Source organism: Sphingobacterium sp. N143 (genome assembly GCF_030325625.1).
Classification (GTDB): Bacteria; Bacteroidota; Bacteroidia; order Sphingobacteriales; family Sphingobacteriaceae; genus Sphingobacterium.
On the sequence record NZ_JACAIS010000003.1, the window covers coordinates 230687 to 288357 of the forward strand.

Consider the following 57671-nt stretch of genomic DNA (forward strand, 5'->3'; position numbering starts at 1 on the left):
CCACCCCCTGCCCTATAGACAATAAGCCGAATGCGGACCTGTTGTCCCAGCATGTTATTCTTGCGAATCAGTTCTTCTGTTTTAGAACGGATAAAAAATTCGTCAAAAAGATTAGCATCATCTAGATGAAGAAGATCCATCCCCTGCTGTAATCGTTCAACATGAAAATTCAGAAAGCGGATATCACCGTCCTTGTACAACATCGTTTCGAACAATCCATCTCCATAACGAAAACCTCTATTTTCTACGGCAAATATTTCCTGTTCTTCGGGTACGATATTGCCATTAAAATTGATATAGTTTATTGGCATTTTTATTTCTTTTCTAAATTTTAATCATTTCCAATAGCCATGGAATTGGCAGCATAATTACGCCACTTTTCTAAAGCTAAACGAAAATCTTCCGGATATGGTACTTCAAAGTACATATTTTCTTTTGTGGTCGGATGAATAAATCCCAGAACCTGTGCATGAAGTGCTTGTCGGGGGAGTAATGAGAAGCAATTATCCACAAATTGTTTATATTTCGAAAAAACGGTCCCTTTCAATATTTTATCGCCACCGTACATGGCATCACTGAATAAAGGATGGCCTATTGATTGCATATGCGTGCGTATCTGGTGGGTACGACCGGTCTCTAACTGGCACTCGATCAGGGTAACATATCCCAGTCGTTCAAGCACTTTGTAATGTGTCACGGACCACCTGCCCTGACTTTCCTGATCATACATTGCCATGATGCGCCTATCTTTCAGATGCCGACCTATATATCCTGTAACCGTTCCATCCTCTTTCAGATCCCCCCAGACCAATGCGATGTATTTACGGGTGATACTATGGTCAAAGAACTGTTTCGCCAAAAAGGCCATCGATTTCTCATTCTTGGCAATGACCAACAATCCTGAGGTGTCTTTATCTATCCGGTGCACCAATCCAGGGCGATCCGAATTTCCTGGCAGCTGTGGTAACTGCTGAATGTGATGGGTCAGGGCATTCACCAGGGTTCCCGTATAATTGTTATACCCTGGGTGGACGACCATTCCAGCCTCTTTATTGACAATCAACACATCATCATCCTCATATTTAATATCCAAAGGGATGTTTTCTGGATAAACTTCGTTGTCTCGCGGTGGATCTGGCAATACCAAGGTAATCACATCGGCGGGCCTAACTTTATAACTCGCCTTGATCTCCTTTCCGTTAACCATGACAGAACCAGCCTCAATGGCGTGCTGGATTTTACTCCGAGTCGCATTCTCCACTCTGTTCATCAGATATTTATCAATACGGAGTAAAGCCTGGCCTTTATCCACCTCAATGCGTAGATGTTCAAATAACTCTTGTTCTTCTTGATCTTGCGATCCCATTTGTTCTGTCATTTTACAAAAATAAACCAAATGAAACAATTTTCGTTAAATTTGTTTTCATTTAAATAATATGCTGCCTTTCAAGATCCATAGTCCCGAAACTGAAGTGTCATTACCCTCCTGGGAAAAGAAACATATTAAAGTGACATTAAAACGGGATGATCTCATTCATCCCTTTATTTCGGGCAACAAATGGCGAAAGTTAAAGTATAATCTTCAGAAAGCTTTACAGCTTAAAAAAAGTCATATCGTTACCTTTGGTGGAGCTTGGAGCAACCATTTATTAGCGACCGCTTGTGCTGGGGCAACATTTAAAGTAAAAACAACAGCCTTTGTCAGAGGTGATGAACAGTTCAACAATCCCGTCCTGGCCATGTGCCGACTATTTGGGATGAAGCTTATTTATGTCGATCGTGAATCATATCGGAACAAAGAAAAATTATATCACGATTACTTTGGTGAAGACGCTACATCTTATTATATCCATGAAGGTGGTTATGGCTCATTAGGTGCAAAGGGCTGTACGGAATTGGTATATGAGCTACAACAGGAGTACCAACATATCTTTGTCGCCTGTGGCACAGGAACAACCTTGGCGGGAATTGCACATGCCGTTGACCAACAAGATCTATTTACTCAAGTACATGGTATACCTATCTTAAAAAACGGTGAGTTTATCCTGCATGAATGCAAGCAGCTTTACCCAGATATGACTCCACCAACCCTGCATCTGGATTACCACTTCGGTGGTTACGCCAAGTCCAGCACTGAACTTTTGGCATTTATACAACATTTTATCGCAACGACCGGAATCATGATCGAACCCACCTATACAGGCAAATTGCTATATGCTATTAATGACCTTATCCATAAAGATTATTTCACCCCCGCCGATCAGCTTCTCGTTGTCCATACGGGAGGACTGACAGGTCTACTTGGTATGTATGAACGCTTTGAATTTATTGACCTAGATCAATAAATGCGCATAGAGACTACCAGAAGACATTTTCTTGCTATTTATTTCCTAGTAATATTGTAAGTTTGACCAGTCTAAAATTAAAACGATTTGTAAGATGAAAATATTAGCATTTGCGGGAACAAGCAATAAAAATTCGATTAACAAAAGCTTTGTGACAAGTACATCCAAATATTACAAAGAAGCAGATGATAGCATTGAATTCCTTGATCTAAATCATTTCGAGATGCCCATCTATTCATATGACAAAGAAGTTGAGCAGGGCATACCTCAATTGGCACATGATTTTGCAGCAAAAATGGATGCGGCAGATTTTCTTTTGATCTCTTTGGCTGAACATAATGGCTCCTATACTTCAGCGTATAAAAATATAGTCGACTGGGTATCACGTATCCCTAATCGTAAATTATTTAATGGAAAGCCCGTATTCTTATTGGCTACCGCACCTGGTCCAATGGGTGGCGCTACGGTGCTAAATACAGCTGTCAATCGAATCACATGGGATGGGGCCGAAATCCTAGAATCCTTTTCACTTCCTGAATTTCATAAAAACTTTGAAGAAGGTAAAGGAATTATTAACCCAACACTGAGAAGTCAGCTGGAAGCTAAGATACGCAAAACAAAACGTGCGTTGGCTGAAAGATTTTCCATTCAGGGTTAACAAAAGAATGACAAATAATCATTGTAAAAACCTCTTTTAATATGTAAATTGAAAACCTATTAAAAGAGGTTTTGATATGGCAAAAAAAATATTATTACTTGTCGGGGACTTCGTTGAAGATTACGAAGCAATGGTTCCATTTCAAGCAATGGGCTCTCTTGGGTTAACTGTTGATGCAATTGCCCCGGACAGAAAAAGTGGAGATGTCGTTCCGACGGCAGTTCATGATTTTACCGGCGATCAGACATATAAGGAACTACGTGGACATAACTTCAGCATCAATAAGGATTTTGATCAGGTGAATGTGGAAGACTACGATGGTCTGTATATTGCGGGAGGCCGTTCGGCAGAATATATCCGACTGAACGAACGTGTGTTAGAGATCACGCGTCATTTTTTTGAAAAAAATAAACCAGTGGCCGCAATATGCCATGGTATTCAGGTGCTCACCGCAGCCAAAGTCTTAGCCGGGCGCACATTGACTGCTTATGTTGCTGTCGGCCCTGATATTGAATTGGCTGGAGGGACTTGGAAAAATATTCCCGCAGACCAGGCTATTGTTGATGGCAATCTCGTCACTTCACCAGCATGGCCAGGTCATCAGGCTATCTTAAAAGAATTTTACAAATTATTACACATAACGATTACACTTTAAGCGTATTTTAATGAAGAAGAATAAGAGGATCTGGCTGTTGGTCATTCCGATTTTGGTGTTGCTAGGTCTTATTTTAAAGGACAGTTTCACTCAGAAAAGCATAGAAGACCTTCCCGGGGGATTTAAAGAAGTAGCCTTCGTCAGAAATGAACAGAATAAGGGCGGCATCGTCCGTATTTATGCAGTCACTGTAGGTGACATTTTAAATGCAGACTATGCGGCATGCCTGGATCTTATGCCCGTGAATGATTATGGGAGCACGACTACAGTATACTTTTTTGACCGTAGTCTCCCCTATCCAACGAAGCTGGAAATCAATGCTCCCCATTTTGACACAACAAAATTTAAAGCGATCCAAATTTCTAAAAAATACGGAAAAAAGCAATAATAAAACATTGCTTGACTCAAAGCCCTTCAAAATAGTTCATTCTTATTTTGAAGGGCTTTTTTGTCTACAAGATGAATACAAAATAAATTAATAATTCGTTAACACAAAAAAATTCTTTTATCCCTTTTAGAGCTCTAGTTTTGCTCTTCAAATTTATGTATATTTAGCTATGTCGAAAAAATTTATTCCTAGGGATGTTAGTTGGTTGAGCTTTAATGGCCGAGTGCTGCAAGAGGCCGCAGATGAGGCAGTTCCCTTACCGCTAAGGATCAAATTCTTAGGTATTTTTTCGAACAACCTGGATGAATTTTTCCGTGTGCGTGTCGCAGGACTGAAACGTGCCATTGACCTAAAAGACAAGAGTGCCAACCAATCTTTTTATGAAGACCCGCAGTTCATTCTTGAAGAGCTCAATATTCGAGTCATCAAACAACAAAAGAAATTTGACAGTACCTGGAACCGTATCCAAAAAGATATGGCCAAGCAAAACGTATATATTAAAACAAGCACGGAACTTACGCCCGATCAGCAAAAATTCGTTAATGAATATTATCAGGATGAAGTCGAGTCCAATGTTATTCCTCTCCTCCTGGATGATATCAGGCCAATGCCCTATATTCGGGATAAGAGCCTTTACTTGGGCATTGCAATGGGCAAAATGGAGTGGCAATATGAAACCAAATTTGCTTTGATCGAGATCCCTACAAGTCAAAATGGGCGATTTGTCCAACTTCCAGCTCCAAAAGATGAAAAACACATTATTCTCCTAGAAGATGTCATCAAGTTCAATCTGCCGTTGATTTTCTCCTACTTCGGTTTTGATGTTTTTCATGCCCATGTATTCAAAGTTACCAAAGATGCAGAATTTGATATCGATAATGATATCAATACAACGCTTGTTGAAAAGATAAGTAAAGGTGTTAAAAACAGAAGAAAAGGTAAACCTACCCGATTTGTATTTGACCAAGAAATGGATACTAAACTGGTGGAGTTCCTGATCAAAAAACTTAATCTTTCCAAAAAAGATAGCATAATTCCCGGACAAAAAATCCATAATTTTAAGCATTTCATGGATTTTCCCAATGTGTTTAAATTATACCACCAACCGGAAGAACGTACTTCTTTCCCACACCCCTATTTCCGAAACTATGAGCGTGTCACGGATACCATTCTGAAAAAGGATGTCCTTCTCTCTTTTCCGTATCACGAATTTAGGCCGATCATCGACCTCCTTCGCGAGGCCGCAATGGATCCGGATGTCAAAACGATACAAATCACAGCTTACCGGTTGGCATCAAATTCCAAAATAGCAAATGCGCTGATCAATGCCGCTCGGAATGGCAAGGAAGTAACAGTCATGCTCGAACTACGAGCCCGCTTTGACGAAGAAAATAACTTAGACTGGAAAGAAAAACTGGAATTGGAGGGGATCAAGGTGCTTACCGGTATTCCCAACAAAAAAGTACATGCCAAACTCTGTGTTATTAAGAAGCGCACAGGAACAAAAACGGTTCAGTACGGTTTTGTGAGCACAGGCAATATCAATGAAAAAACAGCAAAGTTGTATGGTGATTATTGCCTGCTAACAAGCAACAGAGATGTTATTGCAGACATAAACAAGGTCTTCAACTATCTGAAACGACCAAAAGCCAACCCGGTTGACATTATAAAAAACTGTAAAAGCCTTCTGATCTGCCCAATAGATATGCGTAGGGAATTATTGCATTTCATCGACCAAGAAATCGCAGAAGCTAAAGCCGGCCGACAGGCCTATATCATTGTCAAGGTAAACTCATTAAGTGACAAGGAAATGATCAAGAAACTCTATGATGCTGCTACTGTAGGCGTCAAAATAGATCTTATCATTCGGGGAATTTATTGTGCTACCAATCAGAAAACGTTTAAGGTTGCCCTGAATGCTATTTCCATTGTTGACGAATATCTGGAGCATGCTCGCGTCATGTATTTCTACCATGGCGGAAAAGAGCTGCTATATATTTCATCTGCTGACTGGATGACACGAAATCTCGACCATCGCATCGAAGCAGCGGTGAAGATCACGAATAAAAAAATTAAGGAAGAACTCAAAGAAATGCTCCAGATCCAGCTTAATGATAATATCAAAGCGCGTATCCTCAATAACTCGCTCAGCAACCATTATGTTGAGAACAAAAAAGCACCTTGTCGTTCGCAGACTGAAATCTACCATTACTTAAGAAAAAAACTGGAGGATCATTAAGACTATCGTATTGTGCTTATGGTCTTTCCTTGATTGGCTTGAAAATTTAAGAACATAGCTTGGGGTTCTGTGTGAAATTTGGGCAACGCCTGATTTCTTACCTGTTTTATTGTATTAATTTAGCAGACATGTTGTATCTTCATGCTATGAAATTCAATTTGTGTCTGTCAATCTACCTCGCACTTTTCGGTATTCAGGTAAAGGCCCAGCAACAAACCATGCCTTCAGATTTTGTATACGTGAAAGATGTCATACCAACAATAAGCCTGGATATCCGTTATTTTGGCAAACATAATTTCACAGGGCGACCGGTACATGGCTACGAAAAGCCAGTAGCCATTTTAACCAAGCGAGCCGCATTGGCCCTACTACATGTAGAAAAGCATTTAAATGGCAAAGGTTTAGGGCTTAAAATTTTTGATGCCTACCGTCCACAACGTTCAGTTAATCATTTTAAAACATGGTCACTTGCCACCGATGATACGCTTGCTAAGGCTGAATTTTATCCAGGTCTAAACAAGAAGAACCTGTTTAAATTAGGCTTCATTGCTACAAAATCTGGCCATAGCAGAGGAAGTACGGTTGACTTGACAATGATCGACCTGAAAGATCACAAAGAAATTGATATGGGCGGTACTTTTGATTTTTTCGGAGCTGTTTCCCATCATAATTATACGAATCTTACTGCAAAGCAAAAGGAAAATAGAAAACTGCTCCGCACGACCATGGCTAAATTTGGGTTTAAATCCTATGATAAAGAATGGTGGCACTACACACTACAAGATGAACCCTATCAAAAAACATATTTTGATTTTATTGTAAAATAAACATGTCCTCTAAAAATAAACTAGCCGATACTCCTGATTTTTTTGTTTTTCATATCAAAGGGAATAAATCCAAACCAATCTTCAGCACGGAACAGGAGCAAATGCTGACAAAAAGCAACTTATACTCGCTTTGTCTGATTAGAAGAGGAGAAACTTCTTTTATGATCAATAATGAACGCATACAAGTTGGCCAACATCAGCTGCTGCTCACCAGCCCCGCCACAAAGGTCAATAGTTCTTCCGTGGTCAAATCTTGGGACTGCGAGGTATATCTGATTTTCTTTAGTATGGATTTTACCTTTAAATTGGATTTTCGGAAAGAATTTTTCGATATCACCAAACGATCTCTAGGACTGAACAATAACCATATCCTCCTCCTTTCCTCACAGGAATCAGCCCATCTCGCCAACCTGTTTAAGCAGTTTATCTACTACGACAAACAGGAACCCAGTTATATTTTCAAAAATCAGATCATCAAATCCTTGACTGAAATATTATGCTGCGAGATAGCTCGGTTGGCAAATCAGCATACGAACAATACGTCGGTGATATCATCACGAAAGCAGGATATCTTGGCTGACTTTTATCTCCTGTTAAAAAGGTCATTCCGTCAGGAACATACCGTAAAATTTTATGCCACTCAGTTGGGCATTAGCGCAAAGCATCTGTCTGTTATCACCAAGGAACTCACAGGAAAATCTGCCATAGAACTCATACAGAACGTATTAGTAGAAGAAGCTAAATCTCTGCTTCATCAAGGGTTTTCCATTGGTGAGATCGCAAAAAAACTGCACTTTTCGGATCAATCCTTTTTCGGAAAATTCTTTAAGCGAAATGTGGGCATTTCGCCAAAAGAATTTCGTCAGCACCTATAATCACAGCAATTTGAGTAGATCAAAAATGGTATTAAACTGCCTGTCTGCTGCAGAGCTGTCCTGTAACGAATCCTCGCCCCAGGTCTTTCCTCTTAGCCAAAGGGTCTGGCATCCTATTGTTTTTGCTGGCACCATATCCTTACCATAAGAATCTCCAACGACCAATATCTCTTGTGCTTTCAGCCCCATTTCCTGTACTCCTAGTGCATAAATTGCAGGGTCGGGCTTCCGCACCCCCACCACAGCGGATTCTACGATAGAATTAAAATAGGATAAAATTCCAAAATCTGCCAATACGGATTTTAAATTTCCATAAAAATTGGATACCATCACTATTGGATATCGATCTGCAAGAGTATGCAGCAATGGCTTCACTTGTTCAATTGTACTTTTAGCAAGAGAATAACCATCAAAAGCAATCTTATTGGCTAGCAGCATATCCAGTTCATAACCTGCTGCAATGAGATATTCAAATTGTACTTTCAGCTTGGCTTCAAGAACCTCCAGGAAATTAAACTCCGATTTGATAATGGGCTGAATAGCCATCTGACGTTCTGCATACGCATAGGCTTCCTGGAACGAATTCAGATTGACAGGAACTTGATACTTTTCGTAACCTGACCATAGTACTGCTGCCCAATGTCCGCCATTGGTATCCAGTGTACCACCATAATCAAAAATAATTCCTTTAACTATAAACTTGTCCATTGCTATTTCTTTTTTACTAAACTCATCCAACCTAAACCAATGATGATCCAAACGATCTCCCGAATCCTGGTGACAATACCAATAAAAATACCGACCGAAGCCTGCAGGCCTATACTCATCACTGCCATCGCTAGTCCTCCTTCACGTGTTCCCAATTGCATCGGGAAGAAAAACACCAAATTAGCAAATAATGAAGAACCTGAACTGATGATCATCGCATCAATAAAATCAATATTGATACCTAAGGCCAAACCGATAAAATAAATTTCAAAACAACCAATAACCCGAGCAACGAACTCCCAGAAAAGAGCCGTATAAAAACGGTTTCTACGGTTTTGAAATAGATTTTTCACTTGTTGATCCACATCATTCAACGTTTCATATTTTGTCAAAAGAAGCTGATTAATCTTCTTTCCCACCAATGGCAAACGTGATAAGGTCTTCAATAATGAAACGGTAATTCCTTTTTTATAGAATTTTGTAAATAACCAGGTACATACAATTGCCATGACAAAGATCACTGCACAGGCAACATTCACCAATGTACTTGCCGGAACGAACCATAGGATCAAAAATACAGAGGCAACCCAAAATAAAATATGAGATAAAATATGCATTACACCATATAATAGCACAGAAGATCCTGCTTTGGAACCGCCTACATAATTCTTTAATTCCATAATCCGGTAAGGCTCTCCTCCCAAAGCAACAAAAGGCGTAATATAGTTGATCGCATAACCCGAAACTGTTAATTGGAGCACCTTCCAGAAAGGGACACTTGTCTGTTGTAACTGAGGTTCCTGAATAATGGCATTAAAGGCTAACGCATTCATCCAGTAAATAACGGCCCAACTGCCAAGTACAGGTAAAAACCACCAACCTATTTTTTCTAGATTATTCCAGATTTCCTGAATGCCCATCGCTTGGATCATATAAGCCAGTGTACCTATACCGATGAGCATGAAGAGCACTTTATAGATTTTGTTACCCATACGTTGGATCATTTGTTAATTTATCAACAAAATGCCCACTTACTTTCTCTTGTCTGTTGCACATATAGATCAATATCGGGTTTAATACAAACATGTCAAAGAAAAAATAAATCCAAGGTTCACCGATAAACAACCAAACGAATAGGAAAATCACCCGTGTATTGAATTGTACAATATTGGTATATTTCATCAACGGCTTATTCTGGGCTCTAAAGTCCACCATGAGCTGTTTGGGTAAGTCATCTTTGTACCGGCTTTTGACAATACGCAATAACTTCTGCAATTTTGGTGACAGTCTTTCCTGATTTCGGGTATACCCAATATAGCCGTTCAGTACAAACTTGCTAAAAAAATTCTTGCGCCATGACAATGCTTCATAATCGACTTTCAGATCACGTGTATTATCGAGTTCACTACCGGCCTTACCTTTGATAAAAAACAGATGTACATTGCGGTAATAATCGGCCATTGCCGATTGAATCATATGGGATACTCCTGCCAGGATACAAAAGACCCAAAGCCACTGTGGCCAGCCCTCATTAATACTGCGCAGACAGATGGCAATATGAATGGAGGCAAACCAAAAATCACCTGCAAAACCATCCAAAATACGCCCAAAACGACTCTTATTGTCCGTCATCCGGGCCAGTTGACCGTCAGCACTATCTAGCGAGTTAGCAAAGATCAACAACAACATGCCGATGACGTTAATCCACAGATCCCCGTAATAAAAAAGGATACCCGCAGCAACACCAAAAAAAATACTTATAATTGTCACAGCATTGGGTGTGATCCCTATTTTTGCACAGACCTGTGCTATACGAAATCCTATTGGCCTGTAAAACCAGATATCTATTTTTTCTTCGGTATCGTTTGATTTCAGCGATTGTTCAAATGCGCTCAAATTCTCTTCTTCGATCGCATTAACTTGTTCTTTCTGCATTGTGGTTCTTTTCAGTAAATTTATGGTAAACCAATTGGGCAATGGCCTCCGCAGCTTCCCCCCTACATGGAGCAAAACTAGGCCAATCATTCAGGTCAATGATATGAAAATTTCCATTGGGGTCTATAATTACATCTCCGCCATAAATATGGACATCCAGTACTTCAGCTGCATGATTGGCAACTTGTTTTAACTCGGTCAAATCAAAGGGGAAATGAACAACTTCATCATTGATTTGCTCATACAGATCATACTTATGATGATTGTGTTCATAGGGATAGAAATAGAAAAAGAAATCAGTACCCCGCACGGCATAAAATTTCAATAAATCTCCGGCAAGATGTTCTGAGATCACAGCCTCTTTGATTCCACGAAGGGCATATTCATTCAGTATATGCTGTGCTTCTTTGAGACTTCCAGCAAAAGTGACATCTTCTTTATGGATGGCATGGAAATCTCCCCTTTTGATCCAGACGCCCTTTCCTTTGAGTTTCTCAAAAATGGATTGGATGTCAGCAACAGTAGAAATCACTATACTCTTGGGATATGGGACACCACCTTCCAATAATTTAAGTGTCATGTTTTTTCGAAAACAATTTTCGATACCGAAACCCGAGTTCAACACACTAGCACCTTGATCTTGAAGAATTTGCAGCTTTTTCACTAATGTTTTTGTTCGTCCCATCGTCAGAATATTTTCCTGCTTTATGATCTTGGCAGCCAAAAATTCATCTTCATTGCAGACCTCAATTGACGCTCCTTTTTCTGTCAATTTTAATATGACCTCATTAAATATTGCCGCATCATTGCCCACATGATTGGGAGAAAAGCGATTTTTTCGAGTTACGCCTAAAATAGAAATCATTTCACTCATTTTTCTAACTAACTTCTTCACTCAAAAATTGTTCCGCTACAATACGGTCTTTTAAGTGGTCGATATCCACGACCTTCTCAAACACGAAGGCCTGAACATCTAAATCGTTTTCCAATAAAGCCCGCTGAAAGTTGCGCATTCTGGCATTGCCAGCAGCAACCGAAGTTAATGCACAGTCCATGGCGGGTCGACGAAAACAGTAAATACCTCCAGATACAAATTGTGTATGCTCAGTGGCTTGATCCAAAAAAGCTTCAACCACCAAGTCTTCATTGGTATTCACATATAAAGGGCTCTCATCATCTACAAAAGGAGTAATGGCCATAAAAGCATCTGCATCTCTCCTGTGTTCAAAAGCGGTCAGATAATCATGAAATTCCTGTGGTCTAAAGACTGTATCTGTTGTGGTCAGGCAACATGACATCCATGCGGGGTTATTCTTGATCAATAGCGCAAAGCTATGTAAAGAGCTCGGTGTATCTTCCTCGATCAGTATAATAGGCACTTCAAAAACCGTATTCTCCAGAAAAACTTTCAGTTCTGGGGATTGCCTGTTAATAATAACATGCACCTTATCTGCACCTTCGCCAACGAAGATACGAATCAATCGTTCAATTAATGGAACTCCGTGTAATGGTAGCAAAGGTTTTGGTAAATTAAACCCTTCTTTTCGCAATCGAGATCCTTCTCCCGCTGCTATGATAGCAAATTCCATTGTTTCTATTCGCAAAATAAAATCATTCGTAAAAGTAAACCTTTGTCAAATGCGGCACTTATTGTCCCTATTTTGATTATCAGATTAACCGTATTTTTTTAGTATCAGAATATACAAAGAATATATTATCAATGCGTTCCGTTCACTTGAAATAACAATCTTATCCTGATGAAAAAGGGAAAAATTGCTTTTCACAATTTCCCCCCTTTTTATAGAGGTATTTTATTGAATACTGTCAACTAACTCTTGGTAATAATCCAAGCCTAAGTGTGTAATCAGATCTTCCCCCATAATATGACGTAAAGTATTTTGTAGCTTCATCAATTGCTTGAAGATGTCATGCTCTGGAGGTAAACCTGGAGCTGTTTGTGGAGATTTCAAGTAGAAAGACAACCATTCTTGGATCCCTGACATACCTGCACGTTGTGCCAAATCAATAAACAAGGCCAAATCCAATGCAACTGGAGCAGCTAGGATTGAATCACGACATAAAAAGTTGATCTTGATCTGCATTTTATAGCCCAACCATCCGAAGATATCGATATTATCCCAAGACTCTTTATTGTCACCGTGTGGAGGATAGTAGTTAATACGTACTTTATGGTACAAGTCACCGTATAGTTCAGGATTCTTTTTAGCATCCAAAATTTCTTCCAGTACAGATAGCTTGGAAACTTCTTTGGTTTTGAAGTTTTCAGGATCATCCAATACCAGTCCATCACGATTACCCAAGATATTTGTCGAGAACCAGCCTTCGACCCCAAGTGCTCTAGCCTGAAGACCTGGAGCAACAATAGTTTTCATCAAAGTTTGACCTGTTTTGAAGTCCTTTCCGGCGATTGCAACACCATTTTCATGCGCCAATTCGATAATCGCAGGAACGTCACATGTCAAATTTGGTGCTCCATTTACATAAGGGGCACCCTCTTTTAATGCAGCATAACAATAAACCATGCTTGGTGGAATTCTTTGATCATCATTGTCCAATGCTTCCTCTAGTTTTGCTAAAGTTGAGAAAGCTTCATTTGTTTCAATATAACGCTCAGTAGAACCGCACCATACCAATACCACACGATCTAAACCGTTTTTTTCTTTAAATTCACGGATATCACGTTGGACTGCATCAGCCAGTTCACGGCGGGTTTTCTCCGTCTTGATATGAGATCCGTCTAAATTCTTTACAAAATTTCGGTCAAATACGGCTTTCATCGGTTGAATAGCTTCCAATTCAGCTTTCACCGCGTCTAATTGCCCCTGCTCCAATACTTGAGCTTTTGAAGCTGCTTCATAAACGTTGTCTTCGTATACATCCCATCCACCAAAGACGACATCCGCTAACTTTGCTAAAGGGACGAAATCCTTAATTAATGGATTTCTGTTCTCCGTGCGCTTACCTAAACGTATTCTGCTCAATTGAGAAACAGATCCTATTGGTTTTGAAAAACCTTTGTTTATAGATGCCACACCAGCGATTAACGTTGTAGCAACAGCACCTAATCCCGGAATAAGAATACCCAATTTACCATTGGCATCTTTCACTTGTTGTCCCATATTAATTCTATATACTTAATTTGTTATTTAATTGATGTTTTGTGATAAAATAATTCTTAAATTTAGTTTAAAAAAACATAATTCATACGGATCGCCATTTTAATTATAAAATCGTGACAATTGCTTTTTTTAAGGTCTATTTATGGTCTAAAAAGATAATCCGAAGTGAATGATCAAGTACCATTAGTACAATCCATATCCCTGAAATTTAACGGCTTCAGCACTGGTATTTAAAACAAAATTTATTTACAACTAATTTCATTCAATATATTAACATTAAAAAATTAATCCAAATACAAATCAAAAAAAGTTATTCTTTCTACTAAATTGGTCAATTTTTCTTTTTCCAACCTATATAAATATGACAATAAAATTGGAAAATGGCTTCGGGAGCGCTACCTTTAACCTAAAATCTAAATCACGATGAAAAAAACGCTTAGTTTTCTAGCCTTGGCTCTTTTGAGTGGAAACTTGCTCCATGCACAGAACGCCGCTGACTCCGCATATGTTCGAGACCACTATGAAAAAAAAGAAGTAACGATTCCGATGAGAGATGGCAAGAAACTGTTTACTGTTATCTATAGTCCAAAGGACAAATCTAAAAAATATCCAGTTTTATTGAACCGTACCCCGTACACTGTAGGTCCTTATGGACAGCATGAATATAAAAAGAGTTTGGGAAACTTCCCTGCAATGATGCGTGATGGGTACATTTTTGTGTATCAGGACGTTCGTGGCAAATGGATGAGTGAAGGTGATTTTGAAGATATCCGCCCGACAACGCTCAGTAAAGATAAAAATGCCATTGATGAAAGTACAGATACGTATGACGCATTGGAATGGCTAAACAAAAACCTGAAAAATTACAATGGAAAAGCGGGCCTTTATGGCATCTCCTATCCAGGTTTTTACTCTACTGTAGGGCTAGTCAAAACCCATCCGAGCCTGAAAGCTGTTTCACCCCAAGCCCCTGTGACGGACTGGTTTATCGGCGATGATTTCCATCACAATGGTGTACTGTTTCTTCAGGATGCATTCACTTTTATGTCAACCTTTGGTGTACCTCGCCCCAAACCGATCACACCGGATCAATTTAAAAACAACATTCAGATAAAGGAAGTTGATAAATACAATTTTTTCCTTCATGCCGGAACTGCAAAGGAGCTCAAAAACAATTATTTTGGCGATTCCGTTCGGTTTTGGAATGATCTCTTTTTGCATCCAAATTACGATGAATTTTGGAAATCTCGCGTAATCACCAATCATCTCCAGGATGTTAAACCTGCAGTAATGGTCGTTGGCGGTTTTTTTGATGCTGAAGATGCTTATGGCACCTTCAAGACCTACCAATCCATTGAAGAGAAAAGCAAAAACAACAACTCCATCTTAGTTGCGGGACCTTGGTATCATGGCGGCTGGGTACGCGCCGAAGGCGATTTCTTGGGTGATATCCAATTTGACAAAAAAACAAGTATAACGTATCAGGAAAAATTTGAGCAACCATTTTTTAAGTACTATTTAAAAAATGAAGGAAGTTTCAACGCTGCTGAAGCTAATATTTTTATTTCAGGAAACAATGAATGGAAGCAGTTTGAACAATGGCCCCCTAAAGATGTGGAAACACGAAAACTTTATTTTCAACCGCAGGGAAGACTGGGATTTGAAAAAGTTCAACACACGGATTCTTGGGATGAGTACATCACTGATCCAAATAAACCTGTTCCACATCAAGGCGGATTGATCCAGAACCGAACGCGTGAATATATGGTCGACGACCAGCGTTTCGCTGCCAACCGTCCGGATGTCATGGTCTATCAAACCGAACCACTAACGGAAGACCTCACGATTGTAGGACCAATCAAAAATTTCCTAAAGGTTTCATCTACAGGCACGGATGCTGATTACGTTGTCAAACTCATTGATGTCTACCCGGAGGATGCCGCAAGCTATCAGGGTAAACCAATGGCTGGGTATCAGATGATGGTCAGAGGAGAGATCATGGCCGGAAAATATAGAAATGGCTTTGACAAACCTCAACCATTGAGTCCCGGATTAGTGGAACAAATAAACTTTGTCATGCCAGATATCGCCCATACCTTTAAGAAAGGGCACCGCATCATGGTTCAGGTACAAAATTCATGGTTTCCGCTGGCTGAACGGAATCCTCAGGTTTATATGGAACCCTATTCAGCGACCAAAACGGATTTCCGCAAAGCCACACAACGTATTTTCCATGATGTTAACAATGCGACATATATCGAATTCGACGTGCTTAAAGATTAAGCTTCCGTAGCTGTTGTCTCTGCACCGAATCCTCATATCGGATCGGGTATCCATTGATCAGATGAATACCCGATCCGATTTCCATTTTAAGATTCTTCCACAAATTTAGGCGCGCCGGCCTTTATTCCAGCAACCAGCAAAAGAATAATACTACCCCCAAGAAAATAAAACGAAAGGTGCCATGTCCCATCAATCTCATGCAATCTTCCAAAAATCGGAGGACCAAATGCTGCAATCAGATAACCTATGGACTGTGCCATTCCTGAAATTTTAATTGCATTTGCCGTTGACTTGGCCCGCAAGGTAAAAAAGAGAATGGAAAGGCTAAATGACAAGCCATTGGATAGCCCCAATAAAATAGCGGCAACATAGATCCCTTCAAGCCCATACCAAAGGAATAGCATAATACTTCCGAGCATACCGATTGCTACTGCAATAGCCATCGGCCGTTGATCTTTCATCCGGTGTGCAATAATCGGTCCGACAAACATGATGGGTATCATCGCAATTTGAATAATAAACAAGATCCAACCTGTATCCTGTACTGCCATCCCATAATCCACCAATACCTTGGGTAACCAGGAGATCAAACTATAATAGACTAAGGATTGAATTCCCATAAATATACTGATATACCAAGCTAATGTTGACCGAAAGAGATGCCCAACACCTGTTTGCATTCGTTTTTGCTCTCCCACGATAAGATCGCACGATACACCAGCCTGGTCCCAAATAACAGCGAGTATGGACAACAATGCCAATACCACCCAAACACCCAGTGAGCCCTGCCATCCAAAGCCAGTCCATTCCCCTACGCGTAAACTAAAGCCGGAGGCAAAGGCTGCGGTCAAATTCATGGCTACCGCAAAGACTCCAGTCATAAGCCCAATGCGATCGGGAAAACTTGTCTTAATATATCCTGGAGCCACGACGTTGCCAACACAGATGCCTAAACCAATAAAAACTGATCCAAGAAATAGTGATGAAATCGTACCCCATACACGCATGATGATCCCTAGACTTAATAGCAACAGTCCAAACAACAGAAAACGGTGCATACCCTGCTCATGGGAATAACGACTGACAGCCACAGAGCAGCTCGCGAACATAAAAAGTGGAATAGCTGTCAATAGACTACTTTGGAAACTATTCAAAGTGAGATCTGCACTAATCTGACCTAATACTGGACCTACGGCCGTAATCGGCGATCTCAGATTGGTAGAAACCAAAACCACAACCAGCACAGATAGCCACGACCAAGAAACTGAATTCGATTTTTGCATATTATTTTTCATTGGATAATGATAGACGTCCGCGGTGCACAAACACATTGTGTTGTCCTTATTTTATCAGAACATGTACACGCGTATTGTACACCAGTGTTATGAATTATTAATTGTTGCAAAGGTATCATTGGTAATTTAATTAAATTTGCCATTCATTTAATCTATAACGACATGAGTTATTCTGATCACATTTCAACCATCGAGCATATAAAAAAATCTACTTTTGTATGGTTTGAAGAGAACTGGGTACATGACGACGAGCTTCATAAACATCAAAAAGCGCAATTGATTTATGTCAAGCAAGGTTTCCAATACCTTACAGTGGCAGGTAAGATGTATTTACTTCCACAGAATCATGTCGCATGGATTCCTTCCAATGCTATACATAAGACCAATTCACATTCTAAAAGTATCAAGTTAATGGTCTTATTTTTTGATGTCAGCTTAGCAGATCCATTTTTTAAAGATGTACAAATATTTGCAGCTCCAAAGGTTTTAAAGGAGATGATCTGCTACACTGAAAAATGGTCCAAACTGACCGAAGAGAATGAGCGTGAAAAAATTTTCCTCCAGGCACTGCTATCTGAGCTCCCTTCTTTTGGAACACAATTATTAAATTTAGAAATTACGCTTCCCACCGAAAATAGGTTGCACAACATTTTACAGCATATCCATAAGCATTACACCAAGTCGATAAAAATGGAAGAAATTGCCATCCTATCCAACTTATCTCTTCGAACAATCGAACGATTATTTAAGAAAGAGACAGGAATGACCCTGGCGAAATATCAGCAACTGCTCCGTATTATTAAAAGTCTTGAGCTCTTGAGCACTGGCGAATTGACCATTTCCCAAATTGCCTATAAGGTGGGCTATCAGAGTGTACAGGCTTTTACGAATAGCTTTTATGTCATTATGAAATATCGTCCTTCAGCATTTATAAACGAGTAATACAGGCTAAGGTAAACACATGTAGCTCCACAGCTACAAAAATATTTGATCCTCTCAAAAAAAAGATCAATTAGTTGCGAAAGTGTAAAACATACACTATCTTTGTGTCATCATAATTTAGGTTTATAATTGGTTATTTAAGGTTTTCATTCTCCCCGTTTGAAAACCTTTTTTTATTATATTATAACGTACATATACCAAAATCAGCTGATCCATTATGGTCAACCAGTGGAAAAATGGCCAGCACAGCAAATAACAGAAAACAACATTACTACAGGGATGATTGAAATTAATTCTCAAAAAATTCAATAATTCTTCAACAATACCGTATTTTTAACCATACATCCAACCAAGGGTATTGGATAAATCATAAAAACACATTGAAAACTAAGTAAAGTACATATGGCAGAACATGGGGATTTACAAATCGCAATACTGATAGATGCGGATAATGTCTCATATCGCAAGATCGAGGAGATTTTAAATGAAGTCAAACGATATGGAATTCCCACAATCAAGCGGATCTACGGTGACTGGACCAACCCATACGTGGAGAAATGGAAAGATAAACTACTTACTCATGCCATCACGCCCATACAGCAATACAGCTATACACAGGGTAAAAATTCGACAGACTCTGCACTGATCATCGATGCGATGGATATCTTACATTCGGATCGTGTTGGGGGGTTTTGTATTGTCTCCAGTGACAGTGATTTTACGCGCTTGGCCACTCGCCTAAGGGAATCCGGAAAACTCGTTATTGGTATCGGGGAAAAAAAGACCCCTAAACCGTTCATCGCCTCATGTGACAAATTTATTTATGTCGAAATTTTCGAGAAAACTACAAAAAAAGAAAATACTGTAAAGAAAAAACAGCAGAATCCTCCCAAACCCGTTGCTGTTGACAACAGCCCAAGCATTGCGGTCCTTGATGAGGAGACATTAGAATTGCTCAAAGATACTGTAGACGATACCGCAGATGAAAATGGCTGGGCTTTTTTGGGCGAGATAGGTAGTCTCTTCAATAAACGGCGGCCTGATTTTGACGCGCGCAACTATGGGTATGATAAGATGTCACATCTCTTTAAAGCTTATAAAGAAGATTTTGAAATTGAGGAGCGCAACACGGATAAATCAAGAATAAAACATTATTATATTCGAAATATTATCAAACGTCCCTTATCTGTTCCCCCTACCTCCTCCACAACAGACAACCTGAAACAGGAAGGGGCAACAACGGCCACAGCTGGAAATACAATAAAATCAACAAATTCTTCCAGTGGTAAAAAAGGACGTCAGGAAAAAAAACGCCAGCATAAGGCTACAGATCCGCAACAACAAATCACTTCGGAGCAAAACGTACAGGAGCGAAAAACAGCGACAAGTTCTGGCCCATCAGCACCGACAACCGACTATCTGTCGTTTCCATCCAAAGGAAACAAGATCACAGCTGATGATGCAAAGAAATCACAGATCAAAATTACAAAAGAGTTTAAACCTCTGTTTCCAGCGAAATCCCAAAAGCTAAGGATTGTCATTCAATCTGAAGAATACGAATGTAGCTTCACCCATCGTGGTAGAGGGTTTCATGTACTTAAGCTAGGCAAGGAGGCTGCAACGCACCTTGGGCTTGCAGAGGGGGTCCAATTAAAGATCACCAAATTGGACGACAATAGCTTTGCTCTCGAAAATCAATCGCTCACAATCAGTGCGTAAAACACTATCAATAAATGTAAGCTAATGAGATAATCATTTCTGTCCAGCCAGTTCCATCGTAAGATGATAATTTTCGTCTATGGACACCACTTTACGATCCACTTTTCGAAAATCACTGGCTTGGGCTGTCCATAGAAAGGGGTAAAATGAAAATACTTGGTTTCCGTCCAGATGGCTTACATCTTCGGTCCAACCTTTCCATTTAAACGTTTCATAAAACTGACGTATATCTCCATTCAGCGCCCAGTAAACGAAATCTGAGTAGCCACATTCCAGGCTTTCCCATTGCAGGGTATCTTGTGCAAAATAATATACATGCCCGATTTCCTCCCCCAATGTTCCTGCATTAATAGCAAAATATCCGCCCAAGACATCATCTGCAATAAGCAGAAAACCTCCTTTTTCACCTTCTTTTTCAAAACTTTTGCCCTTATTCCAGTCCATTATCCCGCGATTCAGTTGCGGCGAACCTGAGCCCAATATACGTAACCAACCGCCATCAATCAGGATTCCTCCAGTTTGGTGGATAATGGCCCCCAGAGGTGATTTTGTACTTATCTGTGCACGTAAAAGTTCCTCATCTGCTCTTTTTGGATGTCTGGGCAATATCACATAGGAATTGTTCGCATTCTTCATCCATTTTTCGACCAGATTCCATCCTGATCCTGCTGTATCAATCAACTCTTTAAGACTCTTCATTCGATCTGTTTTATCTATATTCATGGCAGGCATTGCCGTTTACTTTCTTGATGAACTGGACTAGACGGCATGCAGCTAAAACCATTATTGAATGTCCGAAATTACCACAATTCTTGCTGTCTTCCAAATTGGTAAAAGACATGAATGAAGTTTGTTCGCTTCCTATTCCGCTTGAAAAATAAAGATTGAAGGTTGCATCAATTTTTGTTAATTTTAGCTATGCAACATGAACTAGAAAAATTAAGATACCCAATAGGCCGCTTTGCCATACCAGACAGCATTGACAGACAATTGTTAGGCGATTGGATCAAGACCATTGCTGATTTTCCAGCACGATTAAAATCTGAAGTCAACGATCTCACGGATACTGCACTGGAAAAGAAATATCGTCCTGATGGTTGGACCATACGTCAGGTCATCCATCATTGTGCTGACAGTCACATGAACAGCTTTATTCGTTTCAAATTGGCCTTAACAGAAGAACATCCAATCATAAAACTTTATGAAGAAGATTTATGGGCAGAACTTCCTGATACCAAAAACAGTCCAATAGAAAGTGCTATTAAACTATTGGAAGGGTTACACGAACGCTGGGAAATCCTCCTAAAAAGTTTGACAGAGGAGCAACTTGAAAGAGCATTTATTCATCCAGCCACCAAAAGACTTATCACATTGAAAGTAAATGTTGGTCTATACGCCTGGCACTGTAACCATCATCTGATGCACATTGTCAATGCCAAGAACAGATGATTACCTGAAAATCACCCGATCTAAATACCCCAAACTTTTATAATCAGATCGGGTGATAGCATGATAGAATCAAAATAAGAATTGGCGCCTATAGTGACATCACCCAGATAACGGCCATCAATGCAGCAATCGCTAGGGCCACAAAGCCCGAAATTAAAAAAGATAAGAAATAGTAGCCAATGGTATGTGACCGTTTCTTCACCAAATTAACCATTCCCACGATTAGGGTATATATGCTACCAAAACCAAAGAATATGATCGCGATCAAATCGATCAGGATACCACTAAAATCTATATTTGCGGATGACAGCATGTTTGTTTTTTCTTTTTAAAAGTCTTCTTCTTCCAACTGATCTCAGACGAGCTGATTTTTTTATTCGGTCAGGTCGATGTTATTCTGTTCTGCAAAATTTAACCAAAAGGTATATTTGTCCGGATTGGCTAATGTCCCTTGCTCACCATAATGAAATAATAAACGACTTACCGCATATGCATAGACACTATCTTCATTTGCCTGTTCAAAATAGCGAATGGCCTTGTGCATATTTTGCTTTACCCCTAAACCATATTCATAAAGAATGCCATAATATATTGCAGCATATTGTCCTTCGGCATCTCGTCTCAGATAACGCAACAAATTGGAATAGTCCTGCTTTTGGTAGTAGATTTCAGCGAGCTGGGCATCATTACTGATGCCTCCTTTTTCCGCTTGTTTAAAATAAGCCAATGCAAGATCTAAATCTTGCGTCACATATTGTCCATCATAGTACAAATTGCCCAAATTGCTCATGGCTTGTTCCTCACCCAACTCCGCAGCACGACGATAAGCATCGAGTGCCTTTGGAATATCCATGTCCACACCATGCCCGGTAGCATAAAGGTAGCCCCAGTTATTCCATGCTGGTGCATGTTGCTGTTCCATGGCCTGTGTATAAAAAGACATTCCTTTGGCAATATCCATTACTTCTTCGTTTTCGCTATCACAATAAATATTTCCAAGCAAGTATTGACAATCTGCGCTCCCCCGCTCCGCTCCGATAGTCAGCACTCGGATAGCTTCAGCTATTTTACCCTCCAGATTTAATTGCCGTCCTCTTTCGTGCAAAGTTTCATTGTCCAAATAGTTTTCATATCCCTGCCCTTTTCGTTTTATCCATTCCTGATAAAACCGTACGAAGTAGTTTTGGTCATGCCCCTGCAAATTATATTTATCCATGTACAGGCGTCCAAATTCTGTCTCCGGGATTTGCATCCTATTTCGTTTCAGGTTCAGGTAAAATAATTTTTCACCTTGAAATAATAGCAATAGTTCGCCATCATTATTCTCTGGATGTGGGTAATGGAGGGGCTCACAGATATAATCATATAATTCACTAAGGGTATTGGTCTTCGTATCGTAGTAATACATACCACTATTGACCCGAACACGTATAAAATCTAAAAAACAATGTTCTATTTTTTGATAAGAGAGGTCCGGTCTGAGCAACCAGGTATCACGATAGGCATCATAAAGTCCATGTCCTTCAGAACAAACAACGACAAAGATATCTTTTCGATACTGCTGTATACTGTCTACCAAAACCTTATCTATTTGTAGATCTGTCAACCGGTATATATTATGTTCAAGGGAGTAGATCCGCCACCGTTTATTTTTAACATATGCTATACTTCGGTAATCATCCAATACAACAATACGGTCGATATCCATATCCAGCAGCACTCCATCAGGTTTAATGACTGCTATCTTCGGCTGTAATTTATTCGGTTTGATCCAAAAGTACTGCCCCGCAAGAGGCTCTAAGCTACCTTCAAGAAAATCACCAAGATAACGACCATCCATCCGGTAATATTTTCGCTTCATAGTTCCCGTTTGTCGTTGAAAGAAGAGCTTATTATAATCGTAAGCAAAAGGCGCTGCTGCTGCTTCGGTGACAACAGCTGTCCCATCGACAGACAAAAGGAAATAGCTTTCCCCCTTTTTAGCGTTCAAATAACCACGGGTCAACCATTCTAATGCGTCATATATCGCAGGCACACTCAAACGATTGGCCTGAATATGCAGTATACCCCATTTCTCTCCAATCGCAACTTCGGCGTAATCAGTTCCGTTTATACTTTTTGCATCGAAGGCATCTTCATATTGACATGGTGATAACACGACACCTGCTTCGTTGATATAACCATATAAATCATCCTGCTCAACAACGGCAATACCATTATCATTAAATTCGAATATTTCCTTATAAATAGCTTCTGTCAGTATATTTCCCCGGGCATCTTTTAGCCCCTGCCTTTCATTCTCCTCGTAGACCTCAGATCCCCTATTCCGTAATACATCTTCTTCCCACAGTCCTAGGCCATATCCGATCCAATCGGTCTGGAGCATTTCCAGGAAAGTGTGATATCCCGACAGCTGTAAAATTGGCTGCAACACATCTAAATTTTGTCCCTGGATGGCCTGATCATACAATAATACCTTTTCTTTTATTTCTTCAACCCAATTTTTGGCCTGTTCAGTATGCTTTTCATCATTCATGTTAAAAACATCCCGTCCATCAATTTGAAACGTGTCAAAAGGAAGGTTTTCCAAAAATTCGAACATCTTGTTGATTGGTTCATCATACTGCTTTTTATAGTGCAGCTCATATGCATCAGCCAATAGGGAATAAAAATTACGGAGCTTTGCAATTCCCTCCTCTTTATCGGTATACAGTTGAGTACCTTTAGATCGGATATGCGACGAAAATAAAGGGAGTAACAGTGCAGGAATTTCATAGTTCCATTCCGCCAAATAGGATGAATATACTTCCTTAGTCTTGAAATCTATGTTATAGATATAAATACGATGTGCCATTTCACTTTTGCTTTTCTTATTGGCCTGCCTTTAACCTATCATTAGGGAATGATCTTGCTGAGCCTTTATTACAGGGCCAATATCAACATTACCATACTTTATTGAGTTACGTAAAAATACAACATAATAGATGAGTTGGATTAGCTGAAAACAGGGATTTTTCATTTCTAGCATGCTCCCCTCAGACTTCAAAGTAAAATCCAGTTTCCTTCAGTTTTTGGTACTTTACTTTGTCAAAGCTGTACATCTTTGCTGCTCTGGCATGTCGGTTCTTTTGCTTGCTGCTATGATCGATCAGCAATCCCATACCAAGAATTTTTTTACGAAAATTCCCCCGGTCAATAGACCGTTGCAAAATAGTTTCGTATAATTTGTGTAAATCCGGCAAAGTAAACTGTTCAGGAAGTAGCTCAAAGCCAATAGGCTGATAACGAATTTTACCCTTGAGCCTTTCGATCGCCACAGTTAATATATGCTGATGGTCAAAAGCTAAATCACGCACTTCATCCACATCAAACCATTGGACTGCATCAATATCAAGCCCAGCCGCCAAGATATAGGCCGTAGGTCTAACCAAGGCATAATAGGCAATGCTGATAATCCGTCCCCTGGGGTCACGATCTAAATCCGAAAATGTATAGAGCTGCTCAAGAAAAATATCCTTAAGGCCCGCTTCTTCACTCAGTTTCCGGCGGGCGCACGCATCGGCGGTCTCATCCTCCTGAATGAAACCACCGGGAAAAGCCCACATTCCCAAAAACGGTTGAATAGCTCGCTGGGTCAACAGTATCTTGAGCTGATTGTTCTCAAACCCAAAGATGACGCAATCAACGGTAATTGCGGGCCTTGGATATGCATATGTGTATTTATTCTCCGAAATAGCCATAGCGTTATAATATTACATCAGTCGTTTTTTTGATCTGAATACCATATTTTTCTTTGAGCCATTGAAACTGCTGTAAGGTATCTTCCTCAAATCCAGCAATTGGGGACATACAATCGATCAGTAAGGTAATCCGTGAAGTAACCGTTCTATTTTGGCTAAAATGCTCCAAGATCTGAACTGTTGAAGCTAAAACACAATGACTTGAAGCTTGCCCTGCGATGTAAACATGATCATATTCTTGAATAGCTTGAAGTACTTCATGATTTACAAATTTATTATTGTCATATTCGGCTTTGATAATACCATACATTTCGGTATTGGGGTCCTGCCCTTTGTACACCAATATCGGTTTGACATTACGCACAGCACTATGGAAATACAGCATATTGGTGAATTGGCCTTCCAATTGAGCGCCAAAGGTACCTTCCAAACAATGATAAGGCCAAATACATAGCTGTTTTTTTCCTTCAGCGGCCAGATTTTGAAGATAATTCAAAGATAATGCAGGGTCTCCATCTGCAACGGCCCAAATTCCATCCACAACATCTTCATAACGAATAACAGTAAAAGGGGCTGGATGATTGCCCTGCCGATCCACCCACCAACTCGCATGGAAAATCTGTTTTATCGAATGACAGTCAAGACTGCACATCACCTGCGTCAGGTGCTCCAGATTCTGATACATCCACTGTGTCAGGCGCCGCACATCTGCTCTGGAACCATCCACAGCTAAACTACCGATAGATTCCATAAAATCATTCTGTACATCAATAGCCAACAGAAGCGTCCGTTTTTTATCGGATGCGGCCGGCAATACCTTTTCCATCTGTGCCATTGACAAAATATGGGGCATATGGTTCCCATTCGAAGAAGCAATATGCTTTATATCAACGATCTGTTCATATGTTGTTTTCATATTTTACAAAATTAATTTAGCCTTTAAAAATAGGAATTGCGGCAAATTTGTGTGCAGACTGTTGAATACGTTTACCAATGCGTTCATCTACATCTGCATTCCCTGATGTGCCAGTTAAAATAAATCCATCAATCTGAGCATAGCTCATCCCTAATTCATCCTCATCTGTCTGCCCTTCCCACAAACCCGCTGATGGACGCTTATACTGGATAGATTCAGGGACACCAAGATATTTGGCGAGGGTATATACCTCCTGTTTCGTAACTCTCGCAAGGGGATTCAGATCATAAGCTCCATCCCCCCACTTGGTAAAATAACCGACTGTTGCTTCAGCCATATTCCCCGTACCAATCACAAATCTGCTACTCAATTGTGCAAATTGATACAGATAAGTCATACGCACACGGGGACGTATGTTTGCCTGGCTCAATGCCCGATTAGCCGGGTTGGCAGCAGCGACAAAATCTTCATCATTGATCATCAGCGCATCAACAGCAGGCTGAATATCAAAAACATGATATGGAAAGTCAAATTTATGAATGAGTTCCATGGCATGTTGATGGCTTTTACTCGTACTCATATCACTACCGTATGGCAGCAGCACAAGCTGAACATCAACTTGAGCAAGCCTACATAGACAAGCTACAACACTACAATCAATACCACCACTCATACCCAGCACCAACCCTTTGCGATGTGCCGATGTTACCTGCTCAGCAATCCATGATGCCATTTGATGTGCATACTGTTCAACGTTTCCATCATGGATGAAAAACGCTTTGTTTATATTATTTTCCATATACTCGAATTGTTTCCGTTTTTAACCTATTTCTTATCTCCTCGAAGCTGCTCATGTAGACAAATTTACCGTCCAGATAACACTCTTGCAGCAAGTTTTTATCCTTCAGCTCGGCTACGGTCTGTGGATTCAGATCATCGATGAGCCTAAAATCATTCGCCTCATCGATGACAGCGACCATTCCTTTCTGTGATTTTTTAAAATTGCCGGTGTCTGTAGCTGGACGTTTTTGAATAGCCTTAAACTGACCATCGACGATTTCGGCAGTACCTTTCAACGCAAAGCCAAACGTATCTCGGGTAACATATTGGTAGGTATACGATCCTATTCCAAGAATGACATTCGTTGAAGCAAATCCCTTTTCCATCAAGCCCTGGCAAATTTTATTCGCTCGCTCCACCGTAATTGAATCACCATATACAACACCAATATGTGGATCAAGCTCCTTGAATCCTTTATCATTGGTCGTTCCACCAAATAGTTCGAATAAGCGCTCCACGATTCCTTTCTGGACAGTTGTACAATCGGAATCTGCATCTCCACAGATAATCTTCACCGGATCACCGCTGTCGGGGCGAATCACAACTTTCCCTTCTCTTTCCATAATAAGCTCCTTCAGTTGCGGCAGTACATGATCTACCACATTCCACAAATCATAAGTATCGGATACAATGGAAATATTTCCACTTGGATACACCTCAGTAATCAAATGCCTAAAAGCGTCAGTTTCCTGCTCTCCATAAGAGCACATCACACTATGCTCTGTAGATGGTGTATACATCATGACATCACTTTCTGCTTTATAGTATGTCTTAAGATACTCTCTGACCGACAATGTTGCTGAAACACCAAAACTAAGTAAATGTCCCCCAGCTGTGCGGTAAGCGGCCTCGGGCGCCCCCATACCCCGCATTGAAAAATCCCCGGCCTGCGTAAACACCTTTTTGACATCTCCGGTCTGATCGGCAAAACCTGTCAACAATCGTTGATAGCGATCAGCGATTGTTGCTGCAGTCATCGGAGACCAGATGTACGCTGAGAGTTGAGTTTCGAGGTAACCAGGCAGCCAAAAAAAATCTGGATGTGTATTTTCGATGGTAAACATCGGTACACCTATGGGTACTAAACTACCTTCTTTCAGTGCATTGACTTTGATGGGGAGATAACCCAGGCGATGCAAGTCCCGGATATGACTAGATTGATGAGTGTTTGCAAAATCAGCATTTGTGCTTGCAAAAACCGAGGCAATAGCTTCTTCATAGGCTGCAACGACATCCGCTTCCTCTTGGGCAAAAAAGTATCGATCAAAGGAGTCGGTGATTTCCGCTAAAGCTCCCTGCAGACCAAAAAACACAACATGGCTGATCCCTTCAATACGGGACATACGTGGTGTCCACGTTTCATAGACCCATTCTGTATGGGCTGGATATTGATCTTTATGGCACAACTTATAACCATCGGTCCATAGAATTGGATTTTTGCTCATTGATTTAAACATAGCTTTCAGTTATTACGTTGATATAATTTATTTTAGGATGTTCTGTATTCATCATGGAATCTGTCGTAAAAACAAGATCGATGGGTGAATCATCATGTAACAAAGCGCCCTTTAAAATACGTGGTTCACAATGAGTCACTAATAGGTGGATCTCACCAGCACCCATTTCTTTCAAAATCTTTCCTGCCCAGAGGAAGGTTCCTCCTGCCGAACACAAATCATCCACAATAATACATTTTGCACCTTTAGCGACTACTCCTTCTTTTAATTCCATGCTTTCAATACGTCCATTCTGTGGATTCCTCTTTTTTTCAAAAACACAGACATCCGTATAACCGCTATTGATATAGCGCGCTGCAGCCCCCTTGTCCGGAAAAACAATCCGATCCTGATCTGAAAAACCTAGCCGTTCCATCAATTCAGGCAACCAGTCCAAAGCTGGGTAGATCGCAACGCTATTTTCCAATAGCTCCAACGTTTTATTTGAATGCGGTTCAACCACATATACTTTCTCAAAACCTAAGCTGTTGATAAATTCAGCAACATACTTCAAAGTAAACAGGTCTCCATCAATCTTACGGTCCATACGGCTATAAGGCATATAACGAAGCAATAACCTGCAGTGTCCACCATCCTGCTCATCCAATCTTTTTTTGATAAAAAGCAAACGAATTAAATCGCCATCTTCCTGATACCTGAATTCAATGAGATTATCTCTTGAGATCAACTGATCAAAATCCTTCACCTTAGTTTCTCCGTTTGGAAACTGCTCCGTAACGATCTGATGTTTATTTAATGTAACCATAGCATTTATGTTTTTAGCCTCTCACTGAGTATTTTTTACTCAACAAATATGCGCATTAATTTTATACTGGCAAATTTTACTGAGTACTTTTTACTCAAAAAAATAACAATAACAATTAAGTAACTGTATATCAATAATATATTTTTTAAGATAAAAACCCAACATCAATGAGTTCTGATATTCATATACTCCAAAACACAGAATTCATTATCGATATGTCAACGCTGCCGGCAGTTTAAAGAAACGAGAAACCAACCAATAAAAGTATGGTTGGCATTAAACTAATGGAATACAGGGATAGCATCCGCTAAATAAAAACAAGAATGAAACGTCTGAAAAAGAGGCAAACTTGAAAAGCTTAAAAATTTAGATCTCAATAGTACGGAAGTTAAGCGTAAGCTTAAAGAGCACTAACTGCAAACGTTTGATAACCGTTTGTCAATATCAATTAATCTATTCATTTAATAATGCCATAGCCGTGTTGACCATAGCAGAAACGGCTGTTCCAAAAGCTTTCTCATCCAGATTGAATTGCGGATTATGTAGACCAAACTGAGTAGACTGATCATCATTATTCGTTCCGACCAACATAAACAAAGAAGGATAGCGATAGGAATAATAAGCAAAGTCTTCTGCTGCCATCCAAATTTCCAGATCTTGAGGAACCTCATTTCCCATGGTTTCTTGGAGAATACATTTTACCGCCTGTGTTAAATTTGGATCGTTATACAATGCTGGATAACCATGTTTAATTTCCATCTCAACGGTAGCTCCTAAGGCAATGGGCAGTGCATGAGCAATCTCTTCAACTGTTGCGAGAGCTTCTTTGCGCCACACCTCATCCATTGTTCGGAATGTGCCGGCAAGTTTCACCTCATCGGGAATGACATTCGCTGCTCCATCTCCTATAAAACGGCCAAAGGTCAGTACGGAGGGAATAGCTGGATTTGCTTTTCTGCTGATCACCTGTTGAAGTGTCGTCAACAACTGCGCAGCGATCATAATCGGATCAACTGCTTGGTGCGGCTCCGCGGCATGGCCACCTTGCCCCTTGACCGTAATATAAAATTCATCACTTGAAGCCATGAATCTTCCAGAACGGAGTCCAATTTTACCCAAGGCAACACGTGGGCTTACATGTAAGCCTAAAACGGCTTTAATTTCTCCTCCAAAAGATGCTAAGATTCCTGATTCTAAAATCTGGAGGGCACCTCCAGGGATTTTTTCCTCTGCCGGTTGAAACAACAGGATAACTTTCCCTGCAAACGCTGCTTTGTGCTTATTTAAAATAGAGGCGACCCCCAAAAGGTTTGCCGTATGAAAATCATGCCCACAGGCATGCATGATTCCTCCATATACCGATTTATAATCAACCTCATTCTGTTCATTTATCGGTAATGCATCAATATCAGCCCTCAAAACTACGATGTGATCACTGGCCTGCTTCTCCCCCTGGATGATTGCAACAACCCCCGTCTTGGCAACAACGTCAAAGGATATTGCCATCCTGCTTAGCTGATCCTGGATGTAGGCGCTTGTTTTATACTCTTGAAAAGACAATTCGGGATGTCGATGGATATGCCTACGCATTTCCACGAGATACGGAAAAATTTGCTCGATTTCGCTATCTATTTCTTTTAACAACTGATCTTTCATAACAAGATTATTTTGGAGAAAGTGCTAATCGCACTTCTTTCAGTACCAAGTTAAATTAAATATAACAGACAAAAAAATAGAGTCTCATAAAGCTGGCAGTCATCCAAAGCTTCTGGTAAGATTATATTTTTTCTAATAAGGCCCGCTACAGGAGATGGCAATACGACCAATCCTGGAACGATTAGCTAAAAACTTATTTATCGATATCCTTCAAATTGTTTGATTTTTATAACTTTACCCCTATGATAACGTCCGAAAATATTTCTGATTTTTACAAACGGGTATTTCGGGATTCAAATTATCCCGATGGTTCATCTTCGATGCAGATGTCCCACTTCAATGTATTCTCCCGCGAACATTGTCCGCTAAAATCCCCCTATAACAGGAAGGACTACTTCAAGATTTCGCTCATGATCGGTGAAGGACAACTTCACTATGCCGACCAATGGATTTCCATAGACCGTCCGGCGCTTGTCTTTTCAAGCCCATTAGTTCCTTATTCATGGGAAACAACCAATCCAAACCAAAAAGGATGGTTCTGCCTGTTCACCCAAAAGTTTATTCAGGAGGACAAGCAATACAATCATAGTATTCTTGAAAACCATTTTTTTCATACAGGGGGAAGTCCTGTTTACTTTCTGACTCCAGATCAACTAACACTGTTTGACACCATCTTTCAACGAATGAATACTGAATTGCGTTCTGACTTCAGGTATAAATATGAAATCATCAGAAACCAGCTGCAATTGCTTGTCCTTGAAGCATTAAAAATGAAACCTATCCATGAGTTTTCACCTTATCAGAATTCAAGTCAACGTATCTCTTATTTATTTTTCGAACTTTTGGAAAGACAGTTCCCGATTGATACCGAGAATTTACTGCGCCTAAAAAATGCAACAGATTATGCACAGTTACTTAATATTCACGTTAATTCATTGAATCGGGCATTAAAACAAAGTACTGGAAAAACGACGCATGAGCTTATCTCTATGCGTATTATACAAGAAGCAAAGGCGTTGCTTCAACATAGCCATTGGAACATCAATGAAATCGCTTACGCCTTGGGATTCGAGGAAGCTGCAAACTTTAGTAATTATTTCAAAAAAAACACAGGATTCCCCCCACTTGCATTCCGAAATAAGGTGGTTTGATTTTCATAACAATTTGTTTGAAATCTATAGGTATTTAATTGATCAACGGAATTATTTTTGTCGACAAATCATCAACATGGAAAAAAGCACTCAACCCAAGCAATCTTTCATTCCTACAATACTGGCTTTTGCCCTTGTTCCGATTACCGGCCTTGCCACTGATATTTATTTACCATCTATGCCGCAAATGGCTCAGGAATTTGGTCTCCATGAAAGCAAAATCCAGCTTACGCTATCCTTATTTTTGATCAGCTATGGTGTTGCTCAATTTTTCACAGGAGCACTAGTAGATGCCTGGGGCCGGTATCGGATCAATCTCATCTCCCTTTTTCTTTTTATCCTTAGCTTTTGGGTCACAGCAACAACCCAGGATATTTGGGTTATCTATCTCATGCGTATTCTCCAGGGAATCTTATCTGCCTTTGTCGTAATCTCGAAAAGAGCATATTTCGTTGATGTATATGAAGGCGAACAACGCAAACACTACCTCAGTATCATGACAATTGTCTGGTCCATAGGTCCGATCATAGCCCCATTTATTGGTGGTTATCTTCAGACGCAGTTCGGATGGCGCTCAAATTTCTTCGTACTTGCGATTTATAGTGCTGTACTTTTTGTACTGGAGTTGATCTTCTCTGGTGAAACAATCAAACAGAGAAAAACACTCCATATCAAGTATCTTATTGCCGAATTCAGAATGATGTTACGGACCAACGATTTTACGTTTGGGGTATTGATGTGTGGAATTTCCTATGGCCTGGTGATGTTTTACAACCTGAGTGGTCCATTTTTTATCGAACATGAGCTTGGTTTTAGTGCGATTACTACTGGCTACACTTCACTTATTATGGGACTCGCATGGATGTGTGGCGGTTTCATCGGTAAGGCACTGATCAAAAGAACACTGATCCCAAAATTGAGAATCGCCAATTTCATACAGATCATACTCATCATTTTAATGATTGCTGTTTCACCTTACCAAGCCAATCTGTACACACTGACTTTTTTTGCCTTTTTAATCCATTGTACTGCAGGCTTTATATTCAACAATTACTTCAGTTACTGTCTGGGACGGTTTCCTTTGTCAGCAGGAATCGCAGGTGGACTGGTCGGAGGCATTACCTATTTGGTGACATCTTCGCTCAGCTATTTCACTGTCAGTCTTATTAACCCTTCCTCTCAGCTCCAAATCGGACTGGGCTACGCTATATTTGCCTTATTGGGTTTTGTTACTCTTTTTTTTATTAGTAAACTCATTAACGATAATAGATCATAACATCATTTACCCGAAGGCTAAGGTGATTAATCAGTATTTTTTTGGACTACCTTTCCTTAACACTAAATTTTTCAACGTATGTCCGGGGACTTTCCTTATAGAATTTCTTAAAAGATTTACTAAAATATTTTGGATCATTGAAGCCAACCTGATAGGCTACTTCACTAATACTCAATTCAGTATTGTTCAACAGGATATATGCAGCTCTCTTCAACCTTACCATATTGATAAATTCAATTAGGTTCAATCCTGTTTGCTGTTTAATTTTTCGATACAGAACAGATCTGCTCACTCCAATTGCTTTCGTCAGCTCCTGCACACCAAAATCTTCACAACTTAGATTTTCCTCCACAATAGTCAATACCTGATCCAAAAACCGCGTTCTTTCCGGTACATCTGTCTCATGCCCTCCCAAAAGATAATGCTGAACAAATTTTTCCTCCAAGCGCTTTCGCGTCTGAATAATATTTGATATTTTCTGCATCAAATGTGGCATGCTGAAAGGTTTGGTAATATAATCATCAGTGCCTTCTTCAAATGCTTCTGTAATATATGGATCCGCAGTACGGGCAGTTAACAGAATAACAGGAATATGATTTGTATGATTATCATTTTTGACCTGCTGTAATAATGTAATACCATCACATTTTGGCATAGTCACATCAGAGATGATAATATCAGGCTGTTTCTTATGGATGATTTCCAAGGCTTCAATTCCATCATTTGCCTCTAAAACAATATATTTTTTTCTTAAATTTTCACAAAGAAAACGTCTGAGCTCCACATTGTCTTCTGCAACTAAAATAATTGGTTTATCTTCCTCGACAAGGTCTAAGTCCAGATCCAACAGATGAGCACCGGGTTCAGCAGGTTCAGTATCGACAGGAAACCTATGGTCAACAGCGCTAACTCCATCCAGTCGAGACCTGGTATCTGTTACCAACAAGTCATCTACAGTGAGGTTCTTTTGTGGTAGGCTAATACGAAAGACTGTATTAAAAACCGAAGAATCCTTAGCCATATTACTCTCCACAGTCAATGTTCCACCATGCAAATTGATAATGGATCGCGATAAAGCAAGTCCGATACCACTACTGGTAGCCGCAAAGCCCTCGGTATTGGCCTGATAAAACTGTTCAAATACAAAAGGAATATCTTTGGTCGGAATTCCCCGACCAGAATCCCATACCGACACAAGTAATTTAGCATCCTCTCCTTCGCCATCGATAACAATTTGGACCTTTATCTTACCTCCATGATCCGTAAATTTAAACGCATTATAAATCAGATTGACAAGAACTTTCTCAAATTGCTCTGGATCTAAAACCGCTGTATAACCGTCTGGAATATCCTCTTCTAAAGAAAAAGTAATATTATTTTTTTCTGCTATAAAGTGGAAGTTCAACAGAATATTTTTAAGATAATCGACTACGGCTACTTTTTGATAAAACAATTTCATCTTTCCCCCCTCATGTTTTCGAAAATCGAGCAATTGATTGACTAAGTTCATTAATCGATCGGCATTCCTTGTTGCATAACCTAAATGTTCTTGGGCATATGCTGACAGGGAATGATCTGTTTTCAATTGATTTAATGGTCCAATGATCAATGATAAGGGTGTACGGAATTCATGCGATATATTCGTAAAGAAATTTAATTTAGCTTCGTGCAATTCTTCTTGCTGTTCGGATGCCAGCTGTCGAATCAGAAGATCACGTTTAAGCTTATTGCGGCCATGGAAGAACCGGACAATAGCGTATACAATATACCCAAGAAGCAATACATAAAGCGTATATGCCCACCATGTTTTCCATGGTGCTGGAAGAATTCTTATTTTTATAACGGTTGCTTTTTCATTCCAGACACCGTCGTTATTAGCTCCCTTGATGTAAAGTTCATAATGGCCAGGATCCAAATTAGTATATGTAGCGATCGGATTATTCACAAAATTCCATTCCTGATCAAAGCCTTTTAAATAATAAGCATATTTATTTTTTTCGGGATGTACATAATTCAACACACTAAATTCCAGACTGAATACATTTTGATTATGGTCGAGCACCAATTCATCCATCATGGAAATATCTTTTGGAATAACACCATCAATTCCAGGTCTTATTGTTTTATTAAATAGTTTTAGATTAGTAAACTGGATTGGTGGAACGTAATTATTTACACTTAAACTATCCGGATTGAATAAGGTAAATCCGGAGAAACTACCAAAAGCGAATTTGCCATCACGCAACGCTTTCGCGGCATTTTGGATATATTCATTTCCTGGAAGCCCATCTATTTTCGTATAGGTCCGCACCTGACCGGACTGTGGATCAAAACAGGCTATCCCAATGTTTGTACTCAACCATAATTTATTTTTCAGGTCGCTAAGAATTCCAAACACATTGTTTACAGGTAAACCATTATGCTCATTAAACCGTTTAAATGTTTTCTTTTCGGGTAAGTAAAGGTTTAACCCGCCCATATATGTCCCAATCCAAATTTGTCCCTTTTTATCTTCATGAATGCTAATAATATCATTACCACTGATGGAGAGCGAGTCATTCTTATTGTTAAAAAAGGCGATAAATTTGTCGGAACCAGCAATCTTAAGATTCAGCCCATTGGAAGTGCCTATCCAAAGATTACCTTTTGAATCTTCCAATAATGCACGGACCATATTGGAACTCAGCTGTTTTTTACTGACATCAAAAGTTTGGAAATTTCCTGGTTTTTGATTCTTTCGCAAGACTTGCAAACCTCCTCCAAAGGTCCCGATCCATATATCACCATGCCGATCTTCTAATATGGCATATACATTATTGTTAGCTAACCCATTGGTCGTATTTGGATCATATCGAAAGTGCTCATATTCCGTTTGGCCTGTCCGTCTCAGATTCAATCCACCATCATAGGTGCCCACCCAAAGGTTTCCTGCCCGATCAAGACAAATGGATTTCACATTATTGTGGCTTAAACCATTACTATTGTTTTTTTCATGCCGTTCATTCCGAAAAGAGTGGCCTAGCCGGTCAAAATAGTTCAAACCTCCACCTTCAGTGCCGATGATAAGATCACCTTTCGCATTCTCCACAAAAGCACTGACAACATTGTAGCTCAAGCTATTTCGCCGTGATTGATGGGTAAAATTTTGAAAATTCGGAATATCCTTATCATAAATATTAATTCCACCAAAATAGGTCCCGATCCAAATAGAACCTCTCCTATCCTGAAATATGGGGCGTATAGAATTATTGCTCAGGCTATTGGGGTTGCCGTCATCAGATTGCATAAATAATAATTTCCCCTTTTGATACAAATAAAGGCCATTGAATGTCCCGATCCAAATGCTTCCATCCACCGCTTTTTTCAGCGAACGAACATCTTGAGTTGCCAGATTTGTAAAACGGTTATCATCTCCAGTCAACGAAGATATTTGCCCAGTGTGCTCATTGATGACCTTTATCCCATTATATTTGGTACCTACCCAAAATATACCGGGACTGACTTCCAAAATGGCCTGAAACCGTTGGTTTACATTCTTATTCCAGGTTTTCTGGTTAAAATAGATGTGTAAAATTTTTAATCTATTTTCATCTTTTGATATTGCCTGCATCAAAACAATGGCATCATCTGTACAAAACCAAAGTCTTTTCTGATGGTCCTCGTAAATCGTTCTAAAATTTCGGTAATACTCCCGGCCATTATTTCCTTCAACTGTTATTTCATTAAAAACAAGTTCTGCCTCTAATTGAGGCCCCTCCTTGATTTTATATAGGCCAACACTGGTGGCAACCCAAATAATTCCTTTAGAATCTTGGAAGATCTGATGCACATTTACTTCTACCTTTCCATTATTACTCTCAACAGTAGGTAAAGAAATACGAATAAAATTATCAGAATCACGGTTGTATAAATTAAGACCACCAGTTGTTCCTATCCAAAGGCGATGTTTCTTATCTTCCGTAATTGTCTGTATAAAATTGTGATCTAAAGAAAGGCTATCCTGTGGGTTGCTTCTATAAATTGTAAATTTTCTGGCGTCATATTTATTCAGGCCATCCCGTGTTCCAATCCACATAAATCCAAGGTGATCCTGTTCAATGGCAAAAACACTGCCTTGGGATAGCCCTTCATTGACATCTACATGTAGAAAACGATAATTCTTCTCCTGTGCATGTAAAATAGAAAGCATACCCAAAGTACTCAAAACCCAAAGTATACAGCTACGTAATGGCATCATAAGGTATTATAATTGAAATGGATTGCTAAAAATAATCAATCCTTTCTATAAACGCCAACAGTTATTGTTTTAATCGATCATTTAATTGTTGATCGTAAAGTGACTCAATCAGCATCTTTTTATGTTGATTCTCCCAGAATCCATCAATCCGATCTGTAAACCGGCCAGCACTTTTCTCTCCATCCACTCCAATGGCAAAATTTTGTCCGGAAGCCCATGGCCTTTGAACTGTGGCATGCTCCACTTTGCAATTCCATAGGACCTGGGTGATTCCGGCCCAACCATGTCCGCTTCCCCAGTTTCCACGGTCCTGAACGTTGATTTCTCCATCTGTCTCAATCTGATCATAAAGAGTACCCACTGCCCATCGATGATGTGGTCCGATATCTGCGTGAACACGCTCAGCGACAGATAGACTAAATACGTTTGGACCTAGTGTCCTGGCTCCTGTTACATAGTCGTGCCGCCCCTCGGAACTGTACAAACTTTTAAACAAATTGAGCTGTCCGTTATTATTGAATGAGTAACGGCGCCCACCGGTAATCTGAGATTTTGCATCCAGACATTTAGACCTGGTTACGGTCACTTGTTTGGCCAAAGGCCCCAAGCTTACAGCTGCATAACCAAAATAACGGGCAGTAATATTGCTTATCCATGCATTTTCGACCTTGTTCATTTCGACAGCTATCCAACCATGATTTTCGTCGGTATCACTGACATATTCGGATTCAAAACGCAAATTTTCAACACCCACTTCTTCAATACGCCCTGAAAATCCAAATGGGACAACAGCTACCTCGCCAAAGGTGGGATCTATAGCCATTACAACTGGATTATCCAACATAAGTGTATCCCCATGGACAGCAGTAATCTTACGTTCAAATTTCAAATTATATTCTTTGGCGGTCCATTGCTTTGTTCCCTCCCGTGCGACGATCTGGTTCATTTTGGTTGCGGCAATCCAGGTATCGTTCAGCACATAGGATAAAAGTATAGGCTCTCCAGCAGAAAATCCATGATTGCCTTCTACGATTACATATCTGGTCCCTACAGGAACGTATTGCTCCTTAACAGTTTTTTTTCGGGCATGATCTTCCATATACTCCCCCTCACCAACAATCTTCAGTAGGCTCCGTTGCTGCCGACCAGTGGCACGAAGTAAGGTTCCCCCTTCGGCATCCCCTTCCCCACGAAGGACAATACCGCTCGATCGAATCGTGAGGCTTCCAGGAATATTATAGACACCTTTCTGAAGTAAAATTGCTCCCCGAGAGCCATTTTTATCCTGTGGTATTGCCGATATTTTATCAATCGCAGCCTGTATGGCCTCTTGGTCATGACCGTTCAGAGTAGGTTTTATCGTGATGGTCACGGGGACACTTGGTAAATTTCGGTCGCCTTGATGATAACCGACCCGACTGAAGTCGGGAATTATATTACCTTTTTCATCAGGAAAATAAATCAATCTTCCTTCTGGATCTTTTTTGACGAGACTTGACTGTACACGTTCCGAACGCAGGTTTTCTTCTCGGAGCAAAGCTTCCAAGAAATAGTAATCGGCATAGCTTAACGGTTTGTCAACTTCTGTATTACTGGGTTTCGAACCGGTACTATGCAATAATATAAAACCTTTATTTTTATTGGGCGGTGACATATAATTATCGATCAAGTTAGATAATATTGTCTGTGCTTTCTTTGCATAATCTTTTCCCTGTTTGCTGAAAGTACTCAATTCCAATAAACCGGATGCAATTACCGTCGCTGCCGATACATCACGTGGTTCATCCGGAATATTGGGTGCATCAAAATCCCAATAAGGGATTAGATCTTTGGGCATATGCGGGTGTGCAAAAAGCCAGCTTGCCACTTTCTCAGCTTGCGCTAAATATTTAGGGTTACCTGTTTCCCGATAACACATGGTATAACCATATAGGGCCCAGGCTTCCCCTCTTGCCCAAGTAGACTCATCACTTAGCCCCTGATGGGTATTCCTATGCTGTACTGCTCCCGTCTTGGGGTTATAATCAATGACATGGTAGGTACTATAATCAGGCCTAAAATGGTTTTTGATCGTCGTATTTGCATGACTAACAGCGATATGGTAAAAAGTAGAGTCTCCGGTGAGTTTCGTAGCCTCAAAAAGCAATTCAAGATTGAGCATGTTATCAATAATGACTGGAAAATCCCAACGATGGCTGTTATGGTCCCACGACCGGATGCAGCCCACTCTGGGATTAAAACGTGTTGCTAAAGTTTTGGCGGCTTGGATGATTACATCCCGGTAATGTGGATCCGCTGTAAGCCTATAGCCATTTCCCACGCTACAATAGATTTTAAATCCCATATCGTGGGTTTTACCGTTGTACTGTTCAGCTTCTATGGATGAAGTGGTTTCCATAGCTAACTCTTTCCACTTTGCATTTCCTGTCCGCTCATATAAAAACCATAAGACTCCCGGATAGAAACCACTTGTCCAATCGCCGCGTTTCACTGCGACCAACGTATTATCTTCCGATAATGTCCTGGGCGACACCAGGGATGAATCGTTTCTTTTCAGTAACTGCAACTCTTCGTAAAGTACTTGAGACTGTCTAGTGGCAAGATTCCACGCTTTCATGGATTGACCTGGACTTTGGGCCATGCTAACTGGGGGATAGCACATACTGGATATCAAACAAAGAGCCCATATAACAAACTCTTTTTTTAGCTTACCACAATTCAGAAAATGGTTATATCTTTTTAAAGATGATGCATTAAAATTCATTTTACAATTACTTTTTAGGTGAAATAAGGTTAACTTGAAAAATATCTGGCTAGTCATCATGGGGCAATGCCCAGGCTTTTTATAACCATATCAAAGGATTACGAATGGGCAGATTGCGAATCACCTCATCTTCAGTCGGATTATGGTCAAGGTCAGCCCATAGACGAAAATAAGCTTCGTTCTGGAAAGCACAGGAAGAAAACACCAAAGTGGGGTGGGCAATAGGCCATTGATCCCAATACATCACATCTTTTTGATAAGGCCATTTTTCTTTGTCTTTAATATAAGGTAACATAAAATCGATTCCTTTCCGTATCGTTCTACCATCAGGCAATGTATAGTTCCATAAGGATCTATCTCCTTGTGACAGGATATGACAAATCATGGTCATGGCGTCCAAGTTAAAAAGTGAATAGCCATAAGGTTTGGTACGCTTTAATTCTAGGGGGAAACTACCATCTACTTCCATCTGATTAGGCAGCAGTACTTTCTGATAACGATCTACACAAAAATTGAGTAAGGAAGTGTCACCAACCAAACTCGCAAATGAAGCCACCTGCATCACCCAACAGGTACCATGATTATTTGCAGCATTCATTTCATCTTTACCATATTGGTGTTCCGTCAACCAACGTAAATATGCTTTAAACCACTGATGGATCGCATTTTTAGATGACTGCGGAAAATGTGGATCATTTTCCAGAACTCTTACTCCCTGGGCTACTTCCATTAGATGGATAGTATCGATAATGCCAATACCGCGGCCTGTAAAACGGCCCTGTATGGCTTGAGCATAAAGAAGATTTGGGTTCATTCTCGTTTCAGCATCTACGAACCATGCATTTAAATGGGTAAGTGCATGTTCCACATATTTCCGATCAGGATTCAGCCGGTAAGCTGATGCCAACGCACCAATGATTTGACTAAAACGGATCATCGCCTTCCTATGGGCGACAAAATTAGCAGGATTACTCATGCCATCCTGTTGAATATATGGGGCATGCCCATCCTTTGGATCAGGCCACCAGTAGTCTCCTTCTGAATAAAAGTCGTGTATACCTCCGGCACTTCGATCCGCATGGTAAGCCGTGACAGTTAGCGGCTTTTGCTTCAGTGCCCAGTAGGTTTTTTTTTCGATAATGGGACGTAAAACGATCTTGACTTCCTGAATAGAATAGCTATCCGGCTCCTTTGCCCCCATTAGTATCGGAAATACAGCGATTCCAATTAAAGAGCAAAAAAATCTGACCATTGATTTTGCATTCATTTTTCCTCCATTTTATAAATTATAGTGGTACAACACGGTACTCCTCACCTCTCACCGTCTGAAATTCAATCTCAAAAGTTTTCTTTATCGGCAATACCGGTAGTTTAGATCGATCTACAATCTGATACTGCAACAAACTTGGTTTATACAGTAGTTCATTTGCAGACTCCGCCCTAATGTGCCCGTTCAATCCAATGATCTGGACCGGAACAGTGGTGCGGAGTCGACAAACCCCTCCAATATTGGAAATAACCGATGCTTCTTTGAGCCTGTTATTCTGCCAACTGATATTGACCGTAAAGTTCCCCCTTGCTTTTATTCCCTTGATACTTCCTGCTGACCATTCGTCCGGTAAAGCTGGTAGTAGGTGTACGGCCCCATCATGGCTCTGCAAAAGCATTTCCGTCATTCCTGCAGTAGCCCCAAAATTACCATCTATCTGAAAAGGCGGATGAGCATCAAATAGATTGGGATAAGCCCCTCCACCGCTCATCTGTGCCCGATCCAATTTGGGGTCAATATAATTTAAGGCATCCTTTAGTATTTTAAAAGCATGGTTTCCATCTTGTAGCCTTGCCCACCAGTTTGTTTTCCAAGCCATGGACCAACCCGTACTGACATCTCCACGTAGGAGTAATGAGCGTTTGGCGGCAGCGGCCAGTTCGGGGTTTCCCGTTAGACTGATCTGATTACCCGGATACAATCCAAACAAATGGGAAATATGCCGATGCTGATCCTTGGGATCATCCCAATCTTTAAACCATTCTTGCAATTGTCCATATTGACCTACCTGATAAGGATAGAGTTTTGAAACTGCCTGTTCCAAGGTGGATTTAAATTCCTGATCTATTTCTAAGGCATCGCAAGATCGTATGACCGCGGTAAACAGTTCACGAATGATCGCCATATCCATTGTGGAAGCTTTTGTCAGCTGGTATTCCTTACCCGCTATTTTAATCGTATTTTCCGGTGAAGTAGAAGGATTCGTAACGAGGTATTTCGTTTCGTTATCCATGATCAGCCAATGCAACATAAACTGAGCCGCGCCTTTCATCAAGGGATAAGCTTTATTTCTCAAAAATGTCTTATCTCCAGTAAAACGGTAATGTTCCCAAAGATGTGTACTAAACCAAGCAGCAGCCATCGGCCAAGCAGACCAACGAGGCATTCCTTTTGGATCCCATTCGTATCCTCCTGGAGGTGATGTCTTGGCCCAGAGATCGGAATTATGATGAACAACCCACCCTTTATGGATGTTATAATTTACCGCAGCTGTTTTGGCTCCATTCACCGCCAATTCTTCCATAAAATCAAACAACGGTTGGTGACATTCGGAAAGATTGGTATTTTCAGCCAGCCAATAATTCATTTCTGTATTGATATTGGTCGTATAATTGCTTCCCCAAGGTGGTTGCACGTGATCATTCCAGATCCCCTGAAGATTGGCAGGCCTTCCCCCCTGTCTGGAACTGGAGATCAACAGGTAACGTCCAAAGTGGTAATATAGTGTCAATAAGCCCAAATCTCCTGGTCCCTTTGCAAACTGCATGATTCGTTGATCTGTGGGCATATTGCTAGGTACTGATGTTCCATTGAGTTCAAAATCAACCCGGTTAAATAGGGTATGATAATCTTTTTGATGATTGGCATATAAGGTTTCCATACTTTTGGCAGCCGCTTCTTCCAATAGTCTGTTTGCTGTAGCTTTGGCATCCTTACCTTGTCGGCTAGGTGATTTATCAAAACCATTGAAACTAGTTGTCTCGGTCAACAATAGTAACACTTCATCAGCTTCCCTTATGCAGAGCTTATCTTTGTCTTGCTGTACCTTTCCACCTATAGCTTTTACTTTTACCTGCATGGCGAAGGTCATGCCTTTTCCTTCAATGCTGTCATAAACGATCTGTTGGGGTTCATAATCTCTATTAGCGACAAAACTGGGAGCTTTACCTGTAAGCAGCAACTGGTCATTCCCCAGGGCAGATACACGATGCCGCAACTTGCTGCTCATCGACAGATCCAATGAAATCGCTTTGGATTTGTTTGCCTTTAACCGAATAATCAAAACCTTATCAGGATAGCTGACGAAACTTTCTCTTTGGTATTCAACCCCCTGATAGGAATAGGTTACCCTGCTCAGTGCACTTCTCAGATCCAAGCTTCTCTTATAATGCTTTACCTGCTTCTCATCCTGATGAAGATCGAGCCAAAGATCTCCCATAGGAAGATACCGGGCTGAATATGGTCCTTGCATTTTCTTCCACAGTACAGCAGCTTCCTCGTATTTGCCGGCAGACACAGCTTCCCTGACTAATGGTAAAACTTGGGGGCCATTTGGATTATTTCCGTCCTCAGGCTCGCCCGACCATAATGTATTGTCATTAATTTGAAAACGATCTTTGCTTACTCCACCAAAAACCATTGCGCCAGTCATACCATTCCCCAATGGCAACGCCTCCTCCCAATGTGTGGCAGGTTTATCATACCACAATTGAAGCTGTTTCTGCTGGGCCTGACAGGTGCTGCTCAACCCGATCATACCCAGCCATATCATGAAACTTAAACTATAATTTAAATTTACCATCACACTATCTTTCAATTTTCAATAATGCATTTTTTAATCCATCGATCCGGCTGGCTACCACAATTTGTCCTTCGGATAAACGTAATTGTATCCGAGCACGACCGTTATAGGCCTGTACTTTTTTAGATCCCATCGAAGTCCCTTGATTAACAATCAATTCACCATCGCCAACAGTATCAAAATAGATCCAATTTTTGGCATCAAGACATGGGATGCCTTTAGCATCTACAATCTGGGCCTCCACCGTTATCAAATCACCATCCTGAGCGACTTTCTTTACCAATATCTTTTGGGGCCTGCCCCACTGCTGTGTCTGGTACACCTGTTCAATCTGATCTACGATGGTTTCTTTATCATTTTTGACAACCGCCCGGATCTGGTTATTACCTTCTTTTAGTTTCACCATCCAGCGCAACCCCGCAGCAGGAAAGTCCTGGCTCTTTCTTTTCTTTATTCCTTGGCTTTCACCGTTGACAAACAGTTCGACTTCTTTTGCGTTAGAATATACCTTGATCATTTTAGACTCATCTTTTTGTCCCCAACGTATTGGCCAGCTATGTCCGTAGATATGTACCATTGGTTTTTCAGTCCAATAGGACTGAAAAACATAATAAGATTCCTTTTTGGTAAAATCACGTTCCACAACCCCCTTTTGATTTACATAAGGCACAGGATTATCAGGTCTGACGGGTGTCGAAAAATCTTTAAAAGGCCAATAGGCTGTTCCAGTAAGCCAGGGCATGGTTTCCTGCTCCTTCAAATGCCAGTCGATCAAATTGCAGATATAACTTTCACTCCAGTCACCATCTTTAGAGACCCTGGCAGCTCCTCCAATAAGAGAAGCATCGCCAGCTCTTTCATCTGTCGTACCATCACCTTTGATTTTTGCTAATGCACGGTCTGGATCTTCGGCATGACGCCGGGCATGGCTATCTCCTCCCCATTCTACATGAAGAAAATGTTTTACCTTTTTCATCTCTTCTTCCGAAGCGGCTTTATAATCTGTATAAATTCCTCGGTACCAACCGGCCCAGATTGAAGGCGAATAGACATCGACGATATCCTTACAGAAATCACAGCGTCGTATCGCCGTTTTCCTACCCGGGTCCAATTGATGGGAAAGTGAATTTAATTCACGCATAAATGCTCTGATCTTTTCTTTATCAAATTCAGGAAAATCGCCGGGCCAATCATTTTCATTTCCCATGCCCCAAATAATAATCGAAGGATGATTATAATGTTGTTCTATCATATTGGTCAACATACGCCGACCTTGCTTTTGATAGCTATCTCCTCCCAATCCTCCCCGGCACCACGGTATTTCCTCCCAGACCAGAATACCCAAGCTGTCACAGGCTTCAAGGACTTTACGACTTTGTTGATAATGGCCCAGGCGGATAAAGTTCACCCCCATTTCTTTCATCATCGTCATCTCCTGAAGAATCTGCTCATCACTCATTGCAGCTCCCACTCCGGCATGATCCTCATGCCGATGTGTTCCACGCAATAAAAGCCGTTTACCATTTAAGTAAAAGGGTCCTTTTTCTTTAAATTCCACATGCCTAAAGCCAAAGGTACTTTCCTCAGTAAAGGTCTGCCCTTTGCTCTTGACCACAGTAACCAAACGATATAAAGCCGGATGATCAGGACTCCATAATTGTGGTCTTTTGATGCTCAATTTTTTGAGCTCAAATCCAGACTCATTTTTTTGTACTTCAAACTGCCCGAGCTGCACGCTGTTCCCATTGGGATCGTAAAGCTGGGTCTCTACTTCAAAATCTGGTCTGTTAGCTAAGGGCAGCAATCGCCCCTGAATATCCAAAGTCCCCGCTTTCCCCTCAGCATCAACAGTTGCAGAAACAAACACTTTCTCCAATGCGGTCTGAGGAACATAGTTGAGATTCAGATGTCTATATATACCGCCATATAAGTTGAAGTCAGACAGATCCGAAGGGATCATTTCTAAATCGCGTGAATTATCTACTCGTATCGAAAGAGGTACCTTCCCTTTAAACTGTACCTTGAAGGCTTCTGTCTTTTTGAACTCCGCCACAGCATCAGTAATATCTACTGTCCACTCATCGTACCCACCAATATGTTCTCCGACTTGGGTCGTATGAATATATACAGTTGATTTTTGTCCCACTCCTTCAAAATGGAGTAAGGTTCGCCCATCCGTATAGGGATTTTCTATGGTTAATACTTTTCGATACCAACCTGGCCCCTGATAATAATTGACATCTGGATCCACCGCGTCAAAGGCATTAAAACAATGTGGTAAATTTATCGTTTCCCAAAGAGGAACAGATTCGGGATTTCCAGCACTTACAGGTCGAACAGCCTCCCAGATCCCCCCAAGATCACTTTTCAGAAAATCCCATTCTTGGTCTATTCGTTTTGATTCCTGTGCATGTAGCTGATAGACACCAAATCCGGCTAATAATGCAAATATTTTATACAGTTCCTTTTTCTTCATTCTATAATTTGTAAGTGTAGTATCCTTTTTCGATCAAGATTACTCATCTAAGGCACCGGTTTTCATTTTTTTGGCGACTGATGTTTTCTCCTGGATCAATTTACCAGCGACTTCAATCTTAATGACTGTGGCCACCTTATCAATAGCTTGCTTAGGTACCTGAAGCCTGATCTGCCCAGATTGATTTTCCGTTCTAATTTTCTGACCATTTGCCAAGAAGCTTGCTTTTAAAACCTGATGTTTTAACGGAAGTGTAATCACCCCATTTTGTGGCCAGTCAAATACTGTTAGGTAGAGGCTGGTATTTTCGCCATGTTCTTTCATCGTGCATCGTCCCCAGTCAAAAGGTTGCAAAGGGCTACTTTTGGTCGCATAAATAGCTTCATGGTTTACTTTCATCCACTGGCCTATTGTTGCCAGTCTTTCGATACTTTCCTGTGGAAATGTGCCATCAGGCTTGGGGCCTACATTCAGTAAATAATTACCTCCCTTAGAGGCAATATCCACCAAATTGCGGATCAGCGTTTCAGCAGATTTCCATTTATGATCCGAAGTACGATAGCCCCATGTGCCATTCATCGTCATACACGTTTCCCAGTGCTTTCCTTCCAGCTCAGACCAGTCCGGAATTTTTTGCTCTGGTGTCTTTGTATCTCCAGGAAAATTTGGCCTCTTCAGGCGATCATTGGTAATGATATTAGGTTGTAACTCCAGTTGCTGTTGCAACATGTTCGCTGCTTCATCTGTCATATTTGTTGGAGTATCCCACCATAAAACGGCGATGTCACCATAGTTACTCAACAATTCTTTGACCTGAGGGACTGAAACGTTCCTCATATAATCATCGAAGCTTGCAGTCTCTTGTTTTGGATCCCAATGTCCTTTATGTGCCAGCGTATAAGCATCAATTCTGGCAGAATCAGGATTAGCCCACCCCTCACGCATTAATTTACGCGCTGCTGATCCGCCCGGATTATTCCAGTCTTGTGCCTGTGAATAATAGAACCCCAGTTTGATTCCATATTTTTTACATGCGGCCGCCAAGGGTTTTAGCACATCTCTGCCATATGGGGTAGCATCGACAATATTCCATTTACTGGCTTTTGTTTCAAAAAGCGCAAACCCATCATGATGCTTAGCAGTAATAATTAAATATTTCATCCCAGCTTCTTTTGCCATTCGAACCCATTCATCAGGATTATACTGTGTAGGGTTAAATTGGCCAGCCATAGCTTGATATTCATCAACCGGGATTTTTGAACGATTCATAATCCATTCGGCACCACCACGCACCTGCTCATGCCCCTGGTAGACACCTCCAAATTGGGCGTACACCCCCCAATGAATAAACATCCCAAACCTGGCTTCCTCCCACCATTTCATTCTCAAGCTGTCTGGCAATTTATTTTCCTGTGCAACAAGCGGTTTATTGCAGGTTCCGATGAGTAAAAGCATCGATAATATAACTTTACATAAATTATTTAGCGTATTCATAGCATACCTAATTATAGATTAAAAACCAGGTGTTTGTTTAAAATTATCATTGCCCAGGCTTTTAGCAATGTCAACCTCCGACTGAGGCACAGGCCATAAGGTGTCACGTGCCATGAACAAGCGGGAAGCACCATCTGGGTCCTTGATTTTATCCATTACTTCTTTAATAATTCCCCAGCGTTTTAGGTCGAAATAACGTTGTCCTTCCAGTGCCAGTTCCACACGCCTCTCATGGCGGATGATATCGCGAAAACCGTCTTTCGTCAATGTGGTACCAAACTGCAATAAGGGCATGTTGACATCTGCCCTGGAGCGCACTTTATTCAAAGCATCTACAGCTGTTTGATCAGGACCAGAGCTCTCATTTTTTGCCTCAGCATACATCAGTAAAACATCAGCATAACGCAAGAATACCCAGTCTTGATCACTCTGTGTAGCATAACTAGTGGGCCATTTGGCTTCATTGATATATTTTCTGGGCAGAAATCCGCCCAATACTCCTTCTGCGACTGGATCAAATGCCGAAGAAGAGGTCGTTCCGCGCCATACACCACGGTACATAATCGTTGATTTTAATCGAGGATCTCGATTTTCATACGGATTTTCAACATCATATTTAGCAGAACTGTTAATATCCTTACCATCGACACAATAATAGGAATCTACTAGATAATTTAATGGCTGTACTGTCTTCAGATAGGAATACATCATATCTGCAGGGCTGTACATATTAGGTGGTAGAAATCGGGCTGAAAACATGATTTCTGGGTTATTATTCTGTCCGGGTTTTCGAAACAAGTCCCGATAACCACCTTGATAAATAGCGAATTGATTTTCGTCGATCACTTTTTTTGCTGTAGCAGCCGCTTCTGTCCATTTTTTCATCGTCAGAAGAACTTTTGCTTTATAGCCAAGTGCTGTTCCTCGAACGGCATGTCCTTTATAAGGTGTATTCGGTAAATTTTCGCTTGCATAATCAAGATCTGTTAAAATTGCTGCCATGACTTCGTTTTTAGGAGTTCGGCCCAAACGTGCACTGGCATCATCCATGCCCAAAGGTGCTAGAGTCAAGGGAACATCTCCATAGAGATTGGTCAGCAAAAAATAATAATGTGCCCGAATGAGCCTTGCTTCAGCTTTATATTTAGCGCGATCCTGTTCATTCATGCTCGTCACCTGGTCAATATTGGCAATCAATTTATTACATGCTGCTATGGCCTGATATGAAATCTCATAGCCTTCAGCTTGCATTCCACCAGTTGTCGAAGAAATACCAGACCTGGAAATAACATTAAAATTATTCGACGTACTAGAAACAAAGGCATCATCGGAAAGACCATCCCAAAACATGCTCGCCCCACCCCAGCCACCACGTGCAGCAGATGAAGAAGTGGCATTGTATCCACGGCATAAAAATTCGTAACATCCAGACAAGGCTAAATCCGCATCGGCTTGCGTTTTCCAAAAAGTAGACTCTGGGATTTTGTCCGTTGGATTTTTATCTAAAAAATCCTGAGTACAACTGCCCGACATCGTCAGGGCAGCCAAACTAATATATATATATGTTTTTTTGATTTTATTTTTCATAACAAGATGATTAGAATGTGATATTCGCGCCAAAAGCAAAAACTTTATTCTGAGGATGAGTTACATAACGTCCCGATGTTGCCCCTCCACTAGATGAAACCCCTCGTTCGGGATCCAAACCAGGGAATTTGGAGAAGGTCAACAAATTATCGGCAGCAAAATAAACCCGTAGACCAGAAATGCCAGTTCTTGACAATGTACTTTGAGGCAAACTATATCCGAGCTGAATATTTTTGAGCCGCAGAAAAGAACCATCTTTTAAAAAAAATGTTGAAGCACTTCTTACGTTATTGGCTGCTGGTGAATTGTCCAGACCAACAATTGGAAGGTTTGCATCTGGATTCTCTGGAGTCCAGGCATTCATCCAATCGCTGGTAAAAGTACCTCCCTGTCTGAAAGGTACAATCCCCCATTCACTTACAAATATTTTTTGACCTTGGGACCCAAAGAAGAATGCAGTGAAATCAAAGTTTTTCCAAACAGCCGTTGCATTGAAAGAATAATCGAAATTTGGATATGCACCCCCAACAACTGTACGATCATTATTATCTACAATTCCATCTCCATTTATATCTGCAAATTTCAAATATCCTGGTTGTGCGGGAATCTGTTGTACCGGAGCAGCTCCCACCTCTTCTTGAGACCTGAAAATACCCGTATTTTGGAGCAAATAAAAGCTACCATAGGGTAGACCTTCCCGAATAATGGTATTTCCTGAGATTCGTTCGGCACCATACTTCATCACTTTATTACGGTTCGCTTGGATATTCCCATTCAGCGTCAGAGACACTTCCCCAATTTTCTCACGGTATTGAAGACCGAGTTCCACACCTCTATTTCGTAACTCACCATAGTTCACTGTTGGAGCAGTCAGACCTATATAAGAAGGAAATGCGGTCGAGGCAGACAAAATGTCTGAAGTCACTTTATTATACCAGTCAAATGAAGCTGTTAGCTTATTGTTCCAAAATCCGAGATCAACCCCAAAATCCAGCACTTTAGTACTCTCCCATTTAATCCGTTCATTCGCCATAGCGACCTGACGGGCGCCCTGTTGCAGTGTTTCGTCAAACGGATAGGCAAATGCGGAACTGTAAACCGTCTGGTAAGGATAATTACCGATATTTTGGTTCCCTAAAGTACCTATCGACGCCCTAAGCTTCAGCTCATTTACAACTTCTTTTAATTTTGAGCCAAAAAAAGCTTCATCAGACACTTTCCATCCGCCCGATAGTGAAGGGAAAAAAGCCCATTTACGATTCTCAGGAAAACGTGAAGAAGCATCATATCGTGCATTTCCTTCTAACAGATATTTACCCTTATAATCATAATTCAATCGGCCATAATATGATCTTAATGACCATTCATTGGTCACACCGCTATTCGACTGTTGCCCAGCACCGCCACCATCAAGTTCGAGTATATCCTTGTTCGGAAATTGCAGCCTGCTTCCAAATAGTTTTTGGGTCTTATTATATTCTGCCTGTGTACCTGCCAGTACTTTCAGGTTATGATCTCCAAATGACTTGTCATAGGTTAATTGGGTATACCCCACAGGATAAACATTATTATCATCCGTCACCTCTAAGCCCTGCCCGCCGACATCCAATTGTCTTGCCGGTAATTCGTCAGACTTCGCTAACCACATATACTGATTGATGACCGGTTTATTGGTATAATTTTTTGTAAATCCATAAGTCAGTCCTCCACTTGTCTTCCACTCCAGACCATCCAATAATTTAACATTGATGAAGATGTTGCCTTGCATAAAATAGTTGTTCAACCGCGTCAATGCATTCTCAGCGATAGCTACGGGGTTTTTATTAGGTGATTGAAATGGATAAGCTCTGGATGTATAGCGTCCAGTACCATCTGGCAGCACTGGCCCATACAACGGAGATTGGCTAATCGTGGACAGAAATTGGTCTTCACTGCCATTTCTAGGATATTTGCGGTCACCATAATTCAATGTTATACTTGACCCGAAACTTATCCGGTCATTGATCTTGGACCCCAAGTTGAACTGTAAATTATATTTCTTAAAAGAAGTTCCGATCATAATATCCGGCTGGTCGACATAACCGAGGATCACATTATAATTGGTCCCACCAGCACCACCACTCAAACTTAAGTTATGAGTCTGTACAGGTACAGTTCTAAATACAGCATCCAACCAATTAAAATCGGGATAAAGCGTCTTATCTGTCGCATTTTTATAAGCATCAATCATTTCCTGACTAAAAACTGCATTAGGATTGGTCACTCCTGAATTTTTAGCGGCCTGATTATACAAAGTCATATAATCAACCGAGTTATAGACCAAATCGGGCAACGCGGAAGCTTTTGTGATCCCTATATTATAATCGTAACTCAACTGGGTCTTCCCCGCTTTTCCCTGTTTGGTCGTTACAAGGATGACACCATTTGCCGCCCGGGCACCATAAATAGCTGCAGAAGCAGCATCCTTCAATACGGTAATATTCTCGATAGCCTGTGGATTCAGATTTTCCAGACTTCCTGGAATTCCATCCACAATGACCAACGGTGCTGAGGATGCACCATATGATCCTAAGCCCCTTACCTGTAAATTAACATTTTCGTTTCCTGCTTCGCCAGATCCTTGTGTTACGCGAAGTCCAGGCATTCGCCCCTGCAATAATTGTGTAGGATTGGTTGCAATACGTTTATTAAGTACTTTTCCGTCCACTGCCGCTACTGCGCCGGTCAGGTTACTCTTCTTTTGCGTTCCATATCCTACAACAACCACTTCATCCATCAGGCTACTTGACTCCTGAAGGACTAAATTGATATGATCTTTCTTGTCTACCGCTATTTCTGCTTTTTCTCTACCTACCAAAGAAAAAATCAACACATCAATATCCTTTGCCAGAATTTGATAATGGCCAGTTACGTCTGTCACGGTTCCGTTTTTTGCGCCTTTAATCTGTACTGTAACTCCCGCAAGTGGTTCGCCTGCTGGGGAGGTTACTTTTCCTGATATCTTCAGTTGTGATTGTGCGAATACCTGTGGAACAGACGTACTCATCAACGAAAATAAAAGCAACCCCTTTCCTACCGTTTTGGTAATCGGTGTTATCATAGTTGTTTTGGTTTACTTGGTATATTTAACTCAATAAATGAAACCAAAGATCAAAAATAACGGGTTGTTCAGCGGGTATTTTTTGTTCAAAGAGGTGGAAAAAATGGCTTTTTTCCTGATTTACAACATCATTAAACGTATTACAAAAAAAATGACATGCCAACTTGATACTTTCCTATTAGAATATAGCTCCTTCTGCAATATGATCTCAGGCAAAAATATCAACCTATCTTGCAATAGGTTGATATTTTAGCAATAACTATTGAATTAATAACCAGGATTTTGAGGCAACAAGTTTGAATTGCGGGCAATCTCATCCTGCGGAATAGGCATCAAGGCGTGGGACTCCTTTACCTTTGGTTGCTTCTCATAAGCATCCGATTTGGTAAATGATTCGACCACTTTCCCCCAGCGTTTGATATCGTACCATCTTTTCCACTCAAACGCCAATTCAACACGACGTTCTTCCTGTACAGCTTTCCGAAATTCGGCCTGGCTCATTCCTGCCTGTAAATCAGCGGGCTGACTTTGTACACCTTGCGGAGTATACCTTGCTCTTTCTCTAACAGCATTAATATAACGATAAGCCTTGTCCGTAGGTCCGCCTTGACTTTCATTCAATGCTTCGGCAGCCATAAGCAATACCTCCGCATAACGAAAAATAACATGTTTGATATCTGAATCTGACCCATCTGCTCCTGCATTAGCACCAGGATGCAAACACCACTTGGCTGTATGGATGCGGGGCCATTTCCATTTTTGATAAGGTGTCATTACACCTTTCACAGGTGTCTCGGTCAAAAAACTAATCCTCTTTCGGTAATCTTGATCTGAGAAACTCCCGTACATACCATTTGAAGGAACAATGACACTCCAGCCGAGCATATCTGCATCCCTTACTCCGGTCATTGGAGCCGTATAATCTTGATTGGAAGAATTCTCTCCAGTGATTCCGCCCTGAAAATCAACAACCCAAACATGTTCGGCCTGAAATCCCAAATCCGCATTCCAAAGGCTATTGTAATCTTTCACCAGTGCATATTGGTATTTATTTGCGTCATTGATTACAGTTTCAGCTAATTTGGCCGCACTATCCCAACGTTTTAAGATCATATAGACAGACGATAATAGCGTTTGTGCAGCTCCTTTGGATGGTCTGGCTTTATTATTATTGGTGTAAGTATCTGGAAGGTTGGCAATAGCATACTCACAGTCCGTGATAATGTGCTCATACACTTTTGCTGCTGGGGTTTTACTAACGGAAAGCACCTCACTGGGGTCACTTACAAAATGATCCATAAATGGAATATCACCAAATAATTGCACGAGGTGATAATAGTACAGGGCTCTTAATAAGTGGGCTTCTCCCAAGAGTGCTAGCTTCCTTTCTTCATTCATGCTGACCCTCGGAATACCATCAATTGCTGCATTTGCGGCACCAATCCCAAGATAGGCCGTTTTCCAAACCGCCAGCAGATCCTGATTGCTAGCATCATGGGTAAAACTATTCAATTGGATACGGCTCGATTGTGTGCCAATATCAGCGATATCACAATCGTCCCCCAATAATTGAAGGACCATGGTGAGTCTTCTACCATAGAAGTCCACATTGGCCAGCAGGCTGTAAATTCCCATGACAGAAGCCTCAGCGTCAGCTTCTGTTTTAAAATATTGCTTGGGATCTAAAATACTTACCGGCTCCTCGTTTAATTTTGTACACGACAATAAACTCGTAAAGCCCAGTATGGCAAGTATGGTTCGGTATATGTTTTTCTTTTTCATTCGGATGAATTTTTATTCATAATAATCTATTTGTTTCTAGCGGCATTTATGCAGGATTGTTAAAACCTGACATTTAAGCCAACAGTATAAGACTTGATATTGGGATACCCCATATAATCCAAGCCAATGTTCCGATTCGAATCTTGATAGCTCACCTCCGGATCAAAACCAGTATAATTTGTCCATGTCCATATGTTTTGTGCACTAACATATATGCGCAAATATTTAAGGTGAATTTTCTCTAAAGATTCTGCTGAAAAATTGTAACCCAAAGCCAGATTCTTCAAACGTAAGTAAGAACCATCTTCAACCCACCTTGAAGAAACTTCTGGATTATTGGCCGAACTGGCTCTTGGAACATCTGTATGGGTATTTGTAGGTGTCCAGCGTCGCAACGCATCTTTTGTTGCATTCCCTTTACCAGCCATCCAGTCCAATTCCATGCGTGTAATGTTTAACATATCGTTACCATAGCTTCCTTGCATAAAAATATTCAGGTCAAAATTCTTGTACTTAAAGTCATTATTGAATCCAAACGTAAAATCAGGATTAGGGTTTCCAATGATGGTTCGGTCATCGGCATTGACTACACCGTCTGCACCACTAATCAATTGATTATTCGCATCACGACCGAATAAATCTTTATAACGCAGATCGCCCGGCTTTTTATTGGGCTGTGCACTAAAATCATCCCCTTGCTGATAAATTCCATCAGTCACCCATCCAAAAAAGGCACCAAGAACCTCTCCTTCCCGAAGCAGTTGAGAGTCGGTTGAAAGCATGTGTCCGGGGATTGTATTATACCGGATCTCTCCGCCCGGCAGCTGCAGGATCTTGTTTCGGTTGAAACTGATATTGAAATCTGTTTTCCAGTTTAAAACTCCATTAAGGTTAGTTGTCTGTAAACCAAACTCCCAGCCTTTATTTTGTACACTACCCACATTTTGGAGAGCAGTGGTAAAGCCAGAATATAATGGCAATGGAACCTGATACAAGAGATTAATCGTCTTTTTGTAGTAATAATCTATGGAAAGATTGATCCTGCTTTTTAATATACCGATATCCAATCCGGCATCAGTTTGTTTGGTGGTTTCCCAGGTCAGGTTCGGATTGGCGACGTTAGTAGGTCGGACGGCATTCACCGGATTACCATCCATTGTAGTCAGAGTGGGTGAAAATCTGGCCAAGGATTGGTAAGAGCCAATTTCTGAATTTCCGGTTTCACCATAACTCGTCCGCAGTTTCAAGTTGCTGAGCCACGTTAAAGATTCCATAAAAGGTTCTTGACTAACATTCCATGCCAATGCTCCTGAAGGAAAAAATGCCCATTTATTGTTTTCGCCAAATTTTGAAGAACCATCATATCTTCCAGTCGCAGTAATGAAGTAACGGTTTTTATAATTATAATTTAATCTTCCATAAAAGGAAGACATGATCCAATCTTCCAGGTTTGACGAAGCATTTTGATAATTGGATCCAGCACCCAGGTTCCAATAACTAAAACTATCCGAAATAAAATTACGGTTATTTGACTGCCATATTTCATTTCTGGAACTTTGGTAAGAATATCCTGCCATAGCATTCAGATTATGATCTTCATGAAATGTCTGTGTATAGGTCAGAAAGTTTTCGTTGATAAAATTGGTATTTTTATGAGCAGCTATAGATCCAACACCACCAAAATTGCGCCCTTCCACCAACTCTTTGGAGACGTAACTACCTGTGCGCTGATTACTTACCTGAACCCCAAAAGTACTTCGAAAAATAAGGTTTTTCAAAATACCAAGTTCGACGAAACCATTCCCTTGAAACAGATCTGTGACGACTTCATTCTCCCGTTCCGTTGCCACGGCTACTGGATTATCATGTGGATCACCAAATTGTTTTAGGGTATAGTTGCCTTCTTCATCATAAACTCCCTGAGTTGGTTCAAAACGTAAAGCCGCCGAGATTACTCCAGCACCTGTAGTTCCACTGCTCGATTCTTGAGTCCTGACACCGTTCAATTTATTGCGGTTGAACATAAGCCTTGTACCTATCTTTATTCGGTCAGAAACCTTCATCTCTAAATTCGAATTTCCGGAGAGTCTTCGAAAATCAGAATTAATCACTGTTCCTTTTTGTCCAAAATGATTTACTGAGGTATAGTATTTAACATTGTCACTACCTCCTGATATAGAAATCTGATTGTTTAGCTGATTTCCATTCCTGAAAATTAGGTCCTGCCAGTCCGTTCCCTCACCCAAAGATTCAGGATCCGGAAAAGGCAAATTAGTATTACCGGCATTTAAATAGGTATCATTGATATAAGAAGCAAACTCAGATGCATTCAAAAGATTCAGGCGTTTCCCTACTTTTTGAGAAGCAAAAGAATTGTTGAGTTCAATAACGGGTTTACCAGAGCGTCCTTTTTTTGTGGTGATCATAATGACCCCATTTGCCCCACGGGAACCGTAAATCGCGGTAGCTGAAGCATCTTTTAGTACTTCAATTGATTCTACATCTTCCGGCGCTGGGGCTGAACTACCAGGAAAACCATCCACCACATACAGTGGATCGCTACTGGCATTAATTGAAGTTCCTCCCCTTACGCGTACACGTGGAGCTTTTCCTGGTTCACCATTGGTACTTGTCACTGACACACCTGGGGCTCTTCCTTGAAGTGCTTGAGCAGTACCAGCTAAAGGAAAAGCATTAATCTGATTCGCATTAATGGAAGATACCGAACCTGTCAGATCACTCTTTTTTTGTGTTCCATACCCTACTACCACAACCTCATCCATGACTGATTCATTGGATTGTAAAGTTACTTGAATCACCCGCTGTCCCGCAGTAAGCTTAATTTCCTGACCTGTATAACCGATTGATGAAAAGATCAAAGTGGCATTCACAGGTACTTTTAGCGTAAATTCTCCCTTTTCATTGGTCTGCGTACTATGACCACTGGCTCCTTTTACACTGATAGAAACCCCTTGAATAAAGGCATGATCTTGATTGACAACTACTCCTTTCATCTCAACTTCCTGCTGAATAACACGTTGAATAGCTGTATGCACATTTTTCGTAGGATTTAATGCCATG

At 40.6% G+C, this 57671-nt stretch carries 41 protein-coding genes (2 of these 41 running past the window's edge); 13 read left to right on the plus strand and 28 right to left on the minus strand.

Features of this window, described 5'->3' with window-relative positions; genetic code table 11:
* Both HX021_RS07265 and HX021_RS07270 read right to left on the minus strand, forming a co-directional pair.
* Positions 1-311 carry the 5' portion of an aminotransferase class IV gene (locus tag HX021_RS07265; protein ID WP_286589484.1) on the minus strand. Its footprint begins 556 nt before the window's first position, so 311 of the gene's 867 nt are visible here — the first part of the coding sequence; the start codon lies at positions 309-311; the stop codon falls past the left edge of the window.
* 20 nt (positions 312-331) lie between these two features.
* On the minus strand, positions 332-1366 hold the full coding sequence (locus HX021_RS07270; RefSeq protein ID WP_286589485.1) for an RluA family pseudouridine synthase: 1035 nt from the start codon (positions 1364-1366) through the stop codon (positions 332-334).
* A gap of 70 nt (positions 1367-1436) precedes the next feature.
* Between HX021_RS07270 and HX021_RS07275 the strand changes: the two genes are divergently transcribed.
* From HX021_RS07275 to HX021_RS07305, 7 genes are all read left to right on the plus strand, one after another.
* Positions 1437-2345 (plus strand): 1-aminocyclopropane-1-carboxylate deaminase/D-cysteine desulfhydrase, encoded by a 909-nt coding sequence (locus HX021_RS07275; RefSeq protein WP_286589486.1) that lies wholly within the window; start codon positions 1437-1439, stop codon positions 2343-2345.
* A gap of 94 nt (positions 2346-2439) precedes the next feature.
* The gene (locus tag HX021_RS07280) at positions 2440-3003 is read left to right on the plus strand and encodes an NADPH-dependent FMN reductase (RefSeq protein WP_286589487.1); all 564 of its coding nucleotides are present in this window, start codon (positions 2440-2442) and stop codon (positions 3001-3003) included.
* A gap of 76 nt (positions 3004-3079) precedes the next feature.
* Positions 3080-3658 carry a DJ-1/PfpI family protein gene (locus tag HX021_RS07285; RefSeq protein ID WP_286589488.1) on the plus strand — a complete coding sequence of 193 codons (579 nt, stop codon included), beginning with the start codon at positions 3080-3082 and terminating at the stop codon, positions 3656-3658.
* A gap of 10 nt (positions 3659-3668) precedes the next feature.
* Complete coding sequence (locus tag HX021_RS07290; protein ID WP_286589489.1) at positions 3669-4046, plus strand: hypothetical protein; 378 nt, start codon at positions 3669-3671, stop codon at positions 4044-4046.
* A gap of 169 nt (positions 4047-4215) precedes the next feature.
* On the plus strand, positions 4216-6285 hold the full coding sequence (ppk1, locus tag HX021_RS07295; RefSeq protein ID WP_286589490.1) for a polyphosphate kinase 1: 2070 nt from the start codon (positions 4216-4218) through the stop codon (positions 6283-6285).
* 146 nt (positions 6286-6431) lie between these two features.
* Positions 6432-7112, plus strand: a complete 681-nt coding sequence (locus tag HX021_RS07300) for a M15 family metallopeptidase (protein WP_286589491.1) — start codon at positions 6432-6434, stop codon at positions 7110-7112.
* Positions 7113-7114: 2 nt separating this feature from the next.
* Complete coding sequence (locus tag HX021_RS07305) at positions 7115-7987, plus strand: helix-turn-helix domain-containing protein (RefSeq protein ID WP_286589492.1); 873 nt, start codon at positions 7115-7117, stop codon at positions 7985-7987.
* Here HX021_RS07305 and HX021_RS07310 read toward each other — a convergent pair whose 3' ends face one another.
* The 6 genes from HX021_RS07310 to HX021_RS07335 form a co-directional block, all read right to left on the minus strand.
* Positions 7988-8695, minus strand: a complete 708-nt coding sequence (locus tag HX021_RS07310) for an HAD family hydrolase (protein WP_286589493.1) — start codon at positions 8693-8695, stop codon at positions 7988-7990.
* Between the two features lie 2 nt (positions 8696-8697).
* Positions 8698-9687: a lysylphosphatidylglycerol synthase transmembrane domain-containing protein gene (locus HX021_RS07315; protein ID WP_286589494.1), complete on the minus strand. Its 990-nt coding sequence runs from the start codon at positions 9685-9687 to the stop codon at positions 8698-8700.
* The gene (locus HX021_RS07320; RefSeq protein WP_286589495.1) at positions 9680-10630 is read right to left on the minus strand and encodes a CDP-alcohol phosphatidyltransferase family protein; all 951 of its coding nucleotides are present in this window, start codon (positions 10628-10630) and stop codon (positions 9680-9682) included. Before HX021_RS07320 ends, HX021_RS07315 begins: the two co-directional genes overlap by 8 nt.
* Positions 10611-11504: an ATP-grasp domain-containing protein gene (locus HX021_RS07325; RefSeq protein WP_286589496.1), complete on the minus strand. Its 894-nt coding sequence runs from the start codon at positions 11502-11504 to the stop codon at positions 10611-10613. Before HX021_RS07325 ends, HX021_RS07320 begins: the two co-directional genes overlap by 20 nt.
* A gap of 4 nt (positions 11505-11508) precedes the next feature.
* Entirely contained in the window at positions 11509-12219 is a 711-nt protein-coding gene (locus HX021_RS07330; RefSeq protein WP_286589497.1) for a nucleotidyltransferase family protein, read from the minus strand.
* 222 nt (positions 12220-12441) lie between these two features.
* Positions 12442-13770: an inositol-3-phosphate synthase gene (locus tag HX021_RS07335; protein WP_286589498.1), complete on the minus strand. Its 1329-nt coding sequence runs from the start codon at positions 13768-13770 to the stop codon at positions 12442-12444.
* Between the two features lie 423 nt (positions 13771-14193).
* On the opposite strand from HX021_RS07335, the gene HX021_RS07340 reads away from it, so the two are divergent.
* Positions 14194-16053, plus strand: a complete 1860-nt coding sequence (locus HX021_RS07340) for a CocE/NonD family hydrolase (RefSeq protein WP_286589499.1) — start codon at positions 14194-14196, stop codon at positions 16051-16053.
* A gap of 86 nt (positions 16054-16139) precedes the next feature.
* On the opposite strand, the gene HX021_RS07345 is transcribed toward HX021_RS07340, so the two are convergent.
* Positions 16140-17348: a CynX/NimT family MFS transporter gene (locus tag HX021_RS07345; RefSeq protein ID WP_286589500.1), complete on the minus strand. Its 1209-nt coding sequence runs from the start codon at positions 17346-17348 to the stop codon at positions 16140-16142.
* A gap of 162 nt (positions 17349-17510) precedes the next feature.
* On the opposite strand from HX021_RS07345, the gene HX021_RS07350 reads away from it, so the two are divergent.
* Positions 17511-18290 (plus strand): helix-turn-helix domain-containing protein, encoded by a 780-nt coding sequence (locus HX021_RS07350; RefSeq protein ID WP_286589501.1) that lies wholly within the window; start codon positions 17511-17513, stop codon positions 18288-18290.
* Between the two features lie 402 nt (positions 18291-18692).
* Positions 18693-20009, plus strand: a complete 1317-nt coding sequence (locus HX021_RS07355; RefSeq protein WP_286589502.1) for an NYN domain-containing protein — start codon at positions 18693-18695, stop codon at positions 20007-20009.
* A 33-nt stretch (positions 20010-20042) separates the two neighbouring features.
* Here the strand turns inward: HX021_RS07355 and HX021_RS07360 are convergent, their stop codons facing one another.
* Positions 20043-20708, minus strand: coding sequence for a DUF2625 domain-containing protein (locus HX021_RS07360; protein ID WP_286589503.1), 666 nt, complete (start codon positions 20706-20708; stop codon positions 20043-20045).
* A gap of 219 nt (positions 20709-20927) precedes the next feature.
* Here HX021_RS07360 and HX021_RS07365 point away from each other — a divergent pair, with 219 nt between their 5' ends.
* Positions 20928-21458: a YfiT family bacillithiol transferase gene (locus HX021_RS07365; RefSeq protein WP_286589504.1), complete on the plus strand. Its 531-nt coding sequence runs from the start codon at positions 20928-20930 to the stop codon at positions 21456-21458.
* Positions 21459-21546: 88 nt separating this feature from the next.
* On the opposite strand, the gene HX021_RS07370 is transcribed toward HX021_RS07365, so the two are convergent.
* From HX021_RS07370 to HX021_RS07405, 8 genes are all read right to left on the minus strand, one after another.
* Positions 21547-21771 carry a hypothetical protein gene (locus HX021_RS07370; protein WP_286589505.1) on the minus strand — a complete coding sequence of 75 codons (225 nt, stop codon included), beginning with the start codon at positions 21769-21771 and terminating at the stop codon, positions 21547-21549.
* 60 nt (positions 21772-21831) lie between these two features.
* Positions 21832-24312, minus strand: a complete 2481-nt coding sequence (locus tag HX021_RS07375; RefSeq protein WP_286589506.1) for an SEL1-like repeat protein — start codon at positions 24310-24312, stop codon at positions 21832-21834.
* A 181-nt stretch (positions 24313-24493) separates the two neighbouring features.
* Positions 24494-25198: an NUDIX hydrolase gene (locus tag HX021_RS07380; protein WP_286589507.1), complete on the minus strand. Its 705-nt coding sequence runs from the start codon at positions 25196-25198 to the stop codon at positions 24494-24496.
* A 4-nt stretch (positions 25199-25202) separates the two neighbouring features.
* Positions 25203-26114 (minus strand): cysteine hydrolase family protein, encoded by a 912-nt coding sequence (locus HX021_RS07385; RefSeq protein WP_286589508.1) that lies wholly within the window; start codon positions 26112-26114, stop codon positions 25203-25205.
* A gap of 16 nt (positions 26115-26130) precedes the next feature.
* Positions 26131-26913, minus strand: a complete 783-nt coding sequence (gene nadE / locus HX021_RS07390; RefSeq protein ID WP_286589509.1) for an NAD(+) synthase — start codon at positions 26911-26913, stop codon at positions 26131-26133.
* Entirely contained in the window at positions 26903-28399 is a 1497-nt protein-coding gene (locus tag HX021_RS07395; protein WP_286589510.1) for a nicotinate phosphoribosyltransferase, read from the minus strand. Before HX021_RS07395 ends, nadE begins: the two co-directional genes overlap by 11 nt.
* Positions 28400-28403: 4 nt before the next feature.
* Positions 28404-29216 (minus strand): phosphoribosyltransferase family protein, encoded by an 813-nt coding sequence (locus HX021_RS07400; protein WP_286589511.1) that lies wholly within the window; start codon positions 29214-29216, stop codon positions 28404-28406.
* Between the two features lie 453 nt (positions 29217-29669).
* A complete protein-coding gene (locus tag HX021_RS07405; protein WP_286589512.1) occupies positions 29670-30872 on the minus strand; it encodes a M20 metallopeptidase family protein in 1203 nt (400 codons plus the stop codon).
* A gap of 242 nt (positions 30873-31114) precedes the next feature.
* Here HX021_RS07405 and HX021_RS07410 point away from each other — a divergent pair, with 242 nt between their 5' ends.
* The gene (locus HX021_RS07410; protein WP_286589513.1) at positions 31115-32023 is read left to right on the plus strand and encodes a helix-turn-helix domain-containing protein; all 909 of its coding nucleotides are present in this window, start codon (positions 31115-31117) and stop codon (positions 32021-32023) included.
* Positions 32024-32099: 76 nt separating this feature from the next.
* Complete coding sequence (locus HX021_RS07415; RefSeq protein ID WP_286589514.1) at positions 32100-33299, plus strand: MFS transporter; 1200 nt, start codon at positions 32100-32102, stop codon at positions 33297-33299.
* Between the two features lie 46 nt (positions 33300-33345).
* Here HX021_RS07415 and HX021_RS07420 read toward each other — a convergent pair whose 3' ends face one another.
* From HX021_RS07420 to HX021_RS07465, 10 genes are all read right to left on the minus strand, one after another.
* Positions 33346-37536 carry a two-component regulator propeller domain-containing protein gene (locus tag HX021_RS07420; RefSeq protein WP_286589515.1) on the minus strand — a complete coding sequence of 1397 codons (4191 nt, stop codon included), beginning with the start codon at positions 37534-37536 and terminating at the stop codon, positions 33346-33348.
* A gap of 61 nt (positions 37537-37597) precedes the next feature.
* Entirely contained in the window at positions 37598-40153 is a 2556-nt protein-coding gene (locus HX021_RS21670) for a glycoside hydrolase family 88 protein (RefSeq protein ID WP_353621023.1), read from the minus strand.
* Positions 40154-40379: 226 nt separating this feature from the next.
* Positions 40380-41567 (minus strand): alginate lyase family protein, encoded by a 1188-nt coding sequence (locus HX021_RS07430; RefSeq protein WP_286589516.1) that lies wholly within the window; start codon positions 41565-41567, stop codon positions 40380-40382.
* A 19-nt stretch (positions 41568-41586) separates the two neighbouring features.
* A complete protein-coding gene (locus HX021_RS07435; protein WP_286589517.1) occupies positions 41587-44151 on the minus strand; it encodes a glycoside hydrolase family 95 protein in 2565 nt (854 codons plus the stop codon).
* 4 nt (positions 44152-44155) lie between these two features.
* Complete coding sequence (locus HX021_RS07440) at positions 44156-46627, minus strand: glycoside hydrolase family 2 TIM barrel-domain containing protein (RefSeq protein ID WP_286589518.1); 2472 nt, start codon at positions 46625-46627, stop codon at positions 44156-44158.
* Positions 46628-46666: 39 nt separating this feature from the next.
* Positions 46667-48082: an alpha-L-fucosidase gene (locus tag HX021_RS07445; RefSeq protein ID WP_286589519.1), complete on the minus strand. Its 1416-nt coding sequence runs from the start codon at positions 48080-48082 to the stop codon at positions 46667-46669.
* A 57-nt stretch (positions 48083-48139) separates the two neighbouring features.
* Entirely contained in the window at positions 48140-49708 is a 1569-nt protein-coding gene (locus tag HX021_RS07450; RefSeq protein WP_286589520.1) for a RagB/SusD family nutrient uptake outer membrane protein, read from the minus strand.
* Positions 49709-49718: 10 nt separating this feature from the next.
* Positions 49719-52808, minus strand: coding sequence for a SusC/RagA family TonB-linked outer membrane protein (locus tag HX021_RS07455; protein ID WP_286589521.1), 3090 nt, complete (start codon positions 52806-52808; stop codon positions 49719-49721).
* Positions 52809-53075: 267 nt separating this feature from the next.
* A complete protein-coding gene (locus HX021_RS07460) occupies positions 53076-54590 on the minus strand; it encodes a RagB/SusD family nutrient uptake outer membrane protein (protein ID WP_286589522.1) in 1515 nt (504 codons plus the stop codon).
* A 59-nt stretch (positions 54591-54649) separates the two neighbouring features.
* Positions 54650-57671, minus strand: partial view of a SusC/RagA family TonB-linked outer membrane protein gene (locus HX021_RS07465; RefSeq protein ID WP_286589523.1) — the 3' portion only. 83 nt of this gene lie beyond the right edge of the window; only the last 3022 of its 3105 coding nucleotides appear in the window; the start codon falls outside the window, past its right edge; it ends in the stop codon at positions 54650-54652.

Coding starts and splice junctions, on each gene's coding strand:
- HX021_RS07270 (WP_286589485.1), bottom strand. CDS start 1,366: ATGGGATCGCAAGATCAAGAAGAACAAGAGTTATTTGAACATCTACGC.
- HX021_RS07275 (WP_286589486.1), top strand. CDS start 1,437: ATGCTGCCTTTCAAGATCCATAGTCCCGAAACTGAAGTGTCATTACCC.
- HX021_RS07280 (WP_286589487.1), top strand. CDS start 2,440: ATGAAAATATTAGCATTTGCGGGAACAAGCAATAAAAATTCGATTAAC.
- HX021_RS07285 (WP_286589488.1), top strand. CDS start 3,080: ATGGCAAAAAAAATATTATTACTTGTCGGGGACTTCGTTGAAGATTAC.
- HX021_RS07290 (WP_286589489.1), top strand. CDS start 3,669: ATGAAGAAGAATAAGAGGATCTGGCTGTTGGTCATTCCGATTTTGGTG.
- ppk1 (WP_286589490.1), top strand. CDS start 4,216: ATGTCGAAAAAATTTATTCCTAGGGATGTTAGTTGGTTGAGCTTTAAT.
- HX021_RS07300 (WP_286589491.1), top strand. CDS start 6,432: ATGAAATTCAATTTGTGTCTGTCAATCTACCTCGCACTTTTCGGTATT.
- HX021_RS07305 (WP_286589492.1), top strand. CDS start 7,115: ATGTCCTCTAAAAATAAACTAGCCGATACTCCTGATTTTTTTGTTTTT.
- HX021_RS07310 (WP_286589493.1), bottom strand. CDS start 8,695: ATGGACAAGTTTATAGTTAAAGGAATTATTTTTGATTATGGTGGTACA.
- HX021_RS07315 (WP_286589494.1), bottom strand. CDS start 9,687: ATGGGTAACAAAATCTATAAAGTGCTCTTCATGCTCATCGGTATAGGT.
- HX021_RS07320 (WP_286589495.1), bottom strand. CDS start 10,630: ATGCAGAAAGAACAAGTTAATGCGATCGAAGAAGAGAATTTGAGCGCA.
- HX021_RS07325 (WP_286589496.1), bottom strand. CDS start 11,504: ATGAGTGAAATGATTTCTATTTTAGGCGTAACTCGAAAAAATCGCTTT.
- HX021_RS07330 (WP_286589497.1), bottom strand. CDS start 12,219: ATGGAATTTGCTATCATAGCAGCGGGAGAAGGATCTCGATTGCGAAAA.
- HX021_RS07335 (WP_286589498.1), bottom strand. CDS start 13,770: ATGGGACAACAAGTGAAAGATGCCAATGGTAAATTGGGTATTCTTATT.
- HX021_RS07340 (WP_286589499.1), top strand. CDS start 14,194: ATGAAAAAAACGCTTAGTTTTCTAGCCTTGGCTCTTTTGAGTGGAAAC.
- HX021_RS07345 (WP_286589500.1), bottom strand. CDS start 17,348: ATGAAAAATAATATGCAAAAATCGAATTCAGTTTCTTGGTCGTGGCTA.
- HX021_RS07350 (WP_286589501.1), top strand. CDS start 17,511: ATGAGTTATTCTGATCACATTTCAACCATCGAGCATATAAAAAAATCT.
- HX021_RS07355 (WP_286589502.1), top strand. CDS start 18,693: ATGGCAGAACATGGGGATTTACAAATCGCAATACTGATAGATGCGGAT.
- HX021_RS07360 (WP_286589503.1), bottom strand. CDS start 20,708: ATGAAGAGTCTTAAAGAGTTGATTGATACAGCAGGATCAGGATGGAAT.
- HX021_RS07365 (WP_286589504.1), top strand. CDS start 20,928: ATGCAACATGAACTAGAAAAATTAAGATACCCAATAGGCCGCTTTGCC.
- HX021_RS07370 (WP_286589505.1), bottom strand. CDS start 21,771: ATGCTGTCATCCGCAAATATAGATTTTAGTGGTATCCTGATCGATTTG.
- HX021_RS07375 (WP_286589506.1), bottom strand. CDS start 24,312: ATGGCACATCGTATTTATATCTATAACATAGATTTCAAGACTAAGGAA.
- HX021_RS07380 (WP_286589507.1), bottom strand. CDS start 25,198: ATGGCTATTTCGGAGAATAAATACACATATGCATATCCAAGGCCCGCA.
- HX021_RS07385 (WP_286589508.1), bottom strand. CDS start 26,114: ATGAAAACAACATATGAACAGATCGTTGATATAAAGCATATTGCTTCT.
- nadE (WP_286589509.1), bottom strand. CDS start 26,913: ATGGAAAATAATATAAACAAAGCGTTTTTCATCCATGATGGAAACGTT.
- HX021_RS07395 (WP_286589510.1), bottom strand. CDS start 28,399: ATGAGCAAAAATCCAATTCTATGGACCGATGGTTATAAGTTGTGCCAT.
- HX021_RS07400 (WP_286589511.1), bottom strand. CDS start 29,216: ATGGTTACATTAAATAAACATCAGATCGTTACGGAGCAGTTTCCAAAC.
- HX021_RS07405 (WP_286589512.1), bottom strand. CDS start 30,872: ATGAAAGATCAGTTGTTAAAAGAAATAGATAGCGAAATCGAGCAAATT.
- HX021_RS07410 (WP_286589513.1), top strand. CDS start 31,115: ATGATAACGTCCGAAAATATTTCTGATTTTTACAAACGGGTATTTCGG.
- HX021_RS07415 (WP_286589514.1), top strand. CDS start 32,100: ATGGAAAAAAGCACTCAACCCAAGCAATCTTTCATTCCTACAATACTG.
- HX021_RS07420 (WP_286589515.1), bottom strand. CDS start 37,536: ATGATGCCATTACGTAGCTGTATACTTTGGGTTTTGAGTACTTTGGGT.
- HX021_RS21670 (WP_353621023.1), bottom strand. CDS start 40,153: ATGAAAGCGTGGAATCTTGCCACTAGACAGTCTCAAGTACTTTACGAA.
- HX021_RS07430 (WP_286589516.1), bottom strand. CDS start 41,567: ATGAATGCAAAATCAATGGTCAGATTTTTTTGCTCTTTAATTGGAATC.
- HX021_RS07435 (WP_286589517.1), bottom strand. CDS start 44,151: ATGGTAAATTTAAATTATAGTTTAAGTTTCATGATATGGCTGGGTATG.
- HX021_RS07440 (WP_286589518.1), bottom strand. CDS start 46,627: ATGAAGAAAAAGGAACTGTATAAAATATTTGCATTATTAGCCGGATTT.
- HX021_RS07445 (WP_286589519.1), bottom strand. CDS start 48,082: ATGCTTTTACTCATCGGAACCTGCAATAAACCGCTTGTTGCACAGGAA.
- HX021_RS07450 (WP_286589520.1), bottom strand. CDS start 49,708: ATGAAAAATAAAATCAAAAAAACATATATATATATTAGTTTGGCTGCC.
- HX021_RS07455 (WP_286589521.1), bottom strand. CDS start 52,808: ATGATAACACCGATTACCAAAACGGTAGGAAAGGGGTTGCTTTTATTT.
- HX021_RS07460 (WP_286589522.1), bottom strand. CDS start 54,590: ATGAAAAAGAAAAACATATACCGAACCATACTTGCCATACTGGGCTTT.